This window comes from Vagococcus allomyrinae, from assembly GCF_017829975.1.
Taxonomy (GTDB): Bacteria; Bacillota; Bacilli; order Lactobacillales; family Vagococcaceae; genus Vagococcus_D; species Vagococcus_D allomyrinae.
Genome location: NZ_JAEEGA010000003.1, coordinates 115,343 through 173,013, shown reverse-complemented (window position 1 = coordinate 173,013; position 57,671 = coordinate 115,343). Strand labels below are relative to the sequence as shown.

54 protein-coding genes and 1 tRNA gene (2 of these 55 running past the window's edge) are annotated in these 57,671 nt (G+C 42.0%); 49 read left to right on the top strand and 6 right to left on the bottom strand.

What is annotated here, in order from left to right:
• From dapB to I6N95_RS06210, 11 genes are all read left to right on the top strand, one after another.
• Positions 1-549, top strand: partial view of a 4-hydroxy-tetrahydrodipicolinate reductase gene (gene dapB / locus I6N95_RS06260; RefSeq protein ID WP_209525739.1) — the 3' portion only. Its footprint begins 243 nt before the window's first position; the window shows 549 of its 792 coding nt (coding positions 244-792); its start codon lies off the left edge, out of view; it ends in the stop codon at positions 547-549.
• Entirely contained in the window at positions 546-1,793 is a 1,248-nt protein-coding gene (locus tag I6N95_RS06255; protein WP_209525737.1) for a CCA tRNA nucleotidyltransferase, read from the top strand. Before dapB ends, I6N95_RS06255 begins: the two co-directional genes overlap by 4 nt.
• Positions 1,780-2,145 carry a thioesterase family protein gene (locus tag I6N95_RS06250; protein WP_209525734.1) on the top strand — a complete coding sequence of 122 codons (366 nt, stop codon included), beginning with the start codon at positions 1,780-1,782 and terminating at the stop codon, positions 2,143-2,145. Before I6N95_RS06255 ends, I6N95_RS06250 begins: the two co-directional genes overlap by 14 nt.
• 105 nt (positions 2,146-2,250) lie before the next feature.
• The gene (locus I6N95_RS06245) at positions 2,251-2,709 is read left to right on the top strand and encodes a hypothetical protein (RefSeq protein ID WP_209525732.1); all 459 of its coding nucleotides are present in this window, start codon (positions 2,251-2,253) and stop codon (positions 2,707-2,709) included.
• A 250-nt stretch (positions 2,710-2,959) separates the two neighbouring features.
• Positions 2,960-4,837, top strand: a complete 1,878-nt coding sequence (locus I6N95_RS06240) for an ABC-F family ATP-binding cassette domain-containing protein (protein ID WP_209525730.1) — start codon at positions 2,960-2,962, stop codon at positions 4,835-4,837.
• 18 nt (positions 4,838-4,855) lie between these two features.
• On the top strand, positions 4,856-5,803 hold the full coding sequence (locus I6N95_RS06235; protein ID WP_209525728.1) for a thymidylate synthase: 948 nt from the start codon (positions 4,856-4,858) through the stop codon (positions 5,801-5,803).
• A gap of 29 nt (positions 5,804-5,832) precedes the next feature.
• Positions 5,833-6,327: a dihydrofolate reductase gene (locus tag I6N95_RS06230; RefSeq protein WP_209525725.1), complete on the top strand. Its 495-nt coding sequence runs from the start codon at positions 5,833-5,835 to the stop codon at positions 6,325-6,327.
• Between the two features lie 186 nt (positions 6,328-6,513).
• Positions 6,514-8,385, top strand: coding sequence for an asparagine synthase (glutamine-hydrolyzing) (gene asnB / locus I6N95_RS06225; RefSeq protein WP_209526108.1), 1,872 nt, complete (start codon positions 6,514-6,516; stop codon positions 8,383-8,385).
• A 169-nt stretch (positions 8,386-8,554) separates the two neighbouring features.
• A complete protein-coding gene (locus tag I6N95_RS06220) occupies positions 8,555-10,069 on the top strand; it encodes a UDP-N-acetylmuramoyl-L-alanyl-D-glutamate--L-lysine ligase (RefSeq protein WP_209525723.1) in 1,515 nt (504 codons plus the stop codon).
• Between the two features lies 1 nt (position 10,070).
• On the top strand, positions 10,071-11,315 hold the full coding sequence (locus tag I6N95_RS06215; protein WP_209525721.1) for a carboxylate--amine ligase: 1,245 nt from the start codon (positions 10,071-10,073) through the stop codon (positions 11,313-11,315).
• Between the two features lie 2 nt (positions 11,316-11,317).
• Entirely contained in the window at positions 11,318-12,031 is a 714-nt protein-coding gene (locus tag I6N95_RS06210) for an amino acid racemase (protein WP_209525719.1), read from the top strand.
• Between the two features lie 43 nt (positions 12,032-12,074).
• Here the strand turns inward: I6N95_RS06210 and trhA are convergent, their stop codons facing one another.
• Entirely contained in the window at positions 12,075-12,719 is a 645-nt protein-coding gene (trhA, locus tag I6N95_RS06205) for a PAQR family membrane homeostasis protein TrhA (RefSeq protein WP_209525717.1), read from the bottom strand.
• Between the two features lie 131 nt (positions 12,720-12,850).
• Between trhA and I6N95_RS06200 the strand changes: the two genes are divergently transcribed.
• From I6N95_RS06200 to I6N95_RS06115, 18 genes are all read left to right on the top strand, one after another.
• Positions 12,851-13,690: a DegV family protein gene (locus I6N95_RS06200; protein ID WP_209525715.1), complete on the top strand. Its 840-nt coding sequence runs from the start codon at positions 12,851-12,853 to the stop codon at positions 13,688-13,690.
• A gap of 226 nt (positions 13,691-13,916) precedes the next feature.
• A complete protein-coding gene (locus I6N95_RS06195) occupies positions 13,917-14,789 on the top strand; it encodes an SGNH/GDSL hydrolase family protein (RefSeq protein WP_209525713.1) in 873 nt (290 codons plus the stop codon).
• An 8-nt stretch (positions 14,790-14,797) separates the two neighbouring features.
• Entirely contained in the window at positions 14,798-15,484 is a 687-nt protein-coding gene (locus I6N95_RS06190; protein ID WP_209525711.1) for a YpmS family protein, read from the top strand.
• A 9-nt stretch (positions 15,485-15,493) separates the two neighbouring features.
• Entirely contained in the window at positions 15,494-16,018 is a 525-nt protein-coding gene (gene msrA, locus I6N95_RS06185) for a peptide-methionine (S)-S-oxide reductase MsrA (RefSeq protein ID WP_209525708.1), read from the top strand.
• Complete coding sequence (locus tag I6N95_RS06180; RefSeq protein WP_209525706.1) at positions 16,015-16,233, top strand: YozE family protein; 219 nt, start codon at positions 16,015-16,017, stop codon at positions 16,231-16,233. The genes msrA and I6N95_RS06180 overlap by 4 nt, the downstream gene beginning before the upstream one ends.
• Positions 16,234-16,759: 526 nt before the next feature.
• Positions 16,760-18,604: an acyltransferase family protein gene (locus tag I6N95_RS06175; RefSeq protein ID WP_209525704.1), complete on the top strand. Its 1,845-nt coding sequence runs from the start codon at positions 16,760-16,762 to the stop codon at positions 18,602-18,604.
• A gap of 107 nt (positions 18,605-18,711) precedes the next feature.
• On the top strand, positions 18,712-19,749 hold the full coding sequence (locus tag I6N95_RS06170) for an AI-2E family transporter (protein ID WP_209525702.1): 1,038 nt from the start codon (positions 18,712-18,714) through the stop codon (positions 19,747-19,749).
• Positions 19,750-20,235: 486 nt separating this feature from the next.
• On the top strand, positions 20,236-21,060 hold the full coding sequence (locus I6N95_RS06165; protein ID WP_209525700.1) for a phosphate acyltransferase: 825 nt from the start codon (positions 20,236-20,238) through the stop codon (positions 21,058-21,060).
• A 12-nt stretch (positions 21,061-21,072) separates the two neighbouring features.
• Positions 21,073-22,176, top strand: coding sequence for a butyrate kinase (buk, locus tag I6N95_RS06160; RefSeq protein WP_209525698.1), 1,104 nt, complete (start codon positions 21,073-21,075; stop codon positions 22,174-22,176).
• On the top strand, positions 22,160-23,590 hold the full coding sequence (lpdA, locus tag I6N95_RS06155; protein WP_209525696.1) for a dihydrolipoyl dehydrogenase: 1,431 nt from the start codon (positions 22,160-22,162) through the stop codon (positions 23,588-23,590). The genes buk and lpdA overlap by 17 nt, the downstream gene beginning before the upstream one ends.
• Positions 23,591-23,649: 59 nt before the next feature.
• A complete protein-coding gene (locus tag I6N95_RS06150; protein WP_209525694.1) occupies positions 23,650-24,657 on the top strand; it encodes a thiamine pyrophosphate-dependent dehydrogenase E1 component subunit alpha in 1,008 nt (335 codons plus the stop codon).
• Entirely contained in the window at positions 24,650-25,633 is a 984-nt protein-coding gene (locus tag I6N95_RS06145) for an alpha-ketoacid dehydrogenase subunit beta (protein WP_209525692.1), read from the top strand. Before I6N95_RS06150 ends, I6N95_RS06145 begins: the two co-directional genes overlap by 8 nt.
• An 18-nt stretch (positions 25,634-25,651) precedes the next feature.
• Entirely contained in the window at positions 25,652-26,908 is a 1,257-nt protein-coding gene (locus I6N95_RS06140) for a dihydrolipoamide acetyltransferase family protein (protein WP_209525690.1), read from the top strand.
• Positions 26,909-27,163: 255 nt separating this feature from the next.
• A complete protein-coding gene (locus tag I6N95_RS06135; RefSeq protein WP_245249278.1) occupies positions 27,164-28,336 on the top strand; it encodes an MFS transporter in 1,173 nt (390 codons plus the stop codon).
• A gap of 372 nt (positions 28,337-28,708) precedes the next feature.
• Positions 28,709-33,025, top strand: coding sequence for a 5'-nucleotidase C-terminal domain-containing protein (locus I6N95_RS06130; RefSeq protein ID WP_209525688.1), 4,317 nt, complete (start codon positions 28,709-28,711; stop codon positions 33,023-33,025).
• A gap of 112 nt (positions 33,026-33,137) precedes the next feature.
• Positions 33,138-34,064, top strand: coding sequence for an aldo/keto reductase (locus tag I6N95_RS06125; protein ID WP_347340534.1), 927 nt, complete (start codon positions 33,138-33,140; stop codon positions 34,062-34,064).
• A 205-nt stretch (positions 34,065-34,269) separates the two neighbouring features.
• The gene (locus I6N95_RS06120) at positions 34,270-35,988 is read left to right on the top strand and encodes an ABC transporter ATP-binding protein (RefSeq protein WP_209525684.1); all 1,719 of its coding nucleotides are present in this window, start codon (positions 34,270-34,272) and stop codon (positions 35,986-35,988) included.
• Complete coding sequence (locus tag I6N95_RS06115) at positions 35,989-37,767, top strand: ABC transporter ATP-binding protein (protein ID WP_209525682.1); 1,779 nt, start codon at positions 35,989-35,991, stop codon at positions 37,765-37,767.
• Between the two features lie 34 nt (positions 37,768-37,801).
• Here I6N95_RS06115 and I6N95_RS06110 read toward each other — a convergent pair whose 3' ends face one another.
• Positions 37,802-38,218, bottom strand: a complete 417-nt coding sequence (locus I6N95_RS06110) for a hypothetical protein (protein ID WP_245249277.1) — start codon at positions 38,216-38,218, stop codon at positions 37,802-37,804.
• A gap of 225 nt (positions 38,219-38,443) precedes the next feature.
• Between I6N95_RS06110 and pcp the strand changes: the two genes are divergently transcribed.
• Entirely contained in the window at positions 38,444-39,091 is a 648-nt protein-coding gene (gene pcp / locus I6N95_RS06105) for a pyroglutamyl-peptidase I (protein ID WP_209525680.1), read from the top strand.
• 59 nt (positions 39,092-39,150) lie between these two features.
• On the opposite strand, the gene I6N95_RS06100 is transcribed toward pcp, so the two are convergent.
• The gene (locus tag I6N95_RS06100) at positions 39,151-39,765 is read right to left on the bottom strand and encodes an HAD family hydrolase (protein ID WP_209525678.1); all 615 of its coding nucleotides are present in this window, start codon (positions 39,763-39,765) and stop codon (positions 39,151-39,153) included.
• 154 nt (positions 39,766-39,919) lie between these two features.
• Here I6N95_RS06100 and I6N95_RS06095 point away from each other — a divergent pair, with 154 nt between their 5' ends.
• Both I6N95_RS06095 and I6N95_RS06090 read left to right on the top strand, forming a co-directional pair.
• The gene (locus tag I6N95_RS06095) at positions 39,920-40,444 is read left to right on the top strand and encodes a GNAT family N-acetyltransferase (RefSeq protein ID WP_347340533.1); all 525 of its coding nucleotides are present in this window, start codon (positions 39,920-39,922) and stop codon (positions 40,442-40,444) included.
• Positions 40,445-40,532: 88 nt separating this feature from the next.
• The gene (locus I6N95_RS06090; protein ID WP_209525676.1) at positions 40,533-42,068 is read left to right on the top strand and encodes an AMP-binding protein; all 1,536 of its coding nucleotides are present in this window, start codon (positions 40,533-40,535) and stop codon (positions 42,066-42,068) included.
• A 42-nt stretch (positions 42,069-42,110) separates the two neighbouring features.
• Here I6N95_RS06090 and I6N95_RS06085 read toward each other — a convergent pair whose 3' ends face one another.
• Positions 42,111-42,488, bottom strand: a complete 378-nt coding sequence (locus tag I6N95_RS06085) for a nuclear transport factor 2 family protein (protein ID WP_209525674.1) — start codon at positions 42,486-42,488, stop codon at positions 42,111-42,113.
• A gap of 132 nt (positions 42,489-42,620) precedes the next feature.
• Between I6N95_RS06085 and I6N95_RS06080 the strand changes: the two genes are divergently transcribed.
• The 3 genes from I6N95_RS06080 to I6N95_RS06070 are packed head-to-tail and all read left to right on the top strand — an operon-like array spanning position 42,621 to position 43,716.
• Entirely contained in the window at positions 42,621-43,190 is a 570-nt protein-coding gene (locus tag I6N95_RS06080) for a TetR/AcrR family transcriptional regulator (RefSeq protein ID WP_209525672.1), read from the top strand.
• Between the two features lie 8 nt (positions 43,191-43,198).
• Positions 43,199-43,447 (top strand): zinc ribbon domain-containing protein, encoded by a 249-nt coding sequence (locus I6N95_RS06075; RefSeq protein ID WP_209525670.1) that lies wholly within the window; start codon positions 43,199-43,201, stop codon positions 43,445-43,447.
• Positions 43,448-43,461: 14 nt separating this feature from the next.
• Entirely contained in the window at positions 43,462-43,716 is a 255-nt protein-coding gene (locus tag I6N95_RS06070) for a TfoX/Sxy family protein (RefSeq protein WP_209525668.1), read from the top strand.
• A gap of 42 nt (positions 43,717-43,758) precedes the next feature.
• Here I6N95_RS06070 and I6N95_RS06065 read toward each other — a convergent pair whose 3' ends face one another.
• Positions 43,759-45,102, bottom strand: coding sequence for an FAD-dependent oxidoreductase (locus tag I6N95_RS06065; protein WP_209525666.1), 1,344 nt, complete (start codon positions 45,100-45,102; stop codon positions 43,759-43,761).
• A gap of 363 nt (positions 45,103-45,465) precedes the next feature.
• On the opposite strand from I6N95_RS06065, the gene I6N95_RS06060 reads away from it, so the two are divergent.
• The 9 genes from I6N95_RS06060 (at position 45,466) to I6N95_RS06020 (ending at position 53,611) form a co-directional block, all read left to right on the top strand.
• Complete coding sequence (locus I6N95_RS06060) at positions 45,466-46,656, top strand: GNAT family N-acetyltransferase (protein ID WP_209525664.1); 1,191 nt, start codon at positions 45,466-45,468, stop codon at positions 46,654-46,656.
• A 164-nt stretch (positions 46,657-46,820) separates the two neighbouring features.
• Positions 46,821-47,138, top strand: a complete 318-nt coding sequence (locus tag I6N95_RS06055; RefSeq protein ID WP_209525663.1) for a PadR family transcriptional regulator — start codon at positions 46,821-46,823, stop codon at positions 47,136-47,138.
• 1 nt (position 47,139) lies between these two features.
• Positions 47,140-48,696: a DUF4097 family beta strand repeat-containing protein gene (locus I6N95_RS06050; protein WP_209525660.1), complete on the top strand. Its 1,557-nt coding sequence runs from the start codon at positions 47,140-47,142 to the stop codon at positions 48,694-48,696.
• Positions 48,697-48,905: 209 nt separating this feature from the next.
• Positions 48,906-49,547: a sugar O-acetyltransferase gene (locus I6N95_RS27365; RefSeq protein WP_209525658.1), complete on the top strand. Its 642-nt coding sequence runs from the start codon at positions 48,906-48,908 to the stop codon at positions 49,545-49,547.
• 34 nt (positions 49,548-49,581) lie between these two features.
• Complete coding sequence (locus tag I6N95_RS06040; RefSeq protein WP_209525656.1) at positions 49,582-50,898, top strand: serine hydrolase domain-containing protein; 1,317 nt, start codon at positions 49,582-49,584, stop codon at positions 50,896-50,898.
• 4 nt (positions 50,899-50,902) lie between these two features.
• Entirely contained in the window at positions 50,903-51,430 is a 528-nt protein-coding gene (locus I6N95_RS06035; protein ID WP_209525654.1) for a 2'-5' RNA ligase family protein, read from the top strand.
• 101 nt (positions 51,431-51,531) lie between these two features.
• Positions 51,532-51,990, top strand: a complete 459-nt coding sequence (locus tag I6N95_RS06030) for a GNAT family N-acetyltransferase (protein ID WP_209525652.1) — start codon at positions 51,532-51,534, stop codon at positions 51,988-51,990.
• Between the two features lie 25 nt (positions 51,991-52,015).
• A complete protein-coding gene (locus I6N95_RS06025) occupies positions 52,016-52,612 on the top strand; it encodes an NUDIX hydrolase (RefSeq protein WP_209525650.1) in 597 nt (198 codons plus the stop codon).
• Positions 52,613-53,128: 516 nt separating this feature from the next.
• Positions 53,129-53,611 carry a GNAT family N-acetyltransferase gene (locus I6N95_RS06020; RefSeq protein ID WP_209525639.1) on the top strand — a complete coding sequence of 161 codons (483 nt, stop codon included), beginning with the start codon at positions 53,129-53,131 and terminating at the stop codon, positions 53,609-53,611.
• 484 nt (positions 53,612-54,095) lie between these two features.
• Here the strand turns inward: I6N95_RS06020 and I6N95_RS06015 are convergent, their stop codons facing one another.
• A complete protein-coding gene (locus I6N95_RS06015) occupies positions 54,096-54,581 on the bottom strand; it encodes a hypothetical protein (RefSeq protein WP_209525637.1) in 486 nt (161 codons plus the stop codon).
• A 370-nt stretch (positions 54,582-54,951) separates the two neighbouring features.
• Here I6N95_RS06015 and I6N95_RS06010 point away from each other — a divergent pair.
• The 5 genes from I6N95_RS06010 to I6N95_RS05995 all read left to right on the top strand — a co-directional run.
• Positions 54,952-55,024: transfer RNA gene (locus I6N95_RS06010), tRNA-Ala, on the top strand.
• A gap of 331 nt (positions 55,025-55,355) precedes the next feature.
• Positions 55,356-55,913, top strand: coding sequence for an MFS transporter (locus I6N95_RS27360; RefSeq protein WP_283808930.1), 558 nt, complete (start codon positions 55,356-55,358; stop codon positions 55,911-55,913).
• Positions 55,807-56,547, top strand: coding sequence for an MFS transporter (locus I6N95_RS06005; RefSeq protein ID WP_283808938.1), 741 nt, complete (start codon positions 55,807-55,809; stop codon positions 56,545-56,547). Before I6N95_RS27360 ends, I6N95_RS06005 begins: the two co-directional genes overlap by 107 nt.
• Before the next feature lie 108 nt (positions 56,548-56,655).
• Positions 56,656-57,213 carry a nucleotidyltransferase family protein gene (locus tag I6N95_RS06000; RefSeq protein ID WP_209525635.1) on the top strand — a complete coding sequence of 186 codons (558 nt, stop codon included), beginning with the start codon at positions 56,656-56,658 and terminating at the stop codon, positions 57,211-57,213.
• Positions 57,214-57,236: 23 nt separating this feature from the next.
• Positions 57,237-57,671 carry the 5' portion of a sugar O-acetyltransferase gene (locus I6N95_RS05995; RefSeq protein WP_209525633.1) on the top strand. The gene runs 171 nt beyond the window's last position, so 435 of the gene's 606 nt are visible here — the first part of the coding sequence; its start codon is at positions 57,237-57,239; its stop codon lies beyond the right edge, outside the window.

Here is a 57,671-nt window from a genome sequence, read left to right as displayed (position 1 = left end):
GAGAATACCAAATTTGCTTTAAAAAGGAAAATTGCGCCAGTAGTAGGGACCACAGGATTTTCTGAAGAAGAGGTTAAACAGTTGGTTGGGTTATCTCAACAGCAGCAAACAGGTGGCTTAATCGCCCCGAACTTTGCGGTTGGGGCTGTTTTAATGATGGAATTTGCTCAAAAAGCTGCCAAGTATTTTCCTGATGTGGAAATTTTGGAATTGCACCATGATAATAAATTAGATGCACCCAGTGGGACGGCGATTAAAACAGCTGAGATGATTGCCGAAGTAAGGGAACCAAAAGTTCAAGGTAACCCGGCCGAAGAGGAATTAATCCCAGGGGCTAGAGGCGCTGACTATCAGGGAATGCGAATCCACAGCGTTCGCCTACCAGGCTTAATTGCTCACCAACAAGTTCAGTTTGGCAGTCTGGGGGAAGGCCTGACGATTCGCCACGATTCTTATGATCGCAGTTCATTTATGACCGGGGTTGCTTTGGGGTGCGAAAAGGTTGTTGGCTTGTCACAGCTAGTGTATGGGCTGGAAAAACTCCTATGATGTTAGAGGTCTTACCTGCTGAATTTAAAGACGCAACCCCGTTAATTACCGCCTTGGAAAAAGCCGGGTTTGAAGCCTATTTTGTTGGAGGGAGTGTCAGGGACGCCCTCTTAGGGAAAAGGATCCACGATGTGGACATTGCCACTAGCGCCTACCCAGAAGAAGTCAAACAGATTTTTAAGCGGACAGTAGACGTGGGAATTGAACATGGGACGGTGTTGGTCTTGTACGAAGCAGGTCAGTATGAAGTCACCACCTTTCGAACTGAGTCAACGTATCAAGATTATCGCCGGCCAGATGAAGTCACCTTTGTTCGCAGTTTAGCAGAAGATTTAAAAAGACGGGACTTTACAATTAACGCGTTAGCGATGAATTGTCAAGGAGAAATAGTCGACTTATTTCAGGGAATAGCTGATCTAGAAGATGGAGTGATTAAGGCGGTTGGCGATGCCTCTGAGCGCTTTAATGAGGATGCTTTGCGCATGCTGCGAGCCTTGCGCTTCGCCAGCCAGCTAGGCTTTAGGATTGAAGGGAAGACCTTTGATGCGATTGTTGAACATCATCGATTGCTTGCGAAAATTTCCATTGAACGGATTCAAATCGAATTTGTTAAATTAATGTTAGGAACTCATCGGCGAAATGGTCTTGAACCGTTTAAAATAAGTACTTGCTATCAGCACTGTCCTGGTTTCCAAGAAAAAGCCACTGAGCTAAGGCGACTGATTGAATTGCCGGAGCAACCGATGACCAGTGAAGCCATGGTTTGGTTGGTGACCTTTTATTGTTTAGAGATTCCTGAAAAGGACTGGCGCTTGCTCTTAAGTCAATGGAAGCTTTCCAACCAAATGATCAAGGTAGTTATCGATTCTTTAAAAGGACTGACTTATCGGTTGGCACATTCATGGACGGCGGACTGGCTTTATGAGCTGGGAGCTGAAAAAGTTCGCTTGATCGAAGAAAGTTTGCTTTATTTCGGTCAGGAACCACAAGTGGCGGCAGCTTTGGCGATGTATGAGGCTTTGCGGATTCACTCGATTCAGGAGTTAGCTGTTAACGGTCAGGACTTGTTAAAAGCAACCGACCTTAAACCAGGTCCATGGGTAGGTCGCTGTTTAGGCGCTATGGAAAAAGCTGTCATTAACAACTCTTTAGCAAATGATCGAGCAAGTTTATTAGCTTATGCTGAAAGACTATTAGCTGAGTCAACAGACGAGAAAAAGGAGGGAGACAATGACTTATCTTGAAAAGGATTATCTGGTTGAACCCCAATTTTCTGCTCAGGCAATGGGATCTGGTGAACTGGCAGTCTTGGCGACACCGGCGATCGTGGCTTTTGCTGAAAATACCTGTCAAAAGATTGCCCAAGAATTCTTAACCAGTCAGGAGACAACGGTCGGTGTTTTTCTCGATGTCAAACACTTACGCGCTTCAGCAATCGGCGGATATGTTAAAGTCAAAGCGCGATTAATTGAACGAACTGATACGATTCTAACTTATGATTTTGAGGTTTTTGAAAATGAAACGTGTTTGGCGAAAGGCACTCACCGGCGAGCAATCGTTGAAATTGAGCGGTTTATGAGCAAGTTGATAGAATAAAAAGAATTTGTGAAAGTTTTAACGAAAAACTATTGTATTATAATAAGTTTGTGATATAATGAACTTATAAATAAATAATGGCTTTAACGAAAGGGAGAACACATCATGACTAAACAAATGACAGGCTTTAGATTCTACTTCAGAAATAGCGAAACTTGGACCATTCAACGTGAACATATTGGTGATTTATGGATCAAACACATTACGACAAGTTTTGGCCGAATTAATGGCGGTGACTTCCAAAAAATTAACCCGTGTGAAGCTTTTAAGATTGAAATATTTGAAGAAGCAGATCATGTTAAAACCGATGATATTAATCAAGGCGGCTTAGAATTAGGGATGTTCGAACGGGCCTTAAAATATCAAGATATTGAAAAAATGGTCATTATCTTCGACGATGGTAAAGAAGATTTAGTTTATTTCCCATACTTAGATAAAGGAACACCAGGTCAAGAAGGTTTGGACAATCAATACCAAACCACTAAAATCTCGAAAGACAAACATCTCTATATCGTGATTGACCCTGAGAAATCAGTTGACGACTTATACGGTGATAAATTTTAATCTATATCCATCCCGTTAAATAATCAAACAGATAGTTCCGTTGGATGATTGTTTAATGGGAACTATCTAGTCACAAAAGAGCAGCCAGTGATGGCTGCTCTTTCCTTTGGTTACGCCCAATTTGTTTAAAAAGATCGTGGTTTTGTTGAGTTAATTCTGGGGTCGGTGGGAAGCGAGCGAGCCCTTTCTTGTGTCGGATTTCGTTATCTGTTAAAATGGACTGGGTATAGAAAGAGCAGGTGTCTCACAAATGAAGGAACTTCGTATTGATCATTTAACTAAAACCTATGGCGAAAAGACGCTTTTTACGGATATTTCTTTTTTAATTCATACAAAAGATAAAATTGGCTTAATTGGCGTCAATGGGACTGGCAAAACCAGCCTTTTAAACATTCTAGCAGATAAAGATGGAATGGATCAGGGAGAAGTCAAAAAACCTCATGATTATCATATTAGTTATTTATCGCAAGATTCAACCTTGGATGAAGACTTAACCGTTGCAGAAGCTGTTTTTGAAGGAGACTCGCCGTTATTGCGCGCCGTTAGACAATATGAGCTAGCATTGGTTAATTTAGCAGCAGATGGAACAAATGAGGATTACCAGCGAGCCTATAGCCAAGCAGAAGAAGTGATGAATAAAGAAGATGCTTGGTTAGCCGACACAAACGCCAAGACTATCTTACAACAATTAGGAATTAGTGAGATTGGTAAACGGGTAAGAGATTTATCTGGTGGGCAAAAGAAGCGGGTTGGTTTAGCTCAAGTTCTCATTCAAGAGCCAGATTTACTGTTGTTAGATGAACCGACCAATCATTTGGATTATCAGGCGATTGAATGGTTAGAATCATACTTGGCTCAGTATAAAGGGGCATTGGTCATGGTGACCCATGATCGCTATTTCTTGGATAAAGTGACCAATCGGATCTTCGAACTATCCTTCGGTCAACTTCATGAATATAAAGGCAACTATCAAGCTTATTTGGCGGCTAAAGCAGACCGCATCGAAACGGAGCAAGCCCAGGAACATAAACGGCATCAGCTGTACAAGCAAGAACTCGCTTGGATGCGGGCTGGGGTGAAAGCCCGTGGAACGAAACAGCAAGCCCGGATCGATCGCTTTCAGGATTTAAAAACCAATTTGAATCAAGTGGGCCAACAAGGGGAAATTGAGATTTCTTTAGGGAGTCAGCGCTTAGGAAAAAAAGTTTTACTTGTGGAGCACGGTGACTACACGATTGAAAATAAACAGCTATTAAAAGACTTTAATATACTGGTGCAAGCTCGTGATCGGATTGGCATTACTGGAAAAAACGGGGCAGGAAAGTCGACCTTGTTAAACATTTTAGCTGGCCGACTAGCCTTAGATGCAGGCGTATATGACATTGGGGAAACGGTGCGTTTGGCCTACTACACACAAGAAAATGAAAATTTGGATCCGAACATGCGCATGATTCAATATTTGCAAGAAGCTGCCGAACTGGTAAAACAAGTTGACGGTTCTGTCATCAGTGTTGCCGAAATGTTAGAGCGTTTCTTGTTTCCTCGCTCAAGTCATGGTACGATAATTGGGAAATTATCAGGTGGGGAAAAACGGCGGTTATTTTTATTAAAGCTATTAATTGCCCAACCCAATGTTTTATTGCTCGATGAACCTACCAATGATTTGGATATTGACACGTTGACGGTTTTAGAAGATTATCTGGAACAATTTAGTGGTGCCGTTATAGCCGTCAGCCATGATCGCTATTTTTTAGATAAAACAGTTGAAAAGTTGCTTGTTTTCCAAGGGAATGGTAAAATCATTGAGTATTTCGGAAGCATGTCTGACTATCTGTCTGAAAGTAAGCAGACGGAGCAAGGGAGTCCCTCCTCACCTAAAGTGGTGGAAAAAGCCCAGGCGACAGTTAAAACAAAAAATAAATTAACATACGCAGAGCAAAAAGAGTGGGAAACAATTGAAGCCGACATTGAGGCGTTAGAACTGAAGTTAGCCGCATTGGCTGAGGAAATGAATCACCAAGGCAGTGATTTCACGGCGTTGCAAAACTTACAAGACGAAGTGAGTCGCACAGAACAATTGCTGGAAGAAAAAATTGAGCGGTGGGATTATCTTGGCGAATTTGCCTAATAGAGGAGGACTTTCGAGATGGAACAAGCATATTTAGACCTTGGTCAAAAGATTTTGACGGAGGGATTCGAAAAAGCGGATCGAACGGGAACAGGCACAAACAGTATTTTTGGGCATCAAATGCGTTTTGACTTAAGTCAGGGATTCCCTCTCTTAACGACGAAACGAGTGCCCTTTGGCTTGATTAAAAGTGAGCTACTATGGTTTTTAAAAGGCGACACGAACATTCGCTACCTCTTAGAACACAACAATCATATCTGGGATGAATGGGCCTTTGAGCGTTATGTTAAAAGCGCGGCTTACCAAGGTCCTGACATGACGGATTTTGGGCGTCGAGCGCTGACAGATGAGGCCTTTAATGCCGTTTATCAGCAAGAATTAAAGACGTTTTGTCAACGGATTTTAACGGAGCCCTCCTTTGCCGCTGAATTTGGCGAATTAGGCAATATTTACGGTTCTCAATGGCGTCATTGGCAAACGCGCAGTGGTGAGACAATCGATCAAATTAGCGATGTTATTGAGATGATTAAAACCAGTCCAGATTCCAGACGGTTAATCGTTTCTGCTTGGAATCCTGAAGATGTGCCAAGTATGGCCTTACCACCTTGTCACACAATGTTTCAGTTTTATGTCGCAGGTGGAAAATTAAGCTGTCAATTGTATCAAAGAAGTGCCGATGTCTTTTTAGGCGTTCCTTTTAACATTGCCAGTTACGCTTTGCTGACGCACTTAATCGCCCATGAAACAGGGCTCGAGGTTGGCGAATTTGTGCACACCTTAGGAGATGCTCACTTGTACAGCAATCATTTCGATCAGATGAAAACACAGCTAGAGCGAGAGGTACGACCATTTCCTAAGTTGGTTTTGAATCAAGAAAAAACATCGGTATTTGATTTTGATGTTGAGGATATTAACGTGGAGGGGTATGACCCCCATCCATCAATAAAAGCACCAATTGCGGTTTAGTTGGGGAATTTTTTAGGAGGATTTTAAATATGTTAGCTGCGATATGGGCGCAAGACGAGAACGGGTTGATTGGCAAGGATGATAAATTACCGTGGCATTTGCCAAATGATTTAGCATTTTTCAAAAGTACAACCGAAAACAACACAATTGTTATGGGGAGAACGACCTTTGAGGGAATGGGAAAACGACCATTACCTAATCGTCGGACAATTGTGTTAACCAGTGATGCGAATTATCTGGCAGACGGCGTGGAAGTAATGCATTCACTTCAAGAAGTGTTGACTTACGCAGAGAGTTTTGAAGGGATTACCTTTATTACTGGAGGAGCAAAGGTCTACCAGGAATTTTTACCAAATTGTTCCGTGCTGTATCGGACGGTTATTCATGAAAGTTTTGAAGGGGACACCTATTTCCCTCCTGTTAATTGGGAAGAGTGGACGATGATTAATATTAGCGAAGGACTTGTGGATGATAAAAATGTCTTTAAACATTCATTTGAAACCTATCAGCGAAAAGCAAATTAAAACCCCGGCGTTAGTATCTTAACTAACGCTGGAGTTTTTTTATTCTTACAAAAGCCAGTGTCTATTAAACAGGCAGATTGAAGCCAAAAATAAAATATGTTATACTCCTAGAAGAGCAATTTTAGCATAAATCAAGAAATGACTGACCTGCAAAGGTAAATTTAGGATAGAGATAGGAAGATGGCTATGTGTGGTATTGTCGGTTTTGTCAATACAAAAGAGAATAAGCAAGAAATTATTGAGAACATGATGGATACCATTATCCATCGCGGTCCGAATAGTTCCGGTGAGTTTATAGATGATCAAGTGGCATTAGGCTTTCGCCGTTTAAGTATTATTGATTTAGCAGGCGGTTCTCAGCCGATATTTAATGAGGATGAAACGAAGGTAATCATTTTTAATGGTGAAATATATAATTTTCAAGAGATTAAGGATGATTTACTAGCCAAAGGACATGTGTTCCGGACAAAGGCTGACACCGAGGTTATTTTACACGGGTACGAAGAATATGGCGTCGATATTGTCAAACAACTGCGTGGCATGTTTACCTTTGCTATCTGGGACAGAGAAACCAAAGAATTATTTGGTGCTCGCGATCATTTCGGCATTAAACCCTTCTATTTTGCCGAAATGAATGATACGTTTATGTTTGGCTCTGAAATTAAGAGTTTTCTGGTTCACCCAGATTTTAATAAAGCGTTAAACAAAAAGGCGTTAAAACCCTATATGACCTTTCAGTATTCGGCTTTAGAGGAAACCTTCTTTAAAGACGTTTATCGAATTCCAGAAGGTCACTACTATACATACAAAAACAATAAATTAACGATTGAAAAATATTGGGATGCTGATTTCCAAGAAAAAGAAATGACTTTGGAAGAAACTGTGGACATGATCGATGAGGCCGTTAAGGAGTCAGTGGCAGCTCATTCGATTGGCGAAGTAAAAGTAGGGGCCTTTCTTTCCAGCGGCGTCGACTCAAGTTACGTTGCTTCTGTCTTAAGACCAGATAATACCTTTTCGATTGGTTTTGGTGATAAGTCCTATAATGAGTCACATGAGGCGAAGCGCTTAACCGATAAAATTGGCTTAAACAATACCTCTAAAGTAGTGACAGGTGACGAGGCTTTTGATTATTTTCCAACGATTCAGTATTACTTGGATGAGCCAGACTCTAATCCCTCCTGTGTGCCGCTGTATTTCTTAGCTCAGATGGCCAGCGAAGATGTAACGGTTGTCTTGTCTGGTGAAGGGGCGGATGAATTGTTTGCCGGTTATCAAAACTACGGCTTTAATACGCGGTCAAGACCAGTTCGTGTCTTTGCTGAAGCCTTAAAAAAATTACCTAAAAAAGCCCGCTACTCGATCGCTCGCACGATAAAAAAAGCGCCTAATTTTAAAGGGAGCATGCACTTGTATACCTCATTAGCCCCCGCCGAAGACTTCTTTATTGGTCAGGCGAACGTTTTTGAAGAACAAGAAGCAGATCAACTGTTGCAACCTAACTATCGTCAAAGTGAGTCGGTTAAAGCAATTGTGGACCGTCAATATAAAAAAGTCAAAGACTTATCTGAAGTCAAAAAAATGCAGTACTTGGATCTTCATCAGTGGATGCCAAAAGACATATTGCTGAAAGCTGATAAATTGAGCATGGCTCACTCCATTGAACTACGGGTGCCATTATTGGACATTCGCATGATGGAAGTTGCTGAACAAGTTCCAACTAAGTACTTATTAAATGAAGAGAATACGAAGTTCGCTTTTCGTAAAGCCGCTAATCGTCATTTACCTGATGAGTGGGCGGATCGAGAAAAACTGGGTTTTCCAGTGCCGATTAAAGATTGGTTACGAACGGATAAATACTATCAACAAGTAAGAGCCATTTTTTCACAGGAATTTGTGACGGAGTTTTTCGACCAAGCTAAAATTTTACAAATGCTAGACGGTAATTTTAACAATGAAAATGATGATCGTCGGAAAATCTGGACGATCTTTACCTTCTTAACGTGGTATAAAATTTTCTTTATTGATGAAGCTAAGCCAGTTATTCCCCAAAGTTAAATCAGATGGGAAGCCTTACGGAAAAAGACAGAAGACAGGCTGAGACTATGTCTCGGTCTCTTCTTTTTTAGCGCAATAGTCTGAGTGTGAAAGCTCTCAGCGGCTATTTCCAAAGTAATGCCGGTCTATGCTATAATCAATAAGGACGAGAGGAGACAGTGAGTTAGTTATGCTATCTTTAGAAACTTTAACACAACGATTAATCGAACACGACTTATTAAAAGAATTTATCTATCAAAATCAGTGGTCCTATCAAACACCAAAAGCTGTTGATACTCTCACTATCGGCCATTTAACTTATGACTCTAGAACGATTCAAGAAGGCTCGCTTTTCTTCTGTAAAGGCATAGGGTTTAAACAATCATATTTAGAGCAGGCTATCTCAGCTGGCGCTTTTTTCTATGTGGCAGAAACCGTGTATGAAGTGGAACATCATGGGGTAGGAATTATTGTGACAGATATCAAAAAAGCAATGGCTGTTATCAGCATGGCTTTTTATGGCTATCCGCAAAATGAATTAAAAATTATTGCCTATACGGGAACCAAAGGGAAAACAACAGCTGCGTACTTCTGTAAGTACATCATGGAGATTGCCACCAAGGAAAAAACAGCCTTGTTTTCAACGATGGAGACCATTTTAGATGGGAAGACAGCAACGAAGTCCTTGTTGACTACGCCAGAATCCTTAGACTTGTATCGGATGATGCGTGAAGCTGTGACAAACGGCATGAGTCATTTAATTATGGAAGTCTCCTCACAAGCCTATAAAACGAATCGTGTCTATGGTTTGTCTTTTGATGTAGGAGTCTTTTTAAATATTTCGCCTGATCATATTGGGGCGATTGAACACCCTGATTTTGATGACTATTTTTATTGTAAACGACAACTATTGCACCATTCGAAGCAAGTCATTCTCAATCGTGATTCTGATTATTTTGAGATGTTGGCAGAGTTTAGCCGAGCTAACACTAGTGAGGTGCTAACTTATGGTCAAGATTGCCCAGAAGCGGACTATCGCTTTCATTCCTTAGCTGGTGGCGAGTTTGAAGTGACCAGTCATCAAGACGTCCTAAAGGTTACTGGTACCTATGGCATTAATCTATTAGGCGACTTTAATCAGGGGAATGCCCTTAGCGCCATAATGGCAACTTCCTTAGTCGGTGCCGATCAGCAGGCCATTCACACAGGCTTGTCTAAGGCGAGAGTTGCTGGCCGAATGGAAAAAATGGTGACAGGTAAAGGGACGAGTGTCTATGTGGATTATGCTCATAATTATTTGAGTCTGCAAACACTGTTATCTTTTGTCAGATTAGAGCATCCAGCCGGTCAATTGTATGTGGTGATTGGCAGCACAGGTGGAAAAGGGGTATCCAGACGAGCGGACTTTGGTCGTGTTTTATCTGATTTCGCCGATGTGGCCATCTTGACCACTGATGATCCGGGAAATGAAGCTCCTGAGATGATTATTGCAGATATTACGGCAGCACTCGTTGAGCGGGTGGAGCGACGGATTATTTTGGATCGTAAAGCAGCGATTACCTTTGCTTTAGAGACTGCTAAAGCAGAAGATGTGGTAGTGTTAGCAGGTAAAGGAAATGACTTATATCAGATCGTAGAGGGCCAGCGAATTCCTTATGAGGGAGATTTAAAAATTACAGAAACGTTAATAGGAAGTGGGTATTAAAATGCAACAAAACACTCAAACAGATTTTCAGCCAATACTTTTAGGGAGTGACATCAATGTATATGGCATGGCACGCTCATTTTATGAAGAATATGGCATTGTGTCAGAAGCCCATGCTTCAGAGCAGTTAGCGCCGACTAATTACAGTAAAATTGTCACGGTCAATGTTCACAATGGCTTTGATACTGATCCAGTTTTTATCAACACGATGCGCAAGTTGGTGAAAGAGCGGACGGACACGACTAAGAAGTATTTATTGATTGCCTGTGGGGATGGGTATGCAGAACTAGTATCAACTCATAAAGAAGAACTATCTAAAGATTTTATCTGTCCTTATATTGATATTGAATTATTTCAACGCTTAATGAACAAAGTTAGTTTTTATGATGTTTGCGAAGAGTTTGGTTTGCCTTACCCCAAAACCTTGATCATCACAAAGGAAATGGCGGAGGGAGATGGGGCTATTAGCTTGCCATTTGAGTTTCCTGTGGCGTTAAAGCCAGCTAATAGTGTGGAATACTTGAGTGCTCAGTTTGAAGGGCGTAAAAAGGCCTTTACCATCAAAAGCCAGCAGGAATTTGAATTGATTCTTGGGCGGATCTACCAAGCAGGCTATTCATCGGAAATGATTTGTCAAGACTTTATTCCCGGTGATGATGATAACATGCGGGTCTTAAATGCCTACGTTGATGAAGCGTCAAATGTGCGAATGATGTGTTTAGGTCATCCGCTGTTGGAAGACCCAACGCCAGCGTCAATTGGTAATTATGTGACCATCCTCCCAGATTACAATGAAAAGATTTACAGCACGATTAAAGCTTTCTTGGAAAAGATTAACTATACAGGTTTTGCTAACTTCGACATGAAATACGACCCTCGAGATGGGGAGTACAAATTATTTGAAATTAACTTGCGTCAAGGGCGAAGTAGTTTTTATGTGACCTTGAACGGCTATAATTTAGCCCGTTATGTAACTGAGGATCGGGTATTTGGTAAGCCGTTTACAGAGACTGTTTTGGGCAAAGGCGATAGACTTTGGATGGGGATACCTGAGAAGATCTTTAAGACTTATGTCAAAGATAGTCCCGATAAAGCGAAAGCTCTACAGTTACTTCGTGAAGGCAAGTCAGGCACCACGGTTTTTTATAAGAAAGACAGCAGTTTAAAACGCAAATTATTGATGCACTATATGTTTTATAACTATCACAAACGGTTTAAACAATACTTTAAAGAAAATAAGGGATAATTATGAAAAACTTTTTTACCATTTTAGGTGGGATGGGGACCTTGGCGACGGAGAGTTTTGTGCGTGTGTTAAATAGTCGCACACCAGCTCATACAGATCAGGATTACTTAAATTATATACTTGTGAATCATGCGACTGTGCCAGATCGAACCGCTTATATTCTAGATTCTTCTTTGGCGAGTCCAGTGACCGCACTGACCGAAGATTTAAAACAACAGTCGGCCTTGAATCCTCATTTTTTTGTTTTGACCTGTAATACCGCTCATACATTTTATGAAGAGCTTCAAGCGGTAACGCCGATTCCAATTCTGCATATGCCAAGAATCGCCGCAGAAAAGGTGAAAGAACGATTTTCGCGAGAGTCAAAAATAAGAGTGGCTTTATTGGCGACTCAAGGAACCGTTAATTCTGGCGCTTACGGTAGAGAGTTTAGCGATGAGCTGTTTGAGGTCGTCTATCCAAATCAATCCGTTCAAGACGATGTGATGAACTTGATTTATCGGGATGTGAAAGAGCAGAAGTTTTTGAATCAGGCTTTGTATCTTGAAATTTTGGATACGATGATCAAGCAGGAACAGTGTGACGTCGTTGTTTTGGGATGTACAGAGTTATCATTGATGCAAGAAGTGACGATGAATGCTGATTATCCAGTTGTGGATGCTCAATCAGAATTAGTCGATAAGACGATCGAGCTAGCCTTAGCTGAACGTCACTAATCGCAAACGAGGCTGGGACTACTGTCCCAGCCTCGTTTCGGTTTTAGGTATAAAGCAAAATTGAGAAGTACATCAACCCGGCTCCAAGCATAACGAAGAGGTGCCAAACGACGTGCATAAATTTGATGTTTTTCATGCTGTAAAAGATCGCACCCACTGTGTAAGAAACCCCACCTAGAGCTAAGAGACCAGTGCCGACGGGACCTAACCCCTCATAAAGTGGTTTAACAGCCGCCAGACAGAGCCACCCCATGATAATGTAGATGATTACCGCAGAATTGCCTTTTTTTGCAAGCCAAATCGATTTGTAGATGACACCTAATAGGGCCATTAACCAGATGATGACAAAAAGTGTCCAGCCTAGCCAGCCCTTAATGGTCAGTAAACAGAAAGGTGTATAGCTACCAGCGATCAAGAGATAGATTGAACTGTGATCGAAAACTTGAAAGACTTTTTTGGCTTTTGTGAAGATTAAACTGTGAAAAAGTGTTGAGGCAAGAAAAAGTAAAATCAGGGTGGCCCCGTAAATGGCATAGGCGACGATGTGAGTCGCTGAGCCTAGTCGGGCGCCTTTAATCAAGAGAATCACTAAGCCGGCGATGCTTAAACCAACGCCAATCCCGTGGGTGACCGCATTTAAGACCTCATTGACAATTAAGTATTTCTTTGAAAATAGGGTATGTTCCATAATTATCCACCTTTTTTGACGACGTAATGAGTGAAAATCATCAGTTAATCTGTTATACTTAACTTATATGATATCTCTCTGGTATCTATTCTACACGAATAATTTCTTTTTTTAAAGGATGGAGTCTAAATATGTCAAAAGTAAAAATAGTCACTGATTCATCTTGTAATATGGAGCCGGGGATGGCGGAAAAATTGAACATCGAAATTGTCTCACTTTCCGTGATGATAGATGGTGTTATCTACAATGATTCGGATCTATCTGGTAGCCAATTTATGACGATGATGGAAAATGCCAAAGCGTTACCTAAGACCAGCCAACCGCCAATCGGTGAGTTTGTTGAACTTTATGATAAGCTAGGGGCTGATGGTAGTGCTATCATCTCAATTCATATGACAGAATTAATCAGTGGCACGGTCAATACGGCCCAACAAGCTGCAACTTTATCAAAAAGTGATGTTACCGTGATCGATAGTACCTTTACGGATCAAGGCTTAGCTTTTCAAGTAATCGAGGCGGCTGAAATGGCCCAAGCTGGAAAATCTAAGGAAGAGATTATCACAAAGGTCAAGGAAGTAAAGGCTAATAGTTTGTTATATATTGGCGTGGCCTCTCTCGATAATTTAGTCAAAGGTGGACGGATTAGTCGGGCAACAGGTGTGATTGGAAATATCTTTAATATTCGCGTTATCATGCAATTGCTGGATTCAGAACTGGTGACTTTGACCAAAGGACGGGGAGCCAAAGCCTTCTATAAATGGTTCGATGAACTGAAAGTGGAATTAGCTAAAATGACGAATATTAAAAAGATTGCCATTACTCATGCAGATGGAATAGAAACAGCTGAGCGTTTTAAAGAAGGATTGCAAGAGATGTTTCCTAATATCTCCATTCCTGTTTTGGATGCGTCATCCATCATCGCTACCCATACAGGCAAGGGTGCCTTCGCTGTTATGTTATATACAGAGTAATTGTCAATAACAGATCACGCTGCTGGTCTGTTTTTTTTAATCATTATTTAAGCTAGATACCTCATCTTAAATAATCAATCAGATAGTTCCTTTGGATAATTCGCATAATCATCCGCCAAGAGTGGTGCTTTCAGCTTTTTTTTGGCTGAAAGTTTAACGGTAAAGGCTGAGTATTTAATGGGAACGATCGATCATCATGTCAAATGAGTTAAGTAGGAGATAAAACATGAAACTAATACAAAAATATTCTTATAGTCTCGGCGTGCTAATCTTGGCATGTGTCATTGGGTTTATGGCCTTAGCAGCGCTGATCCCGAAGGCTCAACCGATGTTTGGAGAGCAGACCGCAGAAAAGAGCCAGGAAAAACAATTGCTTAACTTTGCGGCGATCGGTGATTCCTTGACTGAAGGCGTTGGAGATACGACTAAGTCAGGGGGGTATGTGCCACTGCTAAAACAAGCGATCAGTGAAGAAACGGGGATTGATGCCATTCATTCTGATAATTTTGGCAAGGCCGGCGATCGCAGTGATCAAATATTAAAGCGAATTAAGAAGAACGAAGAGATTCAAACAGGGCTTAAAGAAGCGGATTTTATCACGTTGACGGTTGGCGGAAACGACTTGATGAAAGTCGTGAAATCGGAATTTATGAACGATATTTCCTATGAAACCTTCGATAAACCGCTTGAAGAATTTAAAAAACAATTAGGCTTGTTAATCGCTGAAATTCGCAGCTATAACTCTGAGGCGCCGATTTACTTAATGGGGATATACAACCCCTTTTATTTAAGTTTTCAGGAAGTCAGTGAAATGCAAGATATTGTCACGTTGTGGAATGACGGGGCTAAAGAGGCGATTAAAGACGAGCAGAAGGTTTACTTCATTCCGATCAACGATTCGCTTTATAAGGGGTTAAACGGGCAAATAGGGATCGGCAGTGACACGACAGAGACTTCCACGAGTTCTTCAGGAGGCAGCCTCAATAATCTGATTTCAGAAGTGGATAACTTTCACCCCAATAATCTAGGCTACCAAATCATGGCAAATGCCTTTAAAGAAAAAATGTTTGAAACTAAAAAAGACTGGCTAGAAAAGTAGGGATACCGATGAAAAAAGAACAGAAAAAAAATGAACAAGTAGAGGGGAAAACAGTCAAACCTGGCTCAGCGGGCAGCGGCTTAAAAAAATTGTTAAAAAACCCCTGGAAGTTAGCTTTCTTAGTCTTAATTGGCTTATTGTTAGGGGCGTCGCTCTTTTTGATCAGTCGCATGACCACTGGAAGAGAGCCTAATTATCAAGGGAGGGAAGAAACGGTTAGCAGTGAGCAAGAGGCTACCTTCCAAGTACAACTAAAAAAACAGCAAGTCAATCAGATTATCAGTTATTATCTCAATGACTTTTTGAAAGATTCTGGTGTTCAATACGATTTTTATTTAGAAGACAGAGCACTGTTGAATGGCACCTTTAAAGTATTAGGTTACGATATGCAGTTTTACCTTTACTTTGATCCTTACGTGACAGAAGAAGGGAATATTCAATTAAAAGCAACGAGTATTTCCATCGGTAGCTTGCCCTTGCCGATTAGTGAAATAATGAAGTATGTGGCCAAAGATTTTGATGTGCCTAAATGGGTAGAAGTTTTACCTAAAGAACAGACGATTATCTTGCATTTAGATGAATTTAAGTTACAAAATGGCATGTTTGTTAAGGCGGAAAAAATCAATTTAATTGATGATGACATCCGTTTTAATGTATACTTGCCAATAGAGAGCAATCAAACTAAAAAGAAATAGGTGACATACATGGGAAAAGAAACCGCAATTTTTGCTGGAGGATGTTTTTGGTGCATGATTGAGCCTTTTGATCAGCAACCAGGCATCATTAGCGTTACATCGGGTTACACTGGTGGCCATAAAGAGAATCCGACCTATGAGGAAGTCTGCAGTCACACCACTGGCCATACTGAAGCGATCGAGATTGTTTTTGATCCTCAGGTGATATCGTACAAGGAATTAGTGGAAATCTACTGGCGCCAAACTGATCCAACGGATGCCTTTGGCCAATTTCATGATCGTGGCGATAGCTACCGAGCGGTCATCTTTTATCAAAATGAGGAACAACAAGCAATTGCTGAGGCGAGCAAGCAAGCCTTAGCGGATAGCGGTAAATTTGACGACCCGATTGTGACCGCCATCGAAGGGGCCAAAGTTTTTTATCCAGCTGAAGAGTACCATCAAGGATTTTATCGGAAAAACCCAACTCGATTCAAACAGGCCCATCATACCCGCCAGATGTTTATCGACGCGTATTGGGAGGAAACTGAGTGAGAAGGAGCTTCTATCATTACGTTCTAACATTACGAGGACCTAAAATCAACGAGCCGGAAACAAAATTGGCAAATGCCATTGGGATCGATATTCAGTTTCCTAAACAGTCAGAAAGTCATAGTGAAATCAGCGACTATTTGGAACTGAGTACCAGCTATTTGGATAATATGGATATTTTTGATGAACTTTGGCAAAAATATTTAGATCACAATTAAGCGTCAGAGACCAATAGTCTAAAGGATAAAAAAACAACCAGTGGTAATCAAATTACCCCTCGTTGTTTTTTTGTTGTCTAAAAATGAAAATCATTAGCTCATTTGTTCCTGAAAGCTTATCCAGAATTAATAAGGGAGGTTAAGCGTAAAAAAGGGCGACTAAACTAAGAGCCAAGTTGTTAGTCAGCGCTTTCAATATGTTTCTAATGTTACGAATGAATGTTTATTTAGCCGTAAAACAAAAGAATTTCTTAATTTTTGTTTTAATTGCAATTTTACTGTTACATGTTTGTAAAAAACATGCTAAAATGTAATATGTATTAACGTTAGAGACATATTATGTGGTCGTTTTTTGTCCCAATTGTTTTTTTCGTCAGAGTCAGCTAAATAAAAGCTTAATAAGGGAGGGATATTGATGGTTCAGCTACGTTAGTCATGGGCTAACGACGTTAATTTGGAAATAATTAAATAACAAATAAATGCATATGAAGATGCAAGTATGAACGATTCCAGGGGGCTTATATGTGTGAGTGACAAAATCGGAAAGAAGAGGTATTTGCCTAGTATTGATGGTTTACGAGCTGTAGCTATTATTCTCGTTATGTTGTATCATTTTCAACTCCCCTTTGCCCAAGGAGGCTTTATCGGAGTTGATATTTTCTTTGTGTTGTCAGGTTACCTCATAACAAACAGTTTGATGATTGAATGGCATCAAGCTAAAAAATTTGATTTTAAACAGTTTTGGCTTAAGCGGTTACGACGCTTATTACCAGCAGTCATCACGTTGTTGGTCGTCGTGTTAATTGTTTGCTTCTTTTTCTTTCCCAGTAGTTTTAAGAAAAGTTGGAGTGACAGTATCGCTGCATTGTTTTATGTGAGTAACTGGTGGTATATTTTTAAGAAAGTTCCCTACTTTGATTCTTTTGGTACGCCAAGCCCTTTTAAACATCTCTGGTCATTGGCGATCGAAGAACAGTTTTACTTATTGTGGCCAGTGGCTTTATTTGGGTTACTTAAGTGGTTGAAAAAGAGGCAGCGTGTTTTAATTGCGATTATCACGGCGGGGATCTTTTCAGCTGTTTTGATGGCAGTTCTATACGATCCTAACGGAATTGATCGTGTTTATTACGGAACGGATACACGGCTTTTTGCCATTTTAGCTGGTTGTGGACTGGCGTTTTTATGGCCTTACTATTACTTAGATGACAATTTTGGTCAGCGAGCCCAGCGAATTTTAGATGGGGCAGGCAGTGTGGCCTTGGCGGCACTGATTGGCATAGCGTTGTTAATAAACGAGTATCAAACATTCTTATATCATGGCGGGTTAGTCTTAGTCGCCCTCTTTACGATTATTCTGTTAGGGGTGATTGTACACCCATCAAGTAAACTGGGAAAATTATTTGCCAATCCATTCTTTAGTTGGCTTGGCAAACGATCTTATAGTTTGTATCTGTGGCATTATCCGGTGGTGGCCTTATTGACACCGATAAAATTGGTAGGGAGGTTTCACATTGGGTTGGTGCTGATGCAATTAGCGTTAATTGTTGTGTTGGCTAATTTTTCTTATATGTGGATCGAAGAACCAATTCGCAAACATGGCGTCCAAGCAAGCTTTACCTCACTAAAAGCGATCTCTAAAAAACAGTTGCATTATCCTGCTATCTCATTAGGGATGATGGTACTGTTAACCCTTGGGGTTTTAGGTACCAATTACCTTTTGACTCGGCCTAATACAACCGTCACGAAGCCAGTTGAGACAAAGGTGAGTCAGGCGCCAGTCAAGAAGGAAACCTTAACTCAAGTCTTGGCGATTGGCGATTCGATCATGTTGGGAATTAAAGATCAGCTAGAAGAAGCCGTCCCAGGGATTGTGGTGGATGGTAAGGTTGGCCGACAATTGGTGGATGCCAAAAAATTGGTGGAAGAGAAATACAGTGATTACAACCACAAAGACGCTGCTATCTTTATTGAGCTTGGCTCAAACAGTCCCTTTAATTCAAAAGATTTAGCGTCATTTTTAAAATTATTTGACAAGGCGACGGTTTTTTTGATTAATACCCGCGTGCCAAGAAATTGGGAAGGGGAAGTTAACAGTATGTTAACCGAGGCAGTGACTGAATCAGAACAGGTGAGATTGATTGACTGGTACAGCATTGCCTCGCAAGCCCCCAATTTGTTAGCTGAAGACGGGGTTCATCTGTCTGAAGGCGATGGCAAAGCCACTTATGTCAGCCTGATTACCAATGAGCTAGCTAATTATGAGTTGAAGTTACCGGAAAAAGTGGAAACAAGTCAAAGCACGAGTGATAAAACAGAAAATAGCCGTACAAAAGAATCTTCAGAGACAGTCAATACAACAACCTCAGAATAATGACCCAGAGCTTGCTAATTTTTTATCAAATTAGCAAGCTCTGACTTGTTAATTGGACATAGTATGAGATAATAGGTAAGCAAAACTGATTTTTGGAGGGTGTTTTTTTGAATGTATGGGAAAAATTCAAACAAAACGACGGTTTAAGACGGACGTTTGTGTTGTTGGTTATTTGTTTCGCTTTATTTTTAATTCGGGAAATTATTAGTTTGATTTTATTAACTTTTATCTTGACTTACCTAATTACTCGTTTGGTAAGTGTGATTCATAAAAAAGTCAAGCTACCACGAAAGATTATCGCCATAGGTCTCTATGGCATGATCGTGATCTTTTTATATTTTGCTTTGACGATTTATGTGCCGAAATTAGTTAATCAAACTTTTGCCATGATTGAGTCGTTGTTTGCTTTTTATCAAAAGCCAATGGACGATAATTCTTTATTGGAATGGGTCAGTCAAAACATCAGCTTCAAAGAAATTAAGGATCAATTGACTTCTGGTGTTAAAGTCGTGTTTGATTATATTTCAAGTATTGGCTCTATGGGAATGACGTTTGTCATGTCGTTTGTTTTAAGTTTTTTCTTCAGCATTGAAGAAGAGTGGGTTAAAAGTTTTAGTAAGTTGTTTTTAACGAGTAAAATCAGCTGGTTTAGTCAGGATGTGGCTTACTTAGGCAAGAAATTTGTCAATACATTTGGGGTGGTGATTGAAGCCCAATTTATGATTGCTGTCGTAAACACAGCCTTAACAACTCTTGGGTTATATGTGATGGGCTTTCCCCAATTATTGAGTTTGGCCTTGATGATCTTCATTTTTAGTTTGATACCTGTCGCAGGGGTCATTATCTCTTGTATTCCTTTAGCGCTGCTGGGATATACAGTTGGTGGAATCCAAGATGTGATCTACGTGCTGATCATGATCGGCATCATCCACATGCTTGAATCCTACTTATTAAATCCTAAGTTAATGAGCAGTAAAACGGATTTACCAGTTTTTTATATTTTTGTGATTCTGATGTTTTCCGAAAAGTTTTTTGGTGTTTGGGGATTAGTCATTGGAATACCTGTTTTTGTTTTCCTTCTGGATTTGCTAGAAGTTAAAGCGAAGGAAACTCACAAGCTTCCACTTCGCTTGAAAAAAGAATAATGACAGTCGTATTAGCGTCGTATCGTCAAAGCGCTAATACGACGTTTTTATTTTTAATGGCTAATTCTGTGGAATTGATGAAAAGCTCATAAGGGAGTTCTCAATAAGGAATCGTATTAAAAAATAATTTTATTGTTATTTAATCGTTGGTTGTCGCCGTTTTGGGGACGGCGCTTTTTTCACAAGTTTTTTCAGCGCTTAAGAATCATTGTCCATGCCGAACGGTGGCTTTATATCGATTTGCTAGGAATCGTCAGAATGAGGGGGGCGGCAGTAAACGTCTTTATATTGGTAATATTCTGACAATAGTGCCTGCGATCAGCGCTGGGAACTGGCCATTTTTTTCAGAATGTTTAGCTCGGCAAACTTTTGTTATTTAACCACAATTACCAGTGAATTATCAGCGGAATCTATTGCATTTCTTCGTTGAAAAAGCTAATCTTAAAGTGTGGGAAACGTTTTCAATTCGAAAGGTCGTGTTATTTATTGAAAGTTACGGTCGTCATTGCAGGGGCTGACCAAAAAATGGTCGCCGAAGTAGTCGTGCCTTTGTTACTAGAAAACCGCTATCAGTTTGTACTGGTATCCTGTGAAGCCTTAAGTTTACCTGAGACTAGAGTCAAATTAGAACAGGTTAAAACCATGGGGGAGGTTGCTGAAAGAGCAGTTGAAGTGGTGATCCGATCGCCAAAAAGTATTTTGCTAAAAGGCCAAATTCAAACAGCTGTCCTGTTGAGAGCAGTGTTAACAAATAGCGAGTTGTCGCATCAGCGGCTGATCTCTCAAGTCACAAAAATTGAGCTAATTGAAAGCCGGCGCCAATTCTTACTGACCGATCCAGCGTTAAACATTGAACCCAATACGAGGGCTAAGATTGACTTGTGTTTAAATGCGCTTGAAGTGGCGAATAAATTAGGGATGAGAAAGCCGAAACTTGCTTTATTAAGTTCCGTTGAAGTCTTAAATCCTAAAATACCATCGGCAGTCTCAGCAGCAGAAGTTGTTGATTATTTTAAACAGACGCCGAATGAGGCGATTATCGAAGGACCTTTGTCGATGGATGTGGCGACAGACCCTACGGCCGCCAAAAGTAAGGGCTATTCAGGGCAGATTCAGGGGGATGCTCAGATATTGGTTGCCCCCAATATTGATTCAGCTAATATCTTGTATAAAACATTGGCCCATTTTACTGATTGTCAGGTGTCAGGTGTCCTAGTGGGAACCTCAGTGCCGATTGCTTTAACCTCTAGAAGTGATAGCCCACTAGCGAAAATCGCTGCCGTCAAATTTGCGGAAAGTATGATTGATTAAGGAGATGAGTGGATGTCAAAAACAGTATTGGCGATTAATCCTGGGTCGACCTCAACTAAAATTGCGCTTTTTCAAGGTCAGACTTGTGTCTTTGAAGACAGCATTGACCACCCTGCAACCGTCTTGCAAAAATATCCAAAGGTCATCGATCAATTGGAAGCTCGCAGTCGTTTGCTAAAGCAAGTTTTAGCTGACCACCAAGTCAGTTTAGTAGAGCTTGAGGGGGTCGTCGGGCGCGGTGGCTTGCTCCACCCGATGGCAGCTGGCACTTACGAGGTGAATCAAGCCATGAAAGCTGATTTAATCGCGGAGGTATCTGGCTCCCATGCGAGTAATTTAGGTGCCTTTATGGCAGAAGAAATTGCTGAATTAGCAGGTGTGTCCGCTTATATTGTCGATCCGGTAGTGGTAGATGAACTTCAAGAGGTGGCCCGTTTTTCTGGTAATCAGTTGTTTGAGCGCCGCAGTATTTTTCATGCCCTGAATCAAAAAGCAGTGGCCCGAAAAGTGGCGACTCAGTTAAATCGGCATTATGAAGAGTTGCGACTGATTGTCGCTCATTTAGGTGGTGGGATTTCCATCGGCGCTCATTTAAATGGGCGAGTGGTGGATGTTAATAATGCCCTTGACGGTGAAGGTCCCTTTAGTCCAGAACGATCAGGTAGTTTGCCAATGGCTGACTTTTTAGCCTATAGTTTAAACCAGCAAGAAAAAGGGCGAGTCGGTTTAATGAAAGAGCTTGTGGGGCGTGGTGGCTTAGTTTCTTACTTAGGGACCAACGACTTGCGAGAAGTGGAGGCTCAAATGGCTCAAGGTGATCAACGAGCGAAGGCTGTTTTTCAAGCCATGGTTTATCAAGTCGCTAAATGTATTGGCGAACAGGCTGTGGTCTTAAAAGGGCAAATAGATGGCATCGTCCTAACAGGTGGCTTGGCATTTAGTCAACAATTTGTTGAAGAGCTTGGGACTTATATCAGGTGGTTAGGCCCGCTGTTTATCGAGCCAGGTGAAGATGAGATGAACGCACTTAACCAAGGGGCTCAGAGCGTGTTAAAGGGCGAAGAAACAGCGAAAACTTATTTTGGAAAGGGTGACCCTCATGTCAAAAAATTATGATGTGGTTGTGTTAGGTGGCGGGACAGGCGGTTATGTGGCGGCCATTCAAGCAGCTAAAAATGGTCAAACAGTCGCCGTTGTTGAAAAAGCGAAAATTGGCGGTACCTGCCTTCATCAAGGGTGTATTCCAACCAAGGCGTTATTACGCTCGGCTGAAGTCTTTCAAACGGTTAAAAAAGCCGCTGATTTTGGGGTGGAGAGCAGTGGTCTCGCATCTAGTACGCTCAATTTTTTAAAAGTTCAAGAACGAAAGCAGTCAATTGTTGACCAATTGGAGAGGGGAATTCACGGCTTATTCAAGCAAGGGAATATTGATTTGTATAGTGGGGAAGGCACCATTTTGGGGACTTCGATTTTTGAGCCAAAAGCAGGCACCGTTTCGGTTCCCGTTGCAGGCCAAGACAATGAAATGCTTGTGCCAAAACAGTTGATTATCGCCACAGGATCAAGGCCGAAAGCTTTGCCGGGCCTACCGTTTGATGAAGACACCATCCTTTCTTCTGATGGCATGCTGGCCTTAAAGCAACTGCCAAAGTCGCTCATCATTATTGGCGGTGGCGTTATCGGTATGGAGTGGGCTTCAATGTTATGCGACTTTGGTGTGGCCGTGACTGTTTTAGAATATGCGGAGCAAATCATTCCTAATGAAGATCGTGAGATTGGGAAAGAACTTTTGCGTAGCTTAAAAAAACGCCAAGTGGCAATTTATCCAGGCGCGGCAGTTTCTGGTGAAAGCTTAGTCCGAAAAGCAGGACTTGTTGCTGTCGACGCGGTAATTAAAGGCAAGAGTCAAACCTTTACAGCAGAAAAAATCATGGTCAGTGTCGGTCGTTTGGCCAACATTGAAACGATCGGGCTACAGAACACGAAGATTGAGACGGAAAAAGGGTTTATTAAGGTGAATCAGGTTTGTCAGACTAAAGAGCCTCATATTTATGCCATTGGCGATATTATACCGACAGCCCAATTAGCTCACGTGGCCATGCATGAAGGGCTTTTAGCAGTCAATCACCTCAGTGGCAAACCAGTTACCCCCTTGGATTACGATGATATTGCCAAGTGCGTCTATACTTCTCCGGAAGTAGCCAGTATTGGCCTTAGTGAGGAACAGGCCAAGGAGCGTGGCTTTGCTGTTAAGACTGGTAAGTTCAATTTTCGCGCCAATGGGAAGGCTTTAGTCAATGGGCCAGCCGATGGCTTTGTAAAAGTGGTGGCGGACCAAGTAACTAATGACTTATTGGGCGTCTCAATTATCGGGCCACATGCCACTGATCTGATCAGTGAAGCAGCTTTAGCTCGTTTCTTAGATGCGACACCTTGGGAAATCGGCCAGACCATTCATCCTCATCCCACTCTTTCGGAAGCGTTGGGAGAAGCGGCTTTAATGGTCGATGGTCTGGCCATTCACGGCTAGTTACCTGATTTTTGAAGATAAGCAAAACAGATCGAGGGATTGCTATAAGGGGGATCTAAATGGAACTTAAAAAAAGTGGTTTAGAGAAAACGTTATTGATCAAGATGTACCGGACGATGAAAACCAGCCGACTGTTAGATGAACGCTTGAACTTGCTGAATCGAGCAGGGAAAGTTGGGTTTAATATATCAGGGATGGGGCATGAAGGCGCTGAGATAGGCTGTGCCTATGCCTTCGATTTAGAGCGGGATTACGCTTTGCCTTATTATCGCGATTTAGGCATTATGTTAGCTTGGGGAGTGTCCGTTCGGGATATTATGTTAGGCTCCTTTGGCAAAGCGGAAGATCCTGGGTCGGGCAGCCGGCAAATGCCTTGTCATTGGGGGAATAAGGAACATCGCATTCCCACGGGGAGTTCACCAGTATCGACTCAGTACCCACATGCGGCGGGGATTGCCTATGGGGCAAAATTGGCCAAGGATCCCCTAGTCGTTTATTGTTCAACGGGGGACGGGGCCAGTAATCAAGGAGATTTTCATGAAGGGCTAAATTTTGCCGCAGTTCATAAATTGCCTGTTGTTTACGTGATCTATAACAATCGATTGGCAATTTCAGTGGGACCGGAATTGCAATATGCGGCTGCTAAACTATCTGATCGTGCCGTCGGCTATGGCATGCCCGGCGAAACCATTGATGGCAATGATGTGATTGCCGTTTATCAGGCGACTGAACGAGCGGTTCAGCGAGCAAAAGCTGGCGAAGGCCCGACGCTGCTGGAATTTGAGGTGGTTCGTTATACGTCGCATTCGACCGATGATGATGACAAAGTTTACCGAGATCAGGAACCGCTTGAGGAAGCCAAGGCTCATCGCGATCCTGTGGCGCTCTATGAACAAGCATTATTAGCTGAAGGTTATCTAACCTCAGAAGAGATGACGGCCATCAGCAAAGAGATTAAAGACGTGATCAATGCTGCGACAGAATATGCTGATCAAGCACCGATGGCGGCACCGGAAGAGGCGTTGCGTTATGTCTATGATGAACAAGGAGGTTTGACCAATGGCTGAGTTAACCTATCTGGAAGCAATCACAGCTGGGATGAAAGAAGAGATGCGCCGAGATGAGCGAGTTTTCTTATTAGGGGAAGATGTGGGAATTAAAGGTGGGGTGTTTCAGGCCAGTCGAGGAATGCTTGCTGAATTTGGCAGCGATCGTGTGCTGGATACCCCTTTGTCAGAATCAGCGATTGCCGGCGTAGGAATTGGCGCAGCCATGTATGGCTATCGACCGATTGGCGAAATGCAATTTTCCGATTTTATTTTGCCGGCGGTGAACCAAATTATTTCCGAAGCGGCTCGTATTCGTTATCGGTCAAATAATACGTGGGAATGCCCCTTAGTTATTCGGGCTGCCTATGGCGGTGGAGTCAATGGGGGATTGTACCATTCCCAGTCGATTCACAAAGTCTTTTTCGGTCAACCAGGCTTGCGAATTGTCATTCCCTCCAATCCTTATGATGCCAAAGGGATGCTGAAAGCGGCCATCCGTTCCAATGACCCAGTTCTGTTTTTTGAACACAAACGAGCCTATCGAGGGGTGAAGGGCGAAGTACCTGATGAAGAGTATTTGGTGCCCCTTGATCAAGCTCGAGTCGTTCGTCAGGGAACGGATCTAACCGTGATAACTTATGGGATCCAAGTGGAAGAATCAAAGGAAGCGGCTGAGCGATTAGCAACCGACGGTATTTCGGTTCATCTGTTAGATTTGCGGTCGATTTATCCATTAGATCAAGAAAGCATTGTCGCAGCGGCTCAACAGACAGGGAAAGTCTTATTGGTGACAGAAGACCCGCTGGAAGGAAGTATCATCGGAGAAGTTGCTGCGATCATTGCCGAAAAGTGTCTTTTTGATTTAGACGCCCCAATTGCTCGCTTAGGGGGCCCCGATATTCCTCCTATGCCTTATGCTACGCCGATGCAAAATTTCTTTTTGGTCAATTCGGAAAAAATTGAAGCCGCCATGCGTGATTTGGCAGCATTTTAATAGGAAGGAGAGGTTGAAATGGCCTTAGAGACGATAAATATGCCACAATTGGGTGAAGGGATCACTGACGCCACCATCAGTCAATGGTTGAAAGAACCAGGTGAGAAAATCGCTGCTTATGAAGCCCTGCTTGAAGTGATAACTGATAAAGTGACCACTGAAATTCCTTCATTATTCGAGGGCGTTGTCAAGGAGTTATTTTATGAGGTGGATGATCTGGTTGTTATGGGACAGCCGATTGCCACAATTGAAGTGGCTGATTCCGCTAGTGATCAAACGCAAGCTCAACAAAACCTGAAAGTTGAGGAAGAAAAGCCAGACCGTTCGTTCACTGGGAAGGAACCAGGGGCTAACCGTTTTTCTCCTGCGGTCTTAACCTTGGCTAAAAAGCATCAAGTTGATTTGTCCCAAGTTGTTAGCACTGGCAGGGCAGGCCGCATTACTCGAAAAGATGTTTTAGCTTATTTAGCAAAGCCAAGAGCGGAAGTGGCAGAAAAAACGGCAAAGGTTGAAGAACAGCAAGCAACGGTCACAAGTGTAAAGGAAAAGGCGGTCAAACCAAAAACTGAGGGGCTTAAGGTGACCGAACACCCGATTTCAGCAGTCCGTCAAGCGATTGCGAAAAACATGGTTAACAGCGTTAGTCAGATTCCCCACGCTTGGATGATGGTCGAAGTGGATGCCACAAATTTAGTTAGATTCCGTCAAAGCTTAAAAGAAGAGTTCAAGCAGGCCGAAGGCTATCCCCTAAGTTACTTAGCGTTCTTCGTAAAACTGGTTGCCCAAGGCTTAAAAGAAATGCCGATTCTGAACAGTGAATGGGCTGATACCCATATTGTGGAACATCATGACATCAATATCTCGATTGCCATTTCGGCCAATGATTTATTGTATGTCCCTGTTATTAAGCAAGCCGATGAAAAGTCGGTCAAAGGAATCGCCCGGGAAATTGCGGCGTTAACGGAGAAAGCTAAAAATAAGCAATTAACAGCTTCAGAGACGCAAGGGGGAACTTTCACCGTCAATAGCACTGGGTCTTTTGGATCGATCATGTCCCAAGGGATTATCAATCATCCTCAAGCGGGGATTTTACAAGTAGAATCAATCGTTAAGCGGCCGATGTATTACCAAGAGGGGATTGCGATCCGCGACATGCTTAACCTGTGCTTGTCAATTGACCATCGCGTCCTTGATGGCGCAGCCGGCGGGAAATTCCTGCAGATTCTTAAAGGAGCCATCGAGCAGTTTGACGGCCAAACGTTTTCAGTTTATTAAGCTATATAGCTCCTATTAAATAATAAGGATCAATCGTTATTATGTTGATAATCCAGTGGAACTATATGTCCGGATTGTTTTACGGGATATATCTAGTTTGCCAGCGAAGTTTAACTCATCGCAACAATGAGTTAAACTTTTTTTGCGGAAAATCTGCGCTTCATGTATTGAAAGTAGCAGGCAGCTGTGACATAATCAATTAATAGTCGCTGATTTTATCAAGACTGATAGCTTATTGTTAAAGGGTGTGTCTATTTGGAAAAAAGTGGTATCTCAAAAAATTTAACGTTTATCATGGCTTTAGTTTGTGGGATTTCAATTGCTAGTTTGTACTACATTCAGCCATTAGAAGGAATGGTAGCGACTGAGCTTGGGGTGTCAGTTGGGCAGATGGGGTTGGCCCCGACCTTGAGTCAAATCGGTTATGCCTTAGGATTATTATGTATTGTCCCCTTGGGCGATATTTTTGAACGAAAAAAACTCATTATCTTAATGTTGGGTTTGGTTAGTGGGGTGTTACTGATAACAGGAACTATCGGGAATTATTATGGTTTGATGGTCTTGATGTTCTTAATCGGGTTGACTTCGATTATTCCGCAGTTAGTCATTCCTTTTGCGGGGCAACTTGCCAACCCTAAAGAACGTGGTTCAGTTTTAGGGACGGTCACAGGTGGTTTGTTAATCGGTATCTTACTATCGCGAACCTTTAGTGGGTTTGTTGGCGCTTATTTTGGCTGGCGTGCTGTCTATTATTGTGGCGTTGTTTTGGCCCTTGGTTTAATCGGTCTAGTGGTGGTGGTATTTCCTAAAAACGTCCCCGTCTCTCAACTTAGTTACAAGGAGTTAATGGTCTCACTGCCTCGGCTATTTAGATCGCAACGGGTTGTTCGTGAAAGTGCCTTTAACGGCTTTTTTATTTTCGGCGGGTTTAATGTTTTTTGGTCCACCTTGGTCTTCTTTATGGAAAGTCCCGCTTACAATCTTGGTTCCAAAGAAGTCGGCTATATCGGGTTGGTCGGCGTGATCGGCGCGTTAGCTTCCGTTTATATGGGGAAAGTCGCGGATCGCAAAGGACCTCGTTTTGGTGTTGGGCTAGGAACCTTGATTGAATGTCTTTCTTTCTTGATTTTATTGTTTTTTGGTCGTCATATAGTAGGGTTGGTAGTTGGCGTCATTTTACTGGATTTAGGCACTCAGAGTGGGCAAGTGTCCAATCAGTCAAGGATTCAAGCTTTAGGAGATGAAAATCGCAGTCGCAATAATACTATTTTTATGTTTTCTTACTTTATTGGTGGGGCAAGTGGCTCCCTTTTAGGTTCGATTGCCTGGCAGTTAGCTGGCTGGACTGGTGTTTGTCTGATTGGTTTTAGTTATTTGTGTATCGGGCTAATCGGTCATTTTATCCTATTTAAAAGAAAAGAGGCCTAAAAGCTAGACAGTTTGAGGCCTTAATCAGAAATAACACATAATTATTAGCAAAACTGGTTGAATCGGTTTTGCGATAATTGTGTGTTTTTCTGTTATAGAGGTCCCGAAAGATTGAAAGATAAATATTAGAAAAATCTAATTTTTTTGAAAAAAGGGCTATTCCTAACATTTAATTGACAATAATTAATAATGAGCGTCTTTTCTTAGGTGAATTAAACCTGTTTTTGGTTAACGTTCGCCTTTAGGCTGTATTTATGATTTTATTTTTATGGTAAAATTAGTTATATCGTTTTACTGCTATATGTTATTGATAGAAAACGCTTTTAATGTTAGAATTGTGATGTTTGGTAGATTAAGGAAGGGGTTAATTGAATGAAGAAGTGGCAAAATTCGGTAAGTAAATTGTTAGTGACTATCTTGTTAGGGGCTAATTTAGTGAATATGGCGCCAGCAGTGATCCTAGCAGCGGAAGCGAGTCAGGACTCAGTAACTGAGGTTAGTCAAGTAGCAGCCAGTGAACAAGAGTCGCCAACCAGTCAAAAAGTGGAGCCTACGGTTAGTACTGAGACGGCAGTGGTTGATTTGCCGACAACTAGTAGTGATACTCAACTGACCAGTGAAGCAAAAGCAACCAGTCAATCGGCTGCTGAACCTGTGACGGTTCCGATTCAACTGCTGGGGGTCAATGATTTTCACGGTGCGATTAACACTAAAGGCACGGCCTATCTGGAAGGCGTTAGCACGCCTGATGCTGGTAGAGCGATGAATCTGGCGGCACATTTAGATGAAGCCCAAGGAACCTTTCAAAGCAGTCATCAAAATGGTGGAACGGAGCGAATTCAAGCAGGTGACTTAGTTGGTGGTAGCCCAGCGAATTCGGCATTGTTACAAGATGAACCGACCATCCGGATTTTTAATCGAATGAATTTTGGGATTGGAACCTTAGGGAATCATGAATTTGATGAAGGTTTAGACGAATTCAAACGGATTTTAGCGGGAAACGCGCCGACTCCCGGTCAGTTTAATCCGATAGTTGACAACTATCCTCATGAGAAATCAACCATGGAGGTTGTCATCGCTAATGTGACAGAAGAAGACGGCAGTGCCGCCGCTGGCTTTCAACCTTATACGATCAGGAGTTATGGATCAGGCGATCAAGCAGTAAAAGTAGGTTATATCGGTATTATTACGACAGAATTTACTAATTTAGTTCTAAAACAGCATCATGAAAAGTACCGCGTATTAGATGAAGCCACCACCATCGTCAAATATGCTAAAGAGTTACGGGAGCAAGGCGTCAATGCCATTGTTGTGGTGTCTCATTTAGCGGCAACTAGTCAAGCTGGGGTGCCAGCTGGCGAAGCAGTTGAGGTGATGAACAAGGTGAATGCCCAAGATCCTGACAACAGTGTTGACGTGGTATTTGCGGCTCACAACCATCAATATACGAATGGGGTTATGAAATCGGGGCTGGCAGAGGCCAATGATATTCGCATCGTTCAAAGTACATCGAATGGTAAGGCTTATATTGATCTGCAAGGTGAGATCGATGTTGAAACAGGTGATTTTGTGGCAACACCTGAGGCAAAGGTTAAACCAGTAACTGCTAGAGAAGATGCCAATCAAGAGATTGCAGCGATTGTTGACGATGCAGATGAGACAATTAAAGCGGTCACGACGGCTAAAGTGGGGACGGCTGACGAAGCAGCCCTCAAAGCTGGTAAGATCAGCCGCGATAATTCAGATGATAGTGAATCACCTTTAGGCAATTTAATTACCGATGCCCAACTTTATATGGCCAATCAAGCCGGTTTAGTTGACGCCGCTGGTCAGCCTGTTAAGGCGGATTTTGCCCTTACTAATAATGGTGGCATCAGGGCGGATTTAGCGGTTAATCAAAACGGGGACATCACTTGGGGAGCGGCTCAAGAAGTCCAACCTTTTGGGAATATTTTGCAAGTGGTGCAATTATCTGGGAAGGATTTAATCGGTGCGTTAAATGAGCAACATGCTAATGGCAAGGCCCATTATTTCTTGCAATTGTCAGGGTTAAAAATGACCTATACGAAAGATCAAGGCACTTTTGCTGTCAAAACGGTCACCGATAATCAAGGGAATGAGATTAAAGAGGATCAATTTTACAACGTGATTATCAATGATTTCTTGTTTGGTGGGGGTGATGGCTTTGCTAGTTTTACTAAAGGAAAGCTGTTAGCGGCGATGGACACAGACACGACCACCTTTGTGGATTATTTTGTGGCCATGGAAAAAGCTGGCCAGAAAATTGCGAGCCCTAAGCTAGGACGGAAATCATTGGCAGTGGACAAACTGATTCCTCTTCAACTGCTAGGAGTTAACGATTTCCATGGAGCTCTTGATATGACTGGCACGGCTTATCTTGAAGGGGTCGCCACACCGAAAGCTGGGTTAGCGGCGAATTTAGCCGCTCATTTAGACGACGCTCAAGGTGCCTTTAAAGCGGCATCTGGTGGAGTGACAGAACGAATTCAAGCTGGTGACTTAGTTGGGGCTAGTCCAGCAAGTTCAGCCTTATTGCAAGATGAGCCAACCATAAAAGTTTTCAACATGATGAATTTTAGTATTGGCACAATTGGCAACCACGAATTTGATGAAGGCTTAGCTGAATTCCGCCGAATCTTAGATGGTGTCAAGCCTAAAGTCGGTCAGTTTAACCCGATCGTTGACCAGTACCCTCGCGAAAAATCTACCATGGAAGTGGTCTTAGCCAATGTGGTAAACAAGGCTGATGGCGACCATGGTCAAAAAGGCGAGGTGCCTTATGGCTTTAAACCTTATACCGTGAAAACTTATGGTGAGGGCGACAAGGCGGTTAAAGTTGGCTATATTGGCATCGTGACTTCGGAGTTTCCTAATTTGGTCTTGAAAAAACATCATGAAGATTATCAAGTGCTAGATGAAGCGGCCACCATCGTTAAATACGCCAAAGAATTGCGGGACAACGGGGTTAATGCGATTGTGATTGTCTCACATTTAGCTGCGACCAGCGCCCAAGAAGTCGTGGCAGGTGAAGTGGCAGATGTGATGACAAAAGTAGATCAACTAGATCCGGATAATAGTGTCGACGTGGTTTTTGCAGCTCATAACCATCAATATACAAACGGGGTGATTAAAGGGAGCAAGAGCGACGTTCGCGTAGTCCAAAGCACGTCTCAAGGGAAAGCTTATATCGATTTACAAGGTGAATTAGATAGTGAGACACAGGATTTTGTTGCGGTTCCGCAAGCAACAGTTAAAGCAGTAACCGATCGGGAAGATAAAAATCAAGGGATTGCTGAGGTTGTAGCAGATGCTCAAGAACGGATCAAGCCTGTGACCTCGGCAAAAGTTGGCTTAGCTGATTCAGCGGCTACCGCAGCTGGTTTGATCAGTCGGGAAGTTACAGCAGACAGCGAATCCCCACTGGGCAATTTAATCACAGATGCTCAATTATTTATGGCCAATCAAGCTGGTTTAAAAGACGCTGAAGGGAAGCCGATTCAAGCTGATTTTGCCTTAACCAATAATGGCGGTATTCGCGATGATTTAAAAATCAATGAAAAGGGTGAGATTACTTGGGGCGCGGCTCAAAGCGTTCAACCATTCGGCAATATCCTTCAAGTTGTGGCAATTTCAGGAAAAGATTTAAGAGGGGCGCTCAACGAACAGCACGCCAATGGGAAAGCCCATTATTTCTTGCAAATAGCTGGCTTGAAGCTGACTTACTCAAAAGAAAACGATCAGTTTAAAGTGGTCGATCTAACAGATGATCAAGGGACGCCTATTAACGATACTCAGACCTACCATATTATCATCAATGACTTCCTGTTAGGTGGTGGTGATGGGTTCGCCAGTTTTACTAAAGGCAAATTAGTTGCGGCGATGGACACAGATACTGATACCTTTATTGACTACTTTAAGTTAATGGAAGCCCAGGGCCAACAGATTTCGGCTCCGGCTACAGGCCGTAAAGCCCTTGCTAAGGCTGGGTCTGTGACCGAGGCGGAATTAAAAGACGCTTCAAGTGTCAATAAAATTATGGCTGGCGACAAAGTCATGACCGGTACGACACTTGTTGGGACCACGATTTCTTATTCAATCGGCAAGGCCCGTTCCCTTGTAGCATTGCCAATGATTGCTGAGACGGAAAGTTTTAGTTTAGCTATTCCGACAGAGCTTAAGGCTGGTGAGCTTGTCAGCGTGCTATTTAAAAACGGTGAGGTCAGTACGACTGTCGAAGTGGTGGTGGAAGCTAACCTTCAAGCGGCCTTAGAAGACGCTTCAAAGGTCAACCCGATTACCGCCGGCGATCTGGCCATCACGGGTGAAACCCTAGAGGGGGCCACAGTGACTTACGGTCAGCATCAGGTCGTGGCTGATGGAAAAGGTGCCTTTAACTTGCCAGTTACCAAGGCCTTTCAAGCAGGCGAGAAAGTTTCTGTTGAATTTTCAAAGGATCAGGTAAACGTCGTCATAGACGTAACGGTTAAAGCGGTCGCGTTGAAAGAAACGCCTGCTCAAGGTGAGAAAACGGTGACGAAAAAAGATAAATTACCGCAAATGGGCGCAGCAGAATCGCTGCTGTCAACGATTGGCATGGTTGTTGTCTTTGGTGGTTACTTGTTTTATCTCAGAAAACAACAAGAGGATGACTTAGAGCGTTTGGGATAAGCGGCAGAGGGGAGACAGGGCATTAGCCCCTGTCTCTCTTTTTATCAAATAATTTCCGCTTATACAGCACTTAAAAAATGCTATAATGGAGAGAATCGAGGAGGAGAGTACTGTGAAAACAATCAAAATAGGCAAATCAGATGTGAGAGCCTCAGTTATCGGACTTGGTACCAATGCAGTTGGCGGTCACAATCTTTACCCAGATTTAGATGAAGCAGAAGGCAAGGACTTAGTTCGTTCGGCCCTTGATAGTGGGATCAGTTTAATCGATACGGCCTTTGCCTATGGACGAGGGCGTTCGGAAGAATTGGTTGGTCAGGTGTTGCAGGAATACCCTCGTGAACAAGTGGTGATTGCCACCAAGGCCTCTCATTTGCCAGAGGGGACAGGTCATAGTAACAGTCTGTCATTTATGGAAAAAGCCTTGGCAGCTTCCTTAAAACGACTGCAAACGGATTACATTGACATTTTTTATATTCATTTTCCAGATGAGATCACCCCTAAAAATCAGGTGGTAGCTTTGTTAAATGACTATAAACAACAAGGGATTATCAGAGCGATCGGCGTTTCCAACTTTTCATTGGCACAATTAAAAGAAGCCAATCAAGATGGCTATGTTGACGTGGTTCAGGATGAATATAATTTAATCGCTCGTCAAAATGAGCAGACCCTCATGGCCTACTGTCAAGAGCAACAACTATCCTACATTCCCTTTTTTCCTTTAGCCTCAGGTTTATTAACAGGGAAATATCAGGCGGATGTAGTCTTTCCAGCAACGGATTTTAGAAGCCGACAGGCCAATTTTCAAGGGGAGCGCTATCGTCAGACCGTGGCTAAGGTCAAGGAATTGCAACCATTGGCAGATAAATATCACGTGGCGATCACCCACGTGGTGCTAAATTGGTATTTACAGCGAAGGGATATTTCGGCGATTATCCCAGGAGCTAAAAATGCGCGCCAAGTGGCAGATAATTTGCAAGCCATTAGTTTCAAGCTGACTCCTCAAGAGGTCGAGTTTATCGACGGTTTATTTTCTTAAACAGCTGTTATTTTATTTCGTTAGAATACGAAACGATGACAAAGGAAGTTGTGCCAGCAACTTCTTTTTTTTGCCCTTTACTCTCCACTAAGAGGATGGTTTATACTGAAAACTCAACCGTTAGTTTAATGTGAGTTTAATACTTGATATTGTGATTGTTATTAGGTATTATGGAGCTCTGACTAAAAAAGAAAGAGGGTAGGATATGGCCTTACTGATAAACAAAATGAAAAATCATCTGGGAGCTGTCGTTGGATCCATCTTGATGACCATCATCATTGTGGCAACCCAATTATGGCAACCGAAATTGCTTCAACAAGTCCTAAATGCTGTGATGGCTGATGACAAGGACAAAATCGTTAAAGTTGGGATAACTTTGCTAGTTGTGGCGGGGGTTGGCTTGATTGCCGGTGTTATTAATACCATTTTAGCTGCAAAAGTCGCTCAGGAAGTCTCAGCCGATGTTCGCGAAGAGGGCTTCAAGAAGATCCAAACTTTTTCTTTTAGTAATATTGAAAAGTTTTCCACAGGGAACATTGTGGTTCGCCTGACCAATGACATCACGCAAATTCAAACCTTGGTGATGCTGACCCTCCAAACCCTATTGAGAATTCCGATTTTATTTGTCGGCAGTTTTATTTTAGCGATGATGACGTTGCCTCAACTGTGGTGGGTGATCATCGTGCTAGTTGTCTTGGTCTTCGTTACTGTGATGGCAGTGTTTGGCATGATGGGCAAACATTTTGGCATGATCCAAACCTATTTAGATCGGGTCAACGGAATTGCCAAAGAGAATTTGGCAGGCATGAGAGTCGTGAAATCGTTTGTCCAAGAAGCAAATGAAACCAAACGTTTTAGCAAGGTGAGCGAAAAATTAACCAAGCACACTATTTCTGTCGGCAATTTATTTGCGGTTATGATCCCTACCTTTACGGTTATTTCTAGTTTGGCCATTGTCGTGGCAATTTATTTTTCGGCAGATTTAGCGACGAAAGATCTTAATGTGATTGGCGCAGTCGCTTCCTTTATGAACTATTTAATGCAAATCATGATGTCGATTATCATCGGGGGCATGATGACCATGATGGCTTCTCGGGCCATGGTATCTTTGGCCCGTATTAAAGAAATACTGGACACGGAACCTGATATTACCTTTAATCCTGAGGCGACTAACATGATTACGAAAGGCGATGTCTCCTTTAAAAATGTCACCTTTCAGTATGAAGGCGATGACCGACCTTCGCTGAAACACATAAGCTTTGATGTGACTCATGGCCAGTCAATTGGGATTGTTGGCGCAACTGGCGCTGGTAAATCAACCTTGGCTCAGTTGATTGCGCGGCTGTATGATCCGACTGAAGGGTCAATTGAAATTGATCAAATTGATTTAAAAGCGGCTAATAAGGAGAATTTGCGAGAATCAGTGGCCTTGGTTTTACAGAAAGCCATGTTGTTTTCCGGCACAATTGCGGATAATATACGACACGGTAAACGGGATGCATCGGAACAAGAGATGGAAGCAGCCTCCAGCATCGCCCAAGCGAAAGAATTTATCGATCGCCAAGTCGATCGCTATGGCAGCCTAGTGGAAGAACGTGGCGCGAACTTCTCAGGTGGTCAAAAACAACGATTGTCGATTTCCCGAGGCGTAATTGGCTATCCCAAAATTTTAATCTTAGACGATAGTACCAGTGCGTTAGATGCCAAATCGGAAAAGCTAGTCAAAGAAGCCTTAAACAAAGAGTTAAAAGGAACAACCACCTTTATTATTGCCCAAAAGATCTCTTCAGTTGTCCAAGCTGATAAGATCTTGGTGCTAGACGAAGGGGAACTGGTTGCTACGGGGACTCATCAAGAGTTAGTGGCATCTAGTGAGGTCTATCGAGAGATTTACGAGACTCAAAAAGGAAAAGAGGTGTTGTAGATGGCGAAAAAAAATCGATTGACTCATTTTTTCTGGCACTACTTAAAGGCTTATAAAGTTCAACTGCTTGTGATCATGGTGGCGATTATCATCTCTACCTATTTACAAGTGAAGGCGCCAGAATATATCGGCAACGCCTTAACAGAGCTTGCGACTTATGCAGGTACCTTTATCTATGGCGGCGAGGCCGCTGCGGATAAAACACCTTTTACCGAGATCATTATTCTCTTGGTGATGATTTATGCCATGAACTGGATTGCCATGTTTATCCAAAATTTGCTGATGGCCGGCGTGACTGGGAAGTCAACCAATACGATGCGAATTGATTTGTTTAAGAAAATTGAAAAGATGTCCATTCGCTTTTTCGACGCTCATCAAGATGGCGAGATACTAAGTCGCTTTACCAGTGATTTAGACAATATTTCCAACACGATGAATCAGGCGCTGATTCAAGTGTTGACGAATATTTCGATGATGATTGGGGTTTTGATCATGATGTTCCGTCAAAATGTGCAATTGTCTTTGGCAACTTTGGCGATGGCTCCTGTTGCTGTGGCATTTGCGGCGATTATCATAGGCAAAGCTCGTAAATATGTCAATATTCAGCAGGACAGTGTCGGCGAATTGAATGCTTATATTGACGAAAAAATTTCTGGACAAAAGGTCATTATCACCAATGGTTTAGAAGAGGAGACGATTGAAGGGTTTAAAGGGTTTAACAAAAAAGTTAAAGAAGCAACCTTTAAAGGGCAAGTTTATTCTGGCTTGTTGTTTCCAACGATGCAGGGCTTGTCATTGTTTAATACAGCCATCGTGATTTTCTTTGGCAGTTGGTTGGTCTTAGATGGCAGTATTGAACGTGCGGCTGGCTTGGGATTGATTGTGATGTTCGTTCAATATTCTCAGCAGTTTTACATGCCACTGACGCAAATTTCTTCACAATTTAGCATGTTGCAGTTGGCCTTTACAGGGGCTCGTCGTTTGAATGAAATCTTTGACGAAGAAGATGAAGTGGAGCGTCCAGACGTTTCAGAGATTGATGGGTTGCATGATTCTATCCGCTTAAATCAGGTGAATTTTGCTTACCAATCGGATAAACCAGTTTTGGAAAATGTCAGCATGGGAGCTAAAAAAGGTCAAATGGTGGCCTTAGTGGGACCGACGGGTTCAGGGAAAACCACCATTATGAACTTGTTAAATCGATTTTATAATGTTGACAGTGGCGAAATCCTCTTAGATGGCAAAGATATTCGCGATATTTCACTACCAAGTCTTCGTTCGCAAATCGGCATTGTCTTGCAAGATTCGGTGCTCTTTACCGGGACTATTCGCGACAACATTGTCTTTGGTAAACCAGATGCCACTGAGGAAGAAGTGGTGAATGCCACTAAGCAAGCGAATATTCACGAATTTATCATGAGTTTAGAACAAGGTTATGAGACGGAAGTCAGCGATGAGAATAATATTTTTAGTGTCGGACAGAAGCAGTTAATCAGTATTGCGCGGACGATCATCACGAATCCTGATTTGCTGATTCTCGATGAGGCAACTAGTAATGTGGACACGGTGACAGAAAGTCGCATTCAAAAGGCCATGGAGAATATCATCGCTGGTCGTACGAGCTTTGTGATTGCCCATCGCTTGAAAACCATCTTGAATGCTGACTATATCGTCGTCTTGCATCAAGGGAAAATTATTGAAGAAGGAACTCATGAAGAACTGCTGCATCAAGCTGGTTTTTATGCGGAACTCTATCATAATCAATTTGTTTTTGAATAAGCAAAAGAGCAATCCTAGTCGGATTGCTCTTTTGTTAATTTTGTTGAGCGGAAAAAGGGAAGCGTAGCTTTTCGCGCTTAACAAGCAAGCTGCCACCGATCAGTTGGACAAGTCCGATGCTAAAGAAAATCACGTGTAGCGGGTTGATTGTCCATAGCATCAGACATTGGGTGATGATCCAAAAACACTGGATGATCCCCATTAAACACTGATAATAGGGGGCATTGGCTTGTTTTTTTAGATGGCTCCAGGCTGTTAACAGGTTCCCCAAACCAATGACGATTAGTAAAAAAAGCCCTGGAATTAGAAAGCTGGTAAAAGGGGAATTAACTAACATGCTTTTGTCAATTCCGGCAGCGGCTTGCCCAGTGGCTGAGAGTGCTAGTGTCCCGCCAGCCAAGGCGCCGATCGTCAGCAGCAGATTAAGTCCTAATAAGACCAATTTGATCATCGTTCCCTCGACCTCCATTTCGTTTGTACTACAGCCAATATAACACGAATGGCAGGAGAAAAAATGAGCCTGAAGCATGATTTTTTTTTGACTGTGTTTTTTGAGAGGTTAGCCCTAGTGAAGCTGGGCAAAAGATGGTATATTATAACTGATAAAAGGATAAGTCTCATCCTAATTTAGCAGGTTGCTAATAAGTTGCAGACAAAAAGAAAGAGGTGCCTTAAGATGAAACTTTTAGTTACCGGTTTTGACCCATTTGGTGGGGAAACGATTAATCCAGCTTGGGAGGCAGTCAAATTATTGCCTGATACCATTCAAGGTGGGGAAATCATAAAATTAGAAATCCCGACGGTCTTTAATAAGTCGGCTGATGTGGTGGCAGCCGCGGTTCGTGAACATCAACCTGACGTTGTTTTAAATATTGGCCAGGCAGGCGGTCGTTTTGGGATTACCCCTGAACGAATCGGGATTAATATGGACGATGCTCGCATTCCTGATAATGAGGGACAACAACCGATAGACGAGCCGATCCAAGCGACAGGGGAAAATGCGTATTTCACCCAGTTACCAATCAAAGCGATGGTCGATGGCATTAAAGCTGTGGGCTTACCTGCCAGCGTTTCAAATACTGCCGGGACCTTTGTTTGTAACCACATTATGTATCAAGTTCAATACTTGATCGCAACAGAATTTCCTCAGATGAAGGGTGGGTTTATTCATGTTCCCTTTATCCATCAGCAAGTGGTAGATAAGCCGACAATGCCATCTATGAGTATTCCCGATATTGCAAAAGGCCTGGAAGCAGCTCTGGAGCAAATCGTCTTATTGAAAGATAGTGAAGATATTAAAGCTATCGGTGGCGCAGAACATTAGAAACCTCAAGCATTAACAACACTACCGACCAGTGGGTATTCAACTGGTCGGTAGTTTATTTAGCTGTTTGCGATCAGTTGACTTAGTTCTTTTGTCAGAGCTGCCACATCTTTTTGACTGTCGTCAAAGTATATCGTTTGAAAGCCTATCTTTTTGGGTATCTCCAGATTTTTAAGGGTGTTATCAATAAATAGCGCATCAGCTGGCGCTACCTTGCCTGCTGCTAAAGCGTAATGGTAAATCTCCTCAGTGTTTTTGCGACTGCCAACTTGGGCTGAGATAGCAAGTACATCAAAGAGGTCTGCCCATTGATGAAACTCGATCAGGCTGTTCATTCGATCGTTTTTGTTGTCGGTAATCAGACCAATTTGATAGCCCTGTTCTTTTAACTCTTTGATCAGCGTGACGACCTCTTGGTTGATGGGCGTTGCTTCAAAGGCTTCTTCGATGAACGCCTCGTCAATCTTCATGCCTAAATTAGCAGATAATTCAGGCCAAATATCCTGATGATTCTTTTTGCCAGTCAATAGATCTTCGCCAAATTCCCGGTATTTTTCCAAGAAAAACGCGTGGTCCAGTCCGGTTTTTTGGACAATGTAGTTGGCGAAACTAAGGGATCCCTTTGGATCAATCGTAATGACGCCATCAAAATCAAAAAAAATAGTCGTTATCATAAGCTCTCCTTCACTTGTTGTGGTACTCTGGACGAATCTTTCCAGTCTGGCACTATCATAACATGATTGTGAAAGGGGAGAAAGAAGGGTGCTCGTTGATCAAACGGCCCTCGCGACTCAATCATTATTAAAGCGGCAAGGAAGGGGTGATAGAGTGATTAAAATTGAAAACGACCGTCTCTATTTGAGAGAAATGACAAATGAAGATATTTCCAACCTTGAAAGGATTCTGAAAGACGCGGAGACGATGTATGCGTATGAAGCGAGTTTTACTGACAGCCAGGTGTTATCATGGCTTCAATGGAACATGGCAAGTTATCGAACACATGGTTTTGGTCTGTGGGCTGCGATTGATAAGGGTACCAGTCAATTTGTTGGTCAATGCGGCATCGTTTTTTCAGAGGTTGAAGGAGAAGCATTATTGGAGGTTGGTTACCTTATTAATAAAAACTTCTGGGGCCAAGGTTATGCCAGAGAGGCCAGTGGTTTATGTGTGGCTTATGCCCGTGACACACTTAAAGCGCCTAAGATTGCGTCGATTATTAGAGACACTAATCTGGCGTCTCGGCGAGTGGCAGAGTATAACCAAATGGAGATCGTCCACGAATATGACAAAGATTATTCAGGTGTAGCTGTGAGGCATTTAGTTTACAGCATAAATTTTGTTGAAAAATTGTGAAATAATTAACTACTTTGTCGATTATTCTGATATAATATCGATGAATCACATTCTAAAATCTTTTTAACAGAAGAAGGAGTTATGTATAATGGAGTTTCCGAACAATCCCTATGAAGAATTAAATCTCTATAACAATTTTTCACAAGCTGCCAAAAAATATCCGACAGTTGCCATTCATTTCGATCAAGAGTTAATTGGCTTTCCAGAACTTGGGTTGAAAACAACTTATCAAGCGGCTGAAAAGAGTATTGTAGCTCAAGCTAGTCGTTTAAGTAGTCTGGGAATCCAAACAGGTGATAAGGTTGTGATCTATAAGTCACCGATGTTTGACACGTATATGTTAGCTGTTGCCGTAAGTTATTTAGGGGCTGTGCCAATCATGATTTCTTATCATCTTCCCGTGCCGACGATGACCATCATGTGCCAACGTTTGGAAAATCCCTGGTTGATTTATGATGAGGTCACAGCTGGTAGAGCACCAGCCATTACAAGTATTCAGGCTTCTCACTTAATTGAGCTGGAACAGTTGCGAGAACTGCCAGCTGCTGAGGTAACACAATCCTTTTTACCTTTGGCTGAGATCTCCTATATGACCCATACCTCCGGCACCACAGGCGTTCCTAAATTGATTGCTCACTCGGCTCAGTCAATGGGATGGCGCACTAAATGGCAACGAAATGTCTTTGATTTAATGCCTGAGAAAAAGTTGGTGGCGTTTCATATTTCGCCCGTCCATTCGCGTTTTAATATCGGGATTTCCTCATTGATGTCTAAAGGCTTTCCTTTATTGTGGATTGGCAATGGCCAAGTAGAAGCCGTGGCCCAAACCTTAAGCCAATTTAAACCCTATGCTTTGGAAACTCATCCCAATAATTTTGTCCAGTGGAGCCGTTTGGCAAAAGAACAACCGGCATTATTTGCGTCATTTAACTATTTCCATTCAACGTTTGATGCGATTAACAAAGGAACCATGAAGATCTTTTTAGAGGCTTCAGGAGCCGAAAAGCCTGTCTTTATGCAAGTCTATGGTCAAAGTGAGTGTGGGCCAATGATTATGAGATTCCATACGAAAGCAAGCATCGTTGAGTTAAATGCTCGCAATATGGGCGTAGGGATGCCAGAGTTAACGGAAGTGCGGATCGTCGATCCCCTTGGTGCAGAAGTGCCTGCCAATACTTCCGGAAATATTCAGATGTTATCTAAGGGACGGGCGTTGACGTATTACCAAGAAGATCAACGCTTTACTGAAAACACCTATGGTTTATGGTGGGATAGTGGTGATTTTGGTTATCAGGATGACGCCGGTGATTTGTATTTGTTAGATCGCCAAGTCGACCTAATCAGTGATGTAGATAGCACCTTACTAATCGAGGATCTCCTATTGGATCAACTTGAATTTCTTAATGAAGTCGTCATTGTGCGTGGTAAAAACGATGTGGCGCAACCGATTATTTCGGTTGACGCTGGCAGTGACATGGACTGGGAAAGATGGTGGCAAGCGATTGCTGATTTTCCATTATTAAATGAGCCCTTAGTTTGGGCATTTGAAGAGATACCCCGAACGGCAACGATGAAAGTTCAGCGTTTGAAGATTGAAGAAGGGTTAAAGGACACTCCATCGTAAGTAATAGCTCACCCATGATGTTCAACATCATGGGTGGGCTATTTATTTGATTGGTTTTCCTAGTTGCAGTGCTTGGCGCCATTCTGGCGCTGGGGTGATTTCTGCCCAGTATTCATCTAAGGTGCTAATCAGGTCTGCTTTAAATGAAAAAATCGAGGTGACAACGTATCTTTCCGGGCTATCGGGCGAGGCTATCTCCGTGATGGTGATTACTTGTTCGCTTGAATCGAGAATGCGAGTGACCTTTCCTGTCCAGTTACCAGGATAATCACAGTTGGCCGTTAAAAATTCCCCTAAGGTAAATTGCTCATTGGAGGTGTGCCAGTTAATCGTGGCATCTGGTTGAAAAAATTTTTTAAGCGTCTCTCTGTCTTGTGAGATGACAGCTGCCCAATAGTGAGTCATTCTGTCTGTGTTCATGAAATCCCTCCTAAAATCGTAGTAATCTGCCTTGAAATGATTATTTTGTCATTATATCACGAAATAGTAAGCATTGACATCGACTTAATTTTGATTTATATTGAGTGTATACTCAATGAAAAAGGAGCGGCTATGAACAAACGAATCAAGCAGAAAGAAGCAACCCGTCAGAAAATCATCGCAGCGGCGAAACACTGTTACAGTGAGAAGGGCTTTCAAGTAGCCACTAAGGAAATTGCTTTAGCCGCAAATGTCTCCCACGGTTCTATTTTTGCACATTTTCCTACGGCTGAGTTACTCTGCCAAGAGGTTTTAAGGCATTATTTTGCTGATGTTGGCGACTCGTTGGATCAATGTGTTCGGGCAGGGACGGATTTACCGGGATATTTATCCAGATGGTTGGAGCTAGTTCAAGAAGATCAGGCCTTTTATCGACGGCTTAGCTCGGAGAGCGCCTTATTATCTGCTGATTGTCAGGCTAAAATTATGGGGTTTCAAGGGGCTATTGGGGTTGACATGGATGACTTGTTACAAAGCTTAAACGAAGAAAGGCCGTTAAAGGAATTGCCCTTATCATTTTTAGTTAATACCTGGTTAGGCATTATGCAGTACCACATTCAACATCAAGATTGGTTTAGCTCCGAGGAAGCCGATGACCACAAAGCGTTGATCAGTCAGTATTTGTTACTAATTACAAAGTGAGGTGTCCAATGAAAAAATGTGTGGCATGTGGTATGCCCATGAAAGAGCCCCAAGATTTTGCTTTAGGTGATACTCGTAAGGCTTATTGTCGGTATTGTGTGAATGAAGACGGATCAATGAGATCCTTTGAAGAGAAAAAGGCTGATTTGGAAAGGCTGTTGATTCGCACTCAAGGGATTAGTCAAGGGAGAGCAGCCATCGCGGTCAGATCGCTGATGAAAGAACTGCCGGCCTGGCAAAATTACTTTAGGGAATGAAAGAAGGTGAAAAGATGATGCTATCTGAGATGCGTAATTTAGGAAAAGTCAATGAGGAGAAGCTAAGAGAAGTCGGCATCGCAACACCAGAAGCACTGCGAGCCATCGGGGCGGAAGGGGCCTTTTTGCAAGTCAGAGAGTTAATCGACGAAGGTGCCTGCTTGCACCTATTATACGGTTTGGAAGGTGCGATTAGAGACATTCCTAAGCAGGAAATTCCGCCAACGCGGAAAAAAGAACTAAGAGATTTTTACGATCAGTTGCCATAAGACAGAGAAACAGGCATTGCCGACTAGCAATGCCTGTTATTCTTAGTTTGACGCGTCTTCCATGGCTTGTTGAGCCAGTAAATTTAAGTAGTTCCACGGACGATCAAAATGAGGCTGGAAGAAGAAGTCGGTAATCGCTAAATCTTCAATCGTCATCTTGTTTTGAATCGCTAAGGAAAGGGTGTTGGCTGATTGAGTGATATCATATTGTGACATGAGTTGCCCGCCCAAAATCCGATGTGTGTCAGCATCGTAGACTAATTTCATTTGGACATTCTCAGTTGTTGGCATAAATTCTGGACGATAGTTATCTTCAAAATACGTCGCGCCGACGTTCATTCCTAGGTGTTTGGCACTTGCTTCGGTTAAGCCGGTTGAACCGATGTTCAGTCCGAATAAATGTAAACCTGAGGTTCCTTGAGTGCCACGGTAGGCAAGTTTTGGTTCGATGATATTTTTACCGACTAACATTCCTTGGCGTACCGCATTAGTGGCCAAAGGAATGTAACTGTAGTCACCAGTTGGATTGTAGTGAACCACTGCACTATCACCAGCAGCAAAAATATCAGGGTTGCTGGTCCGCATGTACTCATCGACAATAATCGCACCAGAGTCGATCCGATCCACTTTGCCAGCTAATAAATCAGTCATTGGGCGGAAACCGATACATAAGATCACTAAATCCGCTTCGTAAACAGCGGCGGCCGTTTCCACCCCAGTAACTTTACCGTCTGCCCCTAAAAATGATGAAACTTGTTGGTTAAGGGCCAAAGTGATGCCTTCGGTCTCCAATTGAGCTTCAATCACATCGGTAAACTCTTTGTCTAAATATTTATTTAAAATTCGGTCCAGGCCATCGATTAACGTGACTTCTTTGCCTTTCATCGCAAACGCTTCGACTAATTCAATGCCGATGTAACCAGCGCCGACGACAGTGATTTTTTTGGCGGAGTCTGCTTGTGCAATGATTTCTTTTGCTTGATTAAAGTTTTTACACAATAAGATATTTTCCTGATCAATCCCAGGAATAGGTGGTGTTAGCGGCCAAGAGCCAGTTGTCATCACTAATTTATCATAAGTATCGGTTAATTCCTCGCCAGTTACTAAGTTGCGCACCGTTACCGTTTTAGTCGTTACGTCAATGTCTAAGACATCGTGTTCCATGTTAACATTTGCACCTAGGTTAGTTAATTCTTCGGGATTTGAATAAAAAAGACTTGCTGAATCTTTCACAACACCGCCGACATAAAGGGCGATACCACAGGACAAAAAGGAAACATTGTCATTTCGTTCATAGATGGTAACCTGAGCTTCAGGAGCCTCTTTCAATATATTTTTAACGGCGGATGTACCTGCATGAGTACAGCCAACAACGATGACTTTCATAAAATAATGTCCTCCTAATAAGACTTACTAGTATTTTGTTACATCTTTAATTTAACATATCCGCTTATGTGAAAATAGTTTCTTGCTTGTGAATTTGAAAAGAGTGGATGATAATCATTTAATTCACAAAGTTTTGCTTTGTGGCGGTTGCGGTTAACCTGTTTTACAATTTACTTCACAATTAATTTATTTTTTCACAAGTTGAAGATTCACATGACGCCTTTGCAAATGAGAATATCTTATTCAGATTATCAATTAGCGTTGCTAAGGGAGACCGCTTAAGCCGAAGAGTCTGTCTATAAACCTTGAAACTGTGTTATTATAATTATGTAATAGGTAATGACTAAAGAAAGAGGTGGCAATGTGTTAAAAAAATTGACATCAGAAACGGAATTACAGGATATTCTTGCATTAAGTGAGTATGCCTTTAATTTTAGTGATATTGCTGAATTTCAGGAAAGTTTCTTAAAGGTCTGGCAGCATACTGATAATTGGGGAATCGTTGAAGATGGGCAACTTACCAGCCAAATATTGGTGTTCCCATTTCACGTCAATGTTTTTGGACAAGCGATGAAGATGGCTGGCATTGGGAATGTGGCAACCTATCCTGAATATCGGGGAACAGGTGGCATTCGTCAGTTATTCACCGCCATTTTTGAAGAGTTAAAAGAAAACGGCACAGTTCTTTCCTATTTAGCGCCGTTTTATCAACCTTTTTATCGGAAATTTGGGTATGAAGCCATTTTTAGTAAAATAGAAACGAAGGTCAATCGTCAAGAGATCACTCAATTGGCAAATGAAACGACTGGTTCCATGAAACGAGTGGATAAAAGTCAAGAAAAATGGCAGAAGGTTATCAAAAAATTATATGCCGATACTTTAGCGAAAGATACCGGAAGCGTTATTCGGGAAGACTGGTGGTGGCAGAATGGGTTTGACCATGCCCCTAAGACGAAATATGCCATCTGTTTTGATGAAGCTGCAAAACCAGTTGGCTACATGGCCTATGAAATGGCGCCAGGCGAAATGGTCATTCATGAAATCAGCTATCTTAATGGCTTTGCTATTCGCAAAATGGCTAGCTTCGTTGCGTCACACAGTGGCACATTTGAGACTTTTCGTTTTAGCAGTAAGTTGTCAGAACAAGTTAAATTATTATTCACAGAATCACGGCCTGTGGCACAGGTTATTAATGAGGGGATGATGGTGAAGATCATCTCTTTAGAAGGTTTTATTGACCAGTACAGTTTTAACGTCAAGGGAGAGCGCTCCTTTTTACTGGCTGTCGAAGATCAGGTCACGCCGTGGAATCAAGGGACTTGGAAACTGACCGTTGAGGCTGGAAAGGGAAGTCTTCGGTTAGTGTCTGACAGCTTGCTACCTGAGGCTGATTTTAGCGGGAGTATCCAATCGTGGACTCAAGTGCTTTTAGGTCGTACGACCTTAGAAACACAACTCTTTTTAGGAAACATGACAGCTGATTCAAAAAGAGCGGCTCATGAATTAAGCGAGGTATTGCCTGAAAGCGACCTCGCTTTGCACGACTATTTTTAGGGCATTATCGGTTTTATTAAGTAGGCGCTTTTTCCTAGGAAAAAGCGCCTACTGGTTGATTGACAAGCGCCGTGATTATCAGTATAGTATCAATGAGGGCAACAGTTTAGTTTCTTCTAGGGCTGTGGCTGTACAAGTGAAAGTAAGGATGAGAGGATTGACAGATGAGAGCATCGGGACAATTTAAAAAAGGAGCACTAGAAATGTGTGTTCTTTACCTAGTTCAAACAGAAGACCGTTATGGTTACGAACTTCGTGAAAGTGTCAATGAGTATATCCAAATTACCGAAGGTGCTCTGTACCCTGTTTTGAGACGGTTGGTCAAAGACGGCTATTGCTTGACATATACCAAACAATCAGCAGAAGGTCCTTCTCGAAAGTATTACCAAATCACAGAAGAAGGAAAAACCTATTTGTCTGATTTGATCGCTGAATGGGATGAGTTTGTTTCAAGCGTTAACCGATTGAGAGGGGAGAATTAAGATGAATACAATTGATGCTTATTTAGCTGAACTTAAGTCTTATTTTTCAGAAAGTAATATGGACGTGTATCTGGAATTGGAGGAAGATTTATTAGAAGAAATCCAAAATTCAATGGCAGAAGGCGAAACTGAAGAAGAGGCAGTCAGAAAATTGTCTAGTCCAGCGGAAATTGCCAGTGATTTTTTTGCGGATCGACGATTTGAGACGGCCCAATCTGCAGTGGGAGATCTTGTGCCAGAAGACGACGTGGCGGAAGTCTTTAAAGAGGCGCGCCGGAAACGTCTTACCCGTTCTGTTCAAAAAGGGATTCTTATTTCGAAAAAGGCGCTAATAATGATTTTGCTGGCGTTAGATGTTTTTTTGGTGACGTATATCGGTCAGGAACTGTATTTTGAGGGGAACTTAGCGCGAATTCCCTTGATCATGTGTTTGTTTAGTTTGGTCATTTTAGTAAACGTCAACCAATTAAGGAGAAAATTAACGCAAAGACGACGCTTTTTTGTCATGTCATTATGTGGTTTGTTAGGTGCGGTTTTCTTGATCGAAGGTCTGGTTAACCATCATCTTTTTTATCAAGGGATTTCTCATTTTCAAGAAATTACAGCCGATGGAACTGAAAATCTGAGTTTTTCATTGGATTCAGATGCGGTCATTGAAATAACAACATCAGAAGTTGGGCCTAATGAAGCTTTTAGAGTTCTGTTTGACGGGAATTTTAAAAAACAGGACATTCAAGCGATTGCTAAAAATAATGGACAAAAACAAATGAACTTGCGTGTTGATAAGAAAAGTTTGTTTAATTTATTCACGCGTACCAAAGAATCTGAAATTATCTTGTTGATTCCTAAAGGGACGAAATTAAATGAATTTAATTTAGATTTGTTGAAAGGGGATTTGCGCCTTTTACATATGGCGGTTAAAACCTTAAGCTTAGATCTAGTCGAAGGAGATGTTTTTAGTAAAGGGATTCAGGCTGATGATGTTCGGCTTACGAGTCAAAAAGGGGACGTTGTGATTGAAGGCTCTCAACTCAACGGTCGGCTAAAGAATAGGGAAGGTAAAACGATTTTGACTGATTTAGCTGGCGATTTAGCGATTACTGGCGATCATGGCCATACCATTATTAAGGAGTTTATTTCGAGTGAAAGTGATGTTCGGACAGTAGATGGCAAAATTACTATGGAAGATTCCCAAGTTGCGAAACTTACGACCTTTTCCGAAAGTGGTCAAAATGTTGTTGCCCGCACAACTGGAGAGCTAAACTTAGCAAGTGCACGAGGAAAGATTGTCTCAGAAAGTAATCAAGGAAAGCTGTCAACTAAAAATGATAGTGGCGTTACCATTGTCATTGATACGGAAGGGATGCCTGGGGAAGTAGTCAGTGAAAGTGGCTTTATTAAATGGATACATGATACTGGTCACCCGGCTCAATTTAGCGTTTCAAGTCAGGGGGGAGACATCCGAAATGAACTGACTAATTTAGCGGGGGCAAGTGGCCCTCTCGTTTCGATTCACTCGGTCAGTGGTGATGTTCGTGTGATAGAGAAAGTTAACTAGAAAAAGGGTAGTGATATGATAGAGAAATCTATTATATTGCTACTTTTTTATTAAAAAAATGCTAAACTTAAAGATATAGACATCGTCTTGATTAAGCAGACATCTAGTGCCATAGAAGGAACAGTCATTATCATTTATTGGGTGATGTTTTTTAGAGAAGGTGTCAGTTGCATGAGTAAGAATACGAACAATAAACAGGAGGGTGTAACATGTCATTAGAAGAGAAGATGAAGACTGGAGAATTATATTGGGAAAGTGGCAATCAGTCTCAAGAGGATCAGGCCTATGAAAAACTGATTGAAGAACAACGAACGAATTGTAAAGAGCTGATATTTGATTATAATCAAACCCGTCCCAGTAACACAGAGCGCAAGAGTCAGCTATTAAAAGAAATACTGGGGAGTGTCGGAACCGCTATTTGGATTGAATCACCTGTTCATATGGCCTATGGTGTTAACACCTTGATCGGCGATCATTTTTACGCCAATTTTAATTTAGTTCTTGTGGATGACGGACAAGTGAGAATTGGGAATAATGTCATGATTGCGCCAAATGTGACAATTACAACAACCGGCCATCCCGTTCACCCTGAGTATCGCCAAGGTGGTGGTCAGTTTTCATTACCTGTCGTGATTGAAGACGGAGTTTGGATTGGGTCTAATGTTGTGATTATGCCAGGGGTTACGATTGGCGAAAATACCGTGATTGGCGCTGGTAGTGTGGTTACCAAAGATATACCAGCTAATGTGGTCGCTTTTGGCAGCCCGTGCCGCGTCAATCGTCCGATCAGTGAGCGGGATAAAGCTTATTACCATCAGGATCGAAAAATTCGGCCAGACCATTTAAGATAAGGGTTGGTGAGAAATGTCTTTTCGAGAAAGATTAGTGGGTTTTGGAACATATTGTCAGAGGGAATGGCCGCTTAATCAATTGTTAATTTCCCATCATGGGGAGTTAGTGGTGGCTGTTGCCAATGAGCCTTATCAGGTATCGGACAGACAAATGCTGTTTTCTATGACCAAATCAATCACCTCTTTGGCGATTGGGATTGCCAGCGATCAGGGCGTGTTGAGGTTAGAAGACAAGGTCGTTTCGTTTTTTCCAGCAGACCTCCCTCAAGAGGTGGATGGTCATTTGCGAGAGTTAACGGTTCGTCATTTATTGATGATGAGTCCAGGAACTAAAAAGGATCACTACCAGGAAATCTTGGCGACGACTAATTGGGTAAAGGCTTTTTTAGCGCAAGCCTTTGATTGTCAGCCAGGTCAAGAGTTCTTATATAGTACGCCGAGTAGTCATCTTTTATCAGCGATTATTTCAAGGGCAACGAATAAAACCTTAGTTGACTTTTTAGATGAGCATCTGTTTCGCCACATGGGAATTGCTAAACCGCAGTGGGAAACCTCTCCAGAAGGGGTGACTTGTGGCGGTATGGGACTAAGTCTGCCACCTTTAGATATGCTAAAAATTGGTGAATTATTACTAAATAAGGGTGAGTTTCAAGAGAGGCAATTAATTTCCAGCTGGTACTTAGGGCAAGCGACAAGTTGGCAAATACAAAAGCCAGTCTCTCGCGATCAAGGTTATTTAGGGAGGGGCTATGGTTATCAATTTCACTTGTCTGAAGGAGGTTGTTATCGCTTAGATGGGGCATTTGGTCAATTGACATTGATTTCCCCTCAACATGATCTAGTGGTTGTGATCCACAGTCGTGGTATCAAACTGCAAGAGGTGCTCGAATTATTTTACGAACACGTCGTTTATCAACAAAAAATGTTGCCAATGACGACCTCTTGCAAGCGTCAATCGGCACCGACTTCAGCGATTGATATCAACTGGCTGCTGGATAGGACGCTGACTCTACGGCAAAATTGTTTGGAGGTGACGGCCGTTAAGGTTGTCCGCCTAGGGTCAGCTTACCAGCTGCAACTGGTGAGATCTTGTCGTTCACTTGAGATCGACTTTTCTTTAACGAAAGCAACAAACGGACAGACTTGGTTTATCAAAGACACCATGGAATACCAACAAAGATATTATTGTGACAGTCAGGCATCCGCAACTAATTTGACCTTAAACGTTCATTTTGTAGAGACGCCTTATATTGTGACGATCGGTTTGTCTCTATTAAAAGAGGCGGTTCAGTTCACCTTTGATATTAATCTAGGGTTTACTTTACACCCGTTTACTCAAATTACTAAATGAGGTGATGATTATTTTAAAGCGGTCGTTGTTATGGTTACCTGAGTTTGTTGAAGACGAGAAGGTTCAACAATTGCGTCTTCACTATGATCCCTTAGGGAGTAAAATAGGGCCTCACCTAACATTTGTTTTTCCTTTTGAAAGCCCCTTAACCAATGAGGCGATTATCGGGCATATGGCACATGTTTTAGAGACAGTTCAACCATTTGAAGTGGTCTTTAGTGGTGTAACTGGCGATTGGCCAAGTGGTTATTTGTATTTGAACGTAAAAAAAGGCAATGATCAACTAATTGCCCTTCATGATCAGTTGTATCAAGGGCTTTTAAGTCCCTACTTATGGCGTGAATGCCATTACTTACCTCATATTACCCTTGGAAAAACAGACGATTATGAGGTGTTTCAGGAAGTTTTAGCAAAAACGCAACAGTGGCAACCATCATATACAATTAATTTACAGTCAATTGTATTAGAAACGATTGCAGAAGATCAAAGTTCTGTGATTGAATATGTGCATTATTTAGGAGATCCCTGTTGACTTGCGTCTTGAGCTACTTCACGAAATATGCTAGTTAAGTGTTCAGCAGTTTATCTCCCTCAAGATATGCTCCTAAATCAGAAGATGGAAAAGGTGATGGTATGAAAATTGAAATAAAATATGTCGAGGTAGATCATCCGGATTTAATTAGCTTGGTAGATCAATTAAATGATTTTTTTAATCAAGAGTGGGGCCCAGACGTTGCCAAAGGGTATCAAAATCACCATAATCTTGCGGCTATGGCCTGTGCAGTTGTTGCTTATCAGCAAGATCAACCTGTTGGTTGTGGTTGTTGGAAGCGATTGGCTGATGGTCGGCCAGAGATTAAACGAATGTTTGTACAACCAAAGGCTCGCAGTGGCGGAGTGGCTAGTCGCATGCTGACGGCTTTGGAGGAAGATATTCTCAAACAGGGAGATGATCGAGCCGTCCTTGAAACAGGTGCTGAGATGACCAGCGCAATTTCTTTTTATCAAAAGCAAGGCTATCAGATCATTCCTAATTATGGTGATTTTATTGGCGATGATTGGTGTGTCTGCCTGGAAAAACAATTGGGATAAAGGTCTAAAAGAAAGGAGCCTGTGAATGCTAGAATACGCCCAACGGATTCAAGCCCTTGCGCAATCTGGATTAGCTTTTTCAACAGATTATTACGATCGAGAACGGTATGAAGACTTGCAAACCATCGCTTTTGAGATGATGGCGTCAGCCACGACTGGAAGTATCGCCGAAATTCAGGCTTTTTACGCTGAGGAAGGGTATGCCACACCGAAAATTGATGTTCGAGGAATGGTGACCGATGACAATAATCGACTGTTATTAGTGAAAGATCGGGGCAGCCAACAGTGGTCATTGCCAGGGGGCTACGCTGATATTGGCTTATCAGCAAGTGAGAATATCGTGAAAGAAGTAGTTGAGGAGACTGGCTTAGTCGTGTCTGTCAACCGTTTATTGGCAGTTTATGACACGAATAAATCCAATCCTGCTAACTTGCCAGTTCAATATTATAAGTTTGTTTTTAGCTGTCAAGTTCTATCTGGTTGCTTGCAACCTAGTTTTGAAACAACTGAGTTGGCTTATTTTAGCTTGGCTGATTTACCCGAGCTATCAGAAAGAAGAAACACGCGTCAGCAATTGGAAGAGTGCCTCAAATTAAAGGCGTCGCAAATTATTTTGGACTAAGGGGATTTTCTTTGGTTTTAGTCAATAAACTGTTAGAGAATCCCACGCTGATCGAAAACAACGGCTGGACAAGGTTGGTAAAAGGTCTCTCACCTCTCAAAGCTAATTATCTTAAATTCGTGAGTGACATTTCCCGCAGCTGGTTCAATTCCGAAAGAAAGGCGCCCTCGTTCAGGGGCGCTTAATTTGGCGTCAGGCCATAAGCTGATAACAGGCTAACGTGCTTGTCGATTTTTAAGGATGTCTCAATGGCTGGCTTTCCAAAGGTTTCAGGATGATCAAGGTTAGGGAAAATCTCTCTAAAGGATAATGGGAAGCGTTCTGGCTTAAAAGCTTTCTTTGATATAAGTGGATCGCCGCTGAGAGCTTAGCAGGAAAGGTTAAATAGACCTGGAGGCTCATGCTAATCCCTTCATCAAAAAAACTTATCCGTCTCCTAACATAACCTTCTAAAAAGAATCAAAAAACGTCGGGAATATGCTATACTATAGGGGAATTTTAACAGGAGGGGAAGCAATGGAAATAATTGAGTATCGAAAAGAGTTTCAGAAACAAGTGATCGAGCTAATCTTAGAGATTCAACAATCAGAGTATCACGTGCCGATCACATTAGCTGATCAGCCGGATCTGGGGAAAATCACTGAAGTTTATCAAGAAACGGGTAATTTTTGGGTGACGCTGGAAGGTGAGGAAGTGATTGGGACGATTGCCTTAATCGATTTGGGTAATCATGTCGGGACGATTCGCAAATTATTTGTTAAACAAGCTTATAGAGGGCAGGCATCTGGTGTGTCAAAAGGTTTATTAGCAACCTTGTTAAACTGGTCTGTGGCTCATCAGTTTAAAGAACTTTACTTAGGAACAACGTCGCTGTTTAAGGCAGCTCATCGCTTTTACGAAAAGAATGGTTTTACGCCAATTAGTAAAACAGAGTTGCCAGCTAATTTCCCCATGGTAGCGGTGGATACTGTTTTTTATCGTTATCAGTTAACAGATTAAAGGGAGATACTCTGCCAAGAGTCAGGCCAGAAGAGCTGAAGCATTGGCCAACTGCTTACCAGATCAGCCAGAGTATATGACTACCATATCTAAGTTAACTTACTGTGAAATCACAGGAGAAACAGAGAGTCTTGAACTTGATCACATTATGCCTGTTACTAAGGGAAACTGGGGAAATACTGTAGATAATCTGATGAAACTGAGCCAGTCACTGAACAGCAGTATAAGTAACAAGAATCTCTTTGATTGGCTGCGTGATATGGAACAGGAAAGGCTGGATTATCTGTTAGATCAGCACATGACAGTTGAACAGTTCAGATAGAAGTTTGAGCAAGTATTGACTGTCAAAGCTTCTGAAAAGGGGCTGAGTTTTACAGAGTATAAAGAGCAGTATATAGAAGAATATAACAGAAAGTCAGTGCCAAGTTAGTGGGATTAGCAGAACATATTAGTATAAAAAAGGAGACAGGCAGCCTTTTTTATGCTATTTGAAGAGGGCTATCAAAGACACTACTGCAGCAAGGATAGCTATGGCAGTAGAAAGGACTTCAGTTTTATCTTTAGTTTCTTTTTGATAGTTCTTCCAGTGTTTTTCAATTTTCTCTAACATAATAGATAAGAAAGTCTGAACAATCATTAGATCAAATATAATGGCGAAAAGATTAATTGAAAGAGTATTAATAAAAAATAGAGCAGTTACATTTAAAGAGAAAAGTATAATGAGAAGTGCAGAAAATATGATGATATGAACATTTCTGTCCATCTCAGATTTTAGCCATTTGAATAACTGCAACAGAATGGTGCCTATAAAAACAGACAGCACTATTCTTTGAAAGTAGCTCATGTTAGTAAAGAAATACTCAATGCTATTTGCTTGCAATAATATGAAGGCAGAAGTGAATATTAAGCAAAAGCCAACATATTTATATTCCTTATATTCTCTTAATTTTCTATATTTTTTTCTTTCCAACAGCAATTCCTCCAGTTCAATCCTGAATAATTTACCATTAATTATACAGGAAAGGTTAGAGTATGGGAACAGCAAATAGCCTGTTAAATACTCTGCAAAAATAAATAATTAAATAACGTTGGAGAAGCTTGACAAAATGTATGTAAGAGGTCACCATTTCGATTTTCTGTAAAATTTCAGCTGGAGGAATGATGACTGTTAGAATCAGTTTTTTCTGAAACCACTGTATAAGCGCTGCATAAACATCAAAAATCTGGTTGACACAGTCAAGAAAAATAGATATAATGATGCAAGAGGTCTAGGGAACATCCTACCTACGTTTCAGGAAATATCCTGAAAACAGTTGTATGAACTGGTATAACTGGACTCAGGGGGTATAGCTCAGCTGGGAGAGCGCTTGCATGGCATGCAAGAGGTCAGCGGTTCGATCCCGCTTATCTCCATCGGATAACACCAAGTCAACTGACTGGTGTTTTTTTAGGTTTAAACAATCAATGATTTTTAAGGAGTGACAAAGATGAATTTCTATACGACACGAATAGAAATCATGGTGCCACCATTTCCCGTAATATAGATGTTTTCCTGTCGTTCATCACTGAAGTAACACAGGCCATGGAGAACATCTTGAATATTAGATGATGGAATGGTGTTCCAGTGATGAGGTCCTTTAGAAGGACAGTCAAAACATAATAGTGGTGTGAGTGGCCTTGGCCTAGACAACTAACACCCTAGTTCAAGGTTCACGAATACCACCGAGTTAAGGGAGAATATTCGATGAATCGACAACATAAAAAAACACCATCTTTAGTTTTATTAATTACCTTAGTAGGGTTTCCGCAGCTTAGCGAAACCATCTTTACGCCGTCTTTACCGGAAATTGCGACGGCTTTGGGCGTGAGCATGAGTACCACTCAATTGACAATGAGTATTTATTTTTTTGCTTTTGCCTTTGGCGTATTCTTTTGGGGCTGGCTATCAGACCGAGTAGGGCGTCGACCGGCAATGTTATATGGGATTTCAATCTATGGGTTAGGAAGTTTCCTTTGTTTGGTATCACCCACGATGGAGCTTCTGTTACTAGCACGGTTTATCCAAGCCTTTGGTGCAAGCACTGGCTCAGTGACGACTCAAACCATTTTAAGAGAAAGCTTCGATGGGGGCCAGCCGGCATATCTTATTTGCTCATATCTCTGCCGCTTTAGCATTTGCTCCTGCGATTGGTCCAATGATCGGTGGCGGTCTGGGACAGTTTTGGAGCTTTCGGGCGATCTTTTTATTTTTGGTCCTTTTGAGCCTCGCTATATGGGTCTATGCCTTCGTTGCGCTACCTGAGACCTATGATATCAGTGAGAGGCAATCTGTTAACTTGTGGCCGATTGTTAAGCGATTAGTTGGCAATGTAAAGGTCTTAACTTATGGCTGTTTGATCGGTGCAATTAATGGCGTGATTTTTAGCTACTATGCTGAGGCGCCTTTTATCTTTATCGAAACCTTTGACCTGTCTCCTTTAGCATTTGGTTTGATTGGCATTTTAGTCGCATCTGCCTCAGTTATCGGGGCCCAGATGTCAAAGAGGCTAATTGGCCAAATCCAAGCAGAAAGGATCATCCTTTGGGGGATAGGAGCTTTCATCGTTGGTAGTGGCTGGCAATTGCTGATTAATCGGTTTTTGCCAACTGGCTCAGGTCTGCACTTAGTGTGTATCTTAAGTGGTATTTTCGTCATGTTGATCGGTCTTGGAATGGCTTTACCCAATTGCCTCAGTTTAGCTTTGGTGGACTTTCAAGATGTGATAGGGTCAGCGAGCGCTTTATTTAGTCTAGGGTATTACTTTTTGGTCAGTCTCTTTACCTATGGCATGAGTTTCTTTCACAATGGAAGTTTAGGCGCGATGCCGCTTTATTTTTTGGTGATCGGTTCTTTGATGTGGTGGTTGACAAGGAAGTTCCTAATCAGTTCTAAGTAGTTTAGAAGAGCCAGCTCCTTTGGCTCTTCTTTTTTTAGGTGTTCGTCTTTCATTAGTAAAATCACTTCGGTATAATAAAGAAGACAAGAGATTTGAGGAGGGAGCTAAATGACAGAAGCTGACTTAATCGCCCTGTTTAAAAGTAATGCGACCATTGAAAAAATCCTGACTATTATTAGCGAAATAGAAGGAGTCACGTGCTATTTAGCTGCAGGAACGCTGCGCAACTTTGTTTGGGATTGTTTAGCTAAAAAAGAGTCGTCTCATTTGACCGATGTGGATATTATTTTTTTTGATACTGAGGTAACTTATGAAGAGACATGTCAATTGGAGGAACGGTTACGGCAAAGCCATCCAACATTTGATTGGGAAGTTAAAAATCAAGTTTACATGCATCAGCATAACCCAAAGACAGCGCCTTATGCTAATTTGGTTGAGAGTTTGTCTGCTTTTCCCGAAACTTGTACAGCGATTGCGCTCCGAAAAGTCGAAGACCGCTATGAACTGCTGGCGCCTCATGGGATAGCAGATTTAGTGGCGTTTGAAGTAAGGCCGACTGAACACTTTATGGGCAATAGCGAACGTCTAGCTATTTATCGAAAAAGAGTGATCGACAAGCAATGGCAAAATATTTGGCCACGATTAAGACTTTATCAGATGGCTTAATCAGTTAAATGGGAGGAACAACTATGGATATCAATCAACAATTTGAACAAATGGCAACAGGGGCAATGTACGATGATCTGACAAAAGAATTAGTTGCTTATCGGCAAGAAACGGTCATAAAAACAAATCAATACAATCAAAGTTTTGGTCAAGCACCAGCTGTGCGACAGGCACTTTTGAAGGAAATAGTCGGGACGATGGGCGAAAATGCTCACTTTGAACCAAGCTTTCGCTGTGAATTTGGTCGTAATATTAGCTTAGGTGAGAATTTTTATGCTAATTTTGACTGTATTTTATTAGATGGTGCCCAGATAACGATCGGTGATAACGTCTTATTTGGACCTCGAGCCGGAATTTTCACCTCTAATCATGCCATCGATCCAGTGGAACGGGTCAAAGGTGCTTGCTACGCTAAGCCTGTCACGATTGGTGATAATGTTTGGTTTGGTGCTAATGTC

What these genes read in the sequence shown, in the direction of transcription:
- I6N95_RS06255 (WP_209525737.1), top strand. Translation starts at nt 546, where the DNA reads ATGATGTTAGAGGTCTTACCTGCTGAATTTAAAGACGCAACCCCGTTA.
- I6N95_RS06250 (WP_209525734.1), top strand. Translation starts at nt 1,780, where the DNA reads ATGACTTATCTTGAAAAGGATTATCTGGTTGAACCCCAATTTTCTGCT.
- I6N95_RS06245 (WP_209525732.1), top strand. Translation starts at nt 2,251, where the DNA reads ATGACTAAACAAATGACAGGCTTTAGATTCTACTTCAGAAATAGCGAA.
- I6N95_RS06240 (WP_209525730.1), top strand. Translation starts at nt 2,960, where the DNA reads ATGAAGGAACTTCGTATTGATCATTTAACTAAAACCTATGGCGAAAAG.
- I6N95_RS06235 (WP_209525728.1), top strand. Translation starts at nt 4,856, where the DNA reads ATGGAACAAGCATATTTAGACCTTGGTCAAAAGATTTTGACGGAGGGA.
- I6N95_RS06230 (WP_209525725.1), top strand. Translation starts at nt 5,833, where the DNA reads ATGTTAGCTGCGATATGGGCGCAAGACGAGAACGGGTTGATTGGCAAG.
- asnB (WP_209526108.1), top strand. Translation starts at nt 6,514, where the DNA reads ATGTGTGGTATTGTCGGTTTTGTCAATACAAAAGAGAATAAGCAAGAA.
- I6N95_RS06220 (WP_209525723.1), top strand. Translation starts at nt 8,555, where the DNA reads ATGCTATCTTTAGAAACTTTAACACAACGATTAATCGAACACGACTTA.
- I6N95_RS06215 (WP_209525721.1), top strand. Translation starts at nt 10,071, where the DNA reads ATGCAACAAAACACTCAAACAGATTTTCAGCCAATACTTTTAGGGAGT.
- I6N95_RS06210 (WP_209525719.1), top strand. Translation starts at nt 11,318, where the DNA reads ATGAAAAACTTTTTTACCATTTTAGGTGGGATGGGGACCTTGGCGACG.
- trhA (WP_209525717.1), bottom strand. Translation starts at nt 12,719, where the DNA reads ATGGAACATACCCTATTTTCAAAGAAATACTTAATTGTCAATGAGGTC.
- I6N95_RS06200 (WP_209525715.1), top strand. Translation starts at nt 12,851, where the DNA reads ATGTCAAAAGTAAAAATAGTCACTGATTCATCTTGTAATATGGAGCCG.
- I6N95_RS06195 (WP_209525713.1), top strand. Translation starts at nt 13,917, where the DNA reads ATGAAACTAATACAAAAATATTCTTATAGTCTCGGCGTGCTAATCTTG.
- I6N95_RS06190 (WP_209525711.1), top strand. Translation starts at nt 14,798, where the DNA reads ATGAAAAAAGAACAGAAAAAAAATGAACAAGTAGAGGGGAAAACAGTC.
- msrA (WP_209525708.1), top strand. Translation starts at nt 15,494, where the DNA reads ATGGGAAAAGAAACCGCAATTTTTGCTGGAGGATGTTTTTGGTGCATG.
- buk (WP_209525698.1), top strand. Translation starts at nt 21,073, where the DNA reads ATGTCAAAAACAGTATTGGCGATTAATCCTGGGTCGACCTCAACTAAA.
- lpdA (WP_209525696.1), top strand. Translation starts at nt 22,160, where the DNA reads ATGTCAAAAAATTATGATGTGGTTGTGTTAGGTGGCGGGACAGGCGGT.
- I6N95_RS06150 (WP_209525694.1), top strand. Translation starts at nt 23,650, where the DNA reads ATGGAACTTAAAAAAAGTGGTTTAGAGAAAACGTTATTGATCAAGATG.
- I6N95_RS06145 (WP_209525692.1), top strand. Translation starts at nt 24,650, where the DNA reads ATGGCTGAGTTAACCTATCTGGAAGCAATCACAGCTGGGATGAAAGAA.
- I6N95_RS06140 (WP_209525690.1), top strand. Translation starts at nt 25,652, where the DNA reads ATGGCCTTAGAGACGATAAATATGCCACAATTGGGTGAAGGGATCACT.
- I6N95_RS06130 (WP_209525688.1), top strand. Translation starts at nt 28,709, where the DNA reads ATGAAGAAGTGGCAAAATTCGGTAAGTAAATTGTTAGTGACTATCTTG.
- I6N95_RS06120 (WP_209525684.1), top strand. Translation starts at nt 34,270, where the DNA reads ATGGCCTTACTGATAAACAAAATGAAAAATCATCTGGGAGCTGTCGTT.
- I6N95_RS06115 (WP_209525682.1), top strand. Translation starts at nt 35,989, where the DNA reads ATGGCGAAAAAAAATCGATTGACTCATTTTTTCTGGCACTACTTAAAG.
- I6N95_RS06110 (WP_245249277.1), bottom strand. Translation starts at nt 38,218, where the DNA reads ATGATCAAATTGGTCTTATTAGGACTTAATCTGCTGCTGACGATCGGC.
- pcp (WP_209525680.1), top strand. Translation starts at nt 38,444, where the DNA reads ATGAAACTTTTAGTTACCGGTTTTGACCCATTTGGTGGGGAAACGATT.
- I6N95_RS06100 (WP_209525678.1), bottom strand. Translation starts at nt 39,765, where the DNA reads ATGATAACGACTATTTTTTTTGATTTTGATGGCGTCATTACGATTGAT.
- I6N95_RS06090 (WP_209525676.1), top strand. Translation starts at nt 40,533, where the DNA reads ATGGAGTTTCCGAACAATCCCTATGAAGAATTAAATCTCTATAACAAT.
- I6N95_RS06085 (WP_209525674.1), bottom strand. Translation starts at nt 42,488, where the DNA reads ATGAACACAGACAGAATGACTCACTATTGGGCAGCTGTCATCTCACAA.
- I6N95_RS06080 (WP_209525672.1), top strand. Translation starts at nt 42,621, where the DNA reads ATGAACAAACGAATCAAGCAGAAAGAAGCAACCCGTCAGAAAATCATC.
- I6N95_RS06075 (WP_209525670.1), top strand. Translation starts at nt 43,199, where the DNA reads ATGAAAAAATGTGTGGCATGTGGTATGCCCATGAAAGAGCCCCAAGAT.
- I6N95_RS06070 (WP_209525668.1), top strand. Translation starts at nt 43,462, where the DNA reads ATGATGCTATCTGAGATGCGTAATTTAGGAAAAGTCAATGAGGAGAAG.
- I6N95_RS06065 (WP_209525666.1), bottom strand. Translation starts at nt 45,102, where the DNA reads ATGAAAGTCATCGTTGTTGGCTGTACTCATGCAGGTACATCCGCCGTT.
- I6N95_RS06055 (WP_209525663.1), top strand. Translation starts at nt 46,821, where the DNA reads ATGAGAGCATCGGGACAATTTAAAAAAGGAGCACTAGAAATGTGTGTT.
- I6N95_RS06050 (WP_209525660.1), top strand. Translation starts at nt 47,140, where the DNA reads ATGAATACAATTGATGCTTATTTAGCTGAACTTAAGTCTTATTTTTCA.
- I6N95_RS27365 (WP_209525658.1), top strand. Translation starts at nt 48,906, where the DNA reads ATGTCATTAGAAGAGAAGATGAAGACTGGAGAATTATATTGGGAAAGT.
- I6N95_RS06035 (WP_209525654.1), top strand. Translation starts at nt 50,903, where the DNA reads ATGATTATTTTAAAGCGGTCGTTGTTATGGTTACCTGAGTTTGTTGAA.
- I6N95_RS06030 (WP_209525652.1), top strand. Translation starts at nt 51,532, where the DNA reads ATGAAAATTGAAATAAAATATGTCGAGGTAGATCATCCGGATTTAATT.
- I6N95_RS06025 (WP_209525650.1), top strand. Translation starts at nt 52,016, where the DNA reads ATGCTAGAATACGCCCAACGGATTCAAGCCCTTGCGCAATCTGGATTA.
- I6N95_RS06020 (WP_209525639.1), top strand. Translation starts at nt 53,129, where the DNA reads ATGGAAATAATTGAGTATCGAAAAGAGTTTCAGAAACAAGTGATCGAG.
- I6N95_RS27360 (WP_283808930.1), top strand. Translation starts at nt 55,356, where the DNA reads ATGAATCGACAACATAAAAAAACACCATCTTTAGTTTTATTAATTACC.
- I6N95_RS06005 (WP_283808938.1), top strand. Translation starts at nt 55,807, where the DNA reads ATGATCGGTGGCGGTCTGGGACAGTTTTGGAGCTTTCGGGCGATCTTT.
- I6N95_RS06000 (WP_209525635.1), top strand. Translation starts at nt 56,656, where the DNA reads ATGACAGAAGCTGACTTAATCGCCCTGTTTAAAAGTAATGCGACCATT.